At 36.6% G+C, this 41,122-nt stretch carries 38 protein-coding genes; 31 read left to right on the forward strand and 7 right to left on the reverse strand.

Annotation, left to right across the window (positions count from 1 at the left end; all coding sequences use genetic code 11):
- Positions 1-64: 64 nt before the first annotated feature.
- Entirely contained in the window at positions 65-2,410 is a 2,346-nt protein-coding gene (locus DOK81_RS07415; protein ID WP_206909717.1) for a transglycosylase domain-containing protein, read from the reverse strand.
- A gap of 247 nt (positions 2,411-2,657) precedes the next feature.
- Here DOK81_RS07415 and DOK81_RS07420 point away from each other — a divergent pair, with 247 nt between their 5' ends.
- Positions 2,658-3,551: a deoxyribonuclease IV gene (locus tag DOK81_RS07420; protein WP_206909719.1), complete on the forward strand. Its 894-nt coding sequence runs from the start codon at positions 2,658-2,660 to the stop codon at positions 3,549-3,551.
- A gap of 263 nt (positions 3,552-3,814) precedes the next feature.
- Here DOK81_RS07420 and DOK81_RS07425 read toward each other — a convergent pair whose 3' ends face one another.
- Complete coding sequence (locus DOK81_RS07425) at positions 3,815-5,395, reverse strand: Nramp family divalent metal transporter (protein WP_206909771.1); 1,581 nt, start codon at positions 5,393-5,395, stop codon at positions 3,815-3,817.
- 261 nt (positions 5,396-5,656) lie between these two features.
- Between DOK81_RS07425 and DOK81_RS07430 the strand changes: the two genes are divergently transcribed.
- The 3 genes from DOK81_RS07430 (at position 5,657) to DOK81_RS07440 (ending at position 9,540) form a co-directional block, all read left to right on the forward strand.
- Positions 5,657-5,881 carry a YneF family protein gene (locus DOK81_RS07430; protein ID WP_071868695.1) on the forward strand — a complete coding sequence of 75 codons (225 nt, stop codon included), beginning with the start codon at positions 5,657-5,659 and terminating at the stop codon, positions 5,879-5,881.
- Positions 5,882-6,010: 129 nt separating this feature from the next.
- Positions 6,011-7,762, forward strand: a complete 1,752-nt coding sequence (locus tag DOK81_RS07435) for an ABC transporter transmembrane domain-containing protein (RefSeq protein ID WP_206909721.1) — start codon at positions 6,011-6,013, stop codon at positions 7,760-7,762.
- Complete coding sequence (locus tag DOK81_RS07440; RefSeq protein ID WP_206909723.1) at positions 7,762-9,540, forward strand: ABC transporter ATP-binding protein; 1,779 nt, start codon at positions 7,762-7,764, stop codon at positions 9,538-9,540. The genes DOK81_RS07435 and DOK81_RS07440 overlap by 1 nt, the downstream gene beginning before the upstream one ends.
- A 79-nt stretch (positions 9,541-9,619) precedes the next feature.
- On the opposite strand, the gene DOK81_RS07445 is transcribed toward DOK81_RS07440, so the two are convergent.
- Positions 9,620-10,537: a MurR/RpiR family transcriptional regulator gene (locus tag DOK81_RS07445; RefSeq protein WP_206909725.1), complete on the reverse strand. Its 918-nt coding sequence runs from the start codon at positions 10,535-10,537 to the stop codon at positions 9,620-9,622.
- A gap of 247 nt (positions 10,538-10,784) precedes the next feature.
- On the opposite strand from DOK81_RS07445, the gene DOK81_RS07450 reads away from it, so the two are divergent.
- From DOK81_RS07450 to DOK81_RS07475, 6 genes are all read left to right on the forward strand, one after another.
- Complete coding sequence (locus DOK81_RS07450; RefSeq protein WP_206909727.1) at positions 10,785-12,173, forward strand: 6-phospho-beta-glucosidase; 1,389 nt, start codon at positions 10,785-10,787, stop codon at positions 12,171-12,173.
- Positions 12,174-12,184: 11 nt separating this feature from the next.
- Positions 12,185-13,012, forward strand: a complete 828-nt coding sequence (locus DOK81_RS07455) for a Cof-type HAD-IIB family hydrolase (protein ID WP_206909728.1) — start codon at positions 12,185-12,187, stop codon at positions 13,010-13,012.
- Between the two features lie 57 nt (positions 13,013-13,069).
- Positions 13,070-14,503 carry a 6-phospho-beta-glucosidase gene (locus tag DOK81_RS07460; RefSeq protein ID WP_206909730.1) on the forward strand — a complete coding sequence of 478 codons (1,434 nt, stop codon included), beginning with the start codon at positions 13,070-13,072 and terminating at the stop codon, positions 14,501-14,503.
- Between the two features lie 137 nt (positions 14,504-14,640).
- The gene (trxB, locus tag DOK81_RS07465) at positions 14,641-15,573 is read left to right on the forward strand and encodes a thioredoxin-disulfide reductase (RefSeq protein WP_206909733.1); all 933 of its coding nucleotides are present in this window, start codon (positions 14,641-14,643) and stop codon (positions 15,571-15,573) included.
- 186 nt (positions 15,574-15,759) lie between these two features.
- A complete protein-coding gene (locus tag DOK81_RS07470) occupies positions 15,760-17,487 on the forward strand; it encodes a phospho-sugar mutase (protein WP_206909735.1) in 1,728 nt (575 codons plus the stop codon).
- A 72-nt stretch (positions 17,488-17,559) separates the two neighbouring features.
- Positions 17,560-17,853: a metalloregulator ArsR/SmtB family transcription factor gene (locus DOK81_RS07475; protein ID WP_067483865.1), complete on the forward strand. Its 294-nt coding sequence runs from the start codon at positions 17,560-17,562 to the stop codon at positions 17,851-17,853.
- A 128-nt stretch (positions 17,854-17,981) separates the two neighbouring features.
- On the opposite strand, the gene DOK81_RS07480 is transcribed toward DOK81_RS07475, so the two are convergent.
- Positions 17,982-18,842, reverse strand: coding sequence for a pyruvate, water dikinase regulatory protein (locus tag DOK81_RS07480; RefSeq protein WP_206909736.1), 861 nt, complete (start codon positions 18,840-18,842; stop codon positions 17,982-17,984).
- Positions 18,843-18,932: 90 nt separating this feature from the next.
- Between DOK81_RS07480 and DOK81_RS07485 the strand changes: the two genes are divergently transcribed.
- The 19 genes from DOK81_RS07485 (at position 18,933) to DOK81_RS07575 (ending at position 35,893) form a co-directional block, all read left to right on the forward strand.
- Positions 18,933-19,361, forward strand: coding sequence for a Fur family transcriptional regulator (locus tag DOK81_RS07485; protein ID WP_067483869.1), 429 nt, complete (start codon positions 18,933-18,935; stop codon positions 19,359-19,361).
- Between the two features lie 162 nt (positions 19,362-19,523).
- On the forward strand, positions 19,524-19,700 hold the full coding sequence (gene rpsU, locus DOK81_RS07490; protein ID WP_002356740.1) for a 30S ribosomal protein S21: 177 nt from the start codon (positions 19,524-19,526) through the stop codon (positions 19,698-19,700).
- A gap of 26 nt (positions 19,701-19,726) precedes the next feature.
- Positions 19,727-20,173: a GatB/YqeY domain-containing protein gene (locus DOK81_RS07495; RefSeq protein ID WP_206898463.1), complete on the forward strand. Its 447-nt coding sequence runs from the start codon at positions 19,727-19,729 to the stop codon at positions 20,171-20,173.
- 156 nt (positions 20,174-20,329) lie between these two features.
- Positions 20,330-21,301 carry a PhoH family protein gene (locus DOK81_RS07500; RefSeq protein ID WP_206909738.1) on the forward strand — a complete coding sequence of 324 codons (972 nt, stop codon included), beginning with the start codon at positions 20,330-20,332 and terminating at the stop codon, positions 21,299-21,301.
- 23 nt (positions 21,302-21,324) lie between these two features.
- Positions 21,325-23,526 (forward strand): HDIG domain-containing metalloprotein, encoded by a 2,202-nt coding sequence (locus DOK81_RS07505; RefSeq protein ID WP_206909740.1) that lies wholly within the window; start codon positions 21,325-21,327, stop codon positions 23,524-23,526.
- A gap of 34 nt (positions 23,527-23,560) precedes the next feature.
- The gene (ybeY, locus tag DOK81_RS07510; RefSeq protein WP_206909742.1) at positions 23,561-24,037 is read left to right on the forward strand and encodes an rRNA maturation RNase YbeY; all 477 of its coding nucleotides are present in this window, start codon (positions 23,561-23,563) and stop codon (positions 24,035-24,037) included.
- The gene (locus DOK81_RS07515) at positions 24,021-24,413 is read left to right on the forward strand and encodes a diacylglycerol kinase family protein (protein WP_206909744.1); all 393 of its coding nucleotides are present in this window, start codon (positions 24,021-24,023) and stop codon (positions 24,411-24,413) included. The genes ybeY and DOK81_RS07515 overlap by 17 nt, the downstream gene beginning before the upstream one ends.
- An 18-nt stretch (positions 24,414-24,431) precedes the next feature.
- Positions 24,432-25,331, forward strand: a complete 900-nt coding sequence (era, locus tag DOK81_RS07520; RefSeq protein WP_067483882.1) for a GTPase Era — start codon at positions 24,432-24,434, stop codon at positions 25,329-25,331.
- Between the two features lie 76 nt (positions 25,332-25,407).
- Complete coding sequence (recO, locus tag DOK81_RS07525; RefSeq protein ID WP_206909746.1) at positions 25,408-26,268, forward strand: DNA repair protein RecO; 861 nt, start codon at positions 25,408-25,410, stop codon at positions 26,266-26,268.
- 305 nt (positions 26,269-26,573) lie between these two features.
- Positions 26,574-26,816 carry a hypothetical protein gene (locus tag DOK81_RS07530; RefSeq protein WP_206909748.1) on the forward strand — a complete coding sequence of 81 codons (243 nt, stop codon included), beginning with the start codon at positions 26,574-26,576 and terminating at the stop codon, positions 26,814-26,816.
- A gap of 22 nt (positions 26,817-26,838) precedes the next feature.
- Complete coding sequence (gene glyQ, locus DOK81_RS07535; protein WP_206909750.1) at positions 26,839-27,756, forward strand: glycine--tRNA ligase subunit alpha; 918 nt, start codon at positions 26,839-26,841, stop codon at positions 27,754-27,756.
- Position 27,757: 1 nt separating this feature from the next.
- A complete protein-coding gene (glyS, locus tag DOK81_RS07540; protein WP_206909752.1) occupies positions 27,758-29,833 on the forward strand; it encodes a glycine--tRNA ligase subunit beta in 2,076 nt (691 codons plus the stop codon).
- A gap of 452 nt (positions 29,834-30,285) precedes the next feature.
- Positions 30,286-31,017 (forward strand): GntR family transcriptional regulator, encoded by a 732-nt coding sequence (locus DOK81_RS07545; RefSeq protein ID WP_206909754.1) that lies wholly within the window; start codon positions 30,286-30,288, stop codon positions 31,015-31,017.
- A 12-nt stretch (positions 31,018-31,029) separates the two neighbouring features.
- Positions 31,030-32,229 carry an SIS domain-containing protein gene (locus DOK81_RS07550; protein WP_206909756.1) on the forward strand — a complete coding sequence of 400 codons (1,200 nt, stop codon included), beginning with the start codon at positions 31,030-31,032 and terminating at the stop codon, positions 32,227-32,229.
- 2 nt (positions 32,230-32,231) lie between these two features.
- Positions 32,232-33,203 (forward strand): tagatose-bisphosphate aldolase, encoded by a 972-nt coding sequence (gene lacD / locus DOK81_RS07555; protein ID WP_206909774.1) that lies wholly within the window; start codon positions 32,232-32,234, stop codon positions 33,201-33,203.
- Positions 33,204-33,293: 90 nt separating this feature from the next.
- A complete protein-coding gene (locus DOK81_RS07560) occupies positions 33,294-33,773 on the forward strand; it encodes a PTS sugar transporter subunit IIB (RefSeq protein WP_206909757.1) in 480 nt (159 codons plus the stop codon).
- Between the two features lie 12 nt (positions 33,774-33,785).
- Positions 33,786-34,679 (forward strand): PTS sugar transporter subunit IIC, encoded by an 894-nt coding sequence (locus tag DOK81_RS07565; protein WP_206909759.1) that lies wholly within the window; start codon positions 33,786-33,788, stop codon positions 34,677-34,679.
- Complete coding sequence (locus DOK81_RS07570) at positions 34,666-35,475, forward strand: PTS system mannose/fructose/sorbose family transporter subunit IID (RefSeq protein WP_206898475.1); 810 nt, start codon at positions 34,666-34,668, stop codon at positions 35,473-35,475. The genes DOK81_RS07565 and DOK81_RS07570 overlap by 14 nt, the downstream gene beginning before the upstream one ends.
- 13 nt (positions 35,476-35,488) lie before the next feature.
- Positions 35,489-35,893, forward strand: coding sequence for a PTS fructose transporter subunit IIA (locus DOK81_RS07575; protein ID WP_206909761.1), 405 nt, complete (start codon positions 35,489-35,491; stop codon positions 35,891-35,893).
- A gap of 907 nt (positions 35,894-36,800) precedes the next feature.
- Here the strand turns inward: DOK81_RS07575 and DOK81_RS07580 are convergent.
- The 3 genes from DOK81_RS07580 to DOK81_RS07590 form a co-directional block, all read right to left on the reverse strand.
- Positions 36,801-37,676 carry a hypothetical protein gene (locus DOK81_RS07580; RefSeq protein ID WP_206909763.1) on the reverse strand — a complete coding sequence of 292 codons (876 nt, stop codon included), beginning with the start codon at positions 37,674-37,676 and terminating at the stop codon, positions 36,801-36,803.
- A gap of 88 nt (positions 37,677-37,764) precedes the next feature.
- Positions 37,765-38,169: a helix-turn-helix domain-containing protein gene (locus tag DOK81_RS07585; protein ID WP_206909765.1), complete on the reverse strand. Its 405-nt coding sequence runs from the start codon at positions 38,167-38,169 to the stop codon at positions 37,765-37,767.
- A 59-nt stretch (positions 38,170-38,228) separates the two neighbouring features.
- Entirely contained in the window at positions 38,229-38,927 is a 699-nt protein-coding gene (locus DOK81_RS07590) for a sugar transferase (protein ID WP_206909767.1), read from the reverse strand.
- 174 nt (positions 38,928-39,101) lie between these two features.
- Here DOK81_RS07590 and DOK81_RS07595 point away from each other — a divergent pair, with 174 nt between their 5' ends.
- Positions 39,102-39,578, forward strand: a complete 477-nt coding sequence (locus tag DOK81_RS07595) for a DUF4352 domain-containing protein (protein ID WP_206909769.1) — start codon at positions 39,102-39,104, stop codon at positions 39,576-39,578.
- Positions 39,579-39,593: 15 nt separating this feature from the next.
- Positions 39,594-41,122 (forward strand): toxin Cry1Ac domain D-VI-related protein (locus DOK81_RS07600; protein ID WP_242589946.1); only part of this gene is annotated, 1,529 nt, incomplete at its 3' end.

The following is a 41,122-nucleotide window of genomic DNA, read 5'->3' on the forward strand; positions in this document are numbered from 1 at the left end:
ATTGCTCATGGCTAGCTTTTTTATACAAAGTAAAAACCCACGACGCCTATCGTGGGTTTTGCTTTTAATCATTATTCTTTTTGGTATCTTTTGTTTTGGAAGTTGTACGTGCATAGGCAGAAGCAGTTTTCCAATAATCCGTATAATTTTCATCTGTTCCACCAATACCAAATTTAAAGGTGCTCTTTTCTGGTTCATTTTTTGCCCAAAGAGATTCAACCGTATTACTTGGTGTTTGGATCGAACGTTTATTGACTGTAACTTTTCCAGGAAGTTGACCAGTAAAGGAAGCAACTTTTTCTTTTTTGACATCAGAGGAAAGTTCAAATTTTTCTTGTGTTGCAAAAACAGTTGGATTCGTTTGATAGACACGATTGATTAAATAAGCTAAATAGTTTGCGGAACGTTTTCCGGCTTGATTGTCCATTGGAGTGTTATCATCGTGTCCAGACCAACTGCTAATTGTAATCGATGGTGTTGAAACAATTAACCAAGAATCACGATATTCGTTGGTTGAACCAGTTTTTCCAACCCAATCAGCATTCCCTAACGTGCCATCTAGATTTGTAATCACTTCTTTAAATGGTGTAGTGATTTTTTGATCTAATACACTACGCATTAAGTTATTCATAATTGAAGCGGCTGCTTCTGAATAGACACGTACCGGCTTTTCTTCATGTTTGTAAATAACATTTCCTTCGTTATCTGTGATTGAATCAATCAGATAACCTTCTTGATACACACCATTATTAGCTAATGTTTGAAATCCATTTGTTTGCTGAAGGGTGGTCACTTCTACAGTTCCTAATGGTGCAGATTCAACACCCCAGTTATCATTTTTCGGATAGTTCATCTTAGCTAAATAGTTATCATAAGCAGATTGTTTTGATCCACCTGAATCAAGTACATTTTGATACAAATGATAGGCAGGTATGTTATTTGACCAGTCTAAAGACTCACGAATCGTTTGGAAGGTATTGAGGTGTTGATTGGTTGCATTCACAATTTCCTCGCCAGAATTTGCGCCTTCTTTCCAAGTCGTCGTGTAGTTAGAAATTCGTGATTCGGAACCAACTAAGCCCATATCAATCGCGGGGCCATAAACCAATACTGGCTTGATTGAAGAACCAGCTTGGCGCATCATATCGAAGGCGTGATTATTTTGGCTTTGAGTGTAATCACGACTGCCAACGAAACCATAAATTCGACCCGTTCGATTGTCCATTAACACATTCCCAGTTTCGACACGAGTACCGGAAACGTCATCTAATAAATAACCATAATTTGCAACTGCATCCTGCATAGCTGCATAAATATCTTTATCAATGGTTGAATGAACGGTATAGCCTTTGTTTTGGATTGTTTGTTGTGCTTTTTGGTAGTAAGCATCGTACGTTTTACTATCAGTAAGGTCAGCATTATCTTTTTCGGCTAGTTGCTTAGTTACAATTTCAGTTGCATTATTCATAACAGTATAATAGAGAAATTCACGATCATTTTGTTCGGCAATTTGTTGTGGTAAGAAATCTTTGGTCAAATCGTAAGCTTTTGCTGCTTCGTATTCTTCCTTTGTGATCTTCTTTTCACGATACATACTGAATAAAACAAAATCTTTTCGTTCAAGTCCGTCAGAAACGTCTTCTTTCAAAGCACCAGTATTCGTGTAAGGACTATAAGTAATCGGACTTTGTGGCAAACCAGCAATAAAAGCAGCTTGCGGTAGAGAAACATCTTTTGCATCTACACCAAAAATTCCTTTTGCAGCTTCCTGCACACCAGCGATATTTTGTCCTTTGTTATTTCGGCCAAAAGGAGAAACGTTCAGATAGGTTGAAATAATCTCATCTTTAGAAAAATACTTTTCGACTTGTGCAGAAAGTAAAATCTCATTGGCTTTTCTTTTGAAGGTTGTTTCATCAGTCAAGATTTGTTGCTTAACTAATTGCTGTGTCAATGTCGAACCACCAGAAGAACCAATCCCAGTAGCTTCAGAAACTAAAGCACGCAAGACTGCTTTAGGTACAAAACCATCATGTTCATCAAAATACTCATCCTCTGTACTAATAATCGCTGTTTTTAATAGAGGAGAAATCTTGTCTGAAGCGACGGTCGTTCGCATCAAATCTGTTTGAATGGTTGAAATCTCACTATTATCTGAATAGACAAGCTTAGATGTTTCTGTGATGTTGCCTAGATCAGCTTGCAATTCTTCTTTTGTTGGTGTCTGAGTATCTTCAACAAGGTAAGCAAAATAACCAGCCCCAATCCCGAGGCCAAGTGCACCAGCTAGTAACAAAAGTACGACAATCACGACTGCTAACGACTGAAAAACTCTAAAAATAATTTTAGGAATAAACCATTTTTCGGTGTTCGCGTGTTTCTTCCTTTTTTTAATATCTTTTTGTGGCAAAAGAGTCACCTCAACTATTGAATTATTTCGCTAATTATAGCAAAAAAACAGGCAAAAAAACAGGTTCTGCATTTTTTAGGATAAAATGACCAATTTTAATTGAAAAAAAGCACTCTTTTTGAAGAATTTTTTCAAGAGACAATCCTTAAACTTTTCTTTATGTATGGTTTCGGTTAAGATGAAAAAAGGGCTCAAAACAGACCAATTCATCTGGAGCAAACGACTGGAATAATAGGAGGAAAAATACATGTTACTAGGCTCACATGTTAGTATGAGTGGAAAAAAAATGCTTTTAGGCGCAGCTGAAGAAGCAGCAAGCTATGGTGCTTCAACTTTTATGATCTATACAGGCGCACCACAAAATACCAGAAGAAAAGCAATTGACGAAATGAATATTCCTGCAGGAAAGGAATTTATGGCAGAAAATGGCCTTTCAAATATTGTCGTTCATGCACCGTACATTATTAATTTGGGAAATACGGTCAAACCAGAAATGTTTCCTTTTGCAATCCAATTTTTAAGAGAAGAAATCGAACGTGCTGAAGCATTGGGTGCAACTCAGATTACTTTACATCCGGGTGCACATGTTGGCGCTGGTCCTGAAGCGGGAATTGCACGCATCGTTGAAGGACTAAATGAGGTATTGACGAAAGACCAAACAGCTCAGATTGCTTTAGAAACAATGGCAGGTAAAGGAACAGAAATTGGTCGAACGTTTGAAGAAATAGCGAAAATTATTGATGGTGTAACTTTGAATGAAAAATTATCTGTCACTTTTGATACTTGCCACACAAATGATGCAGGTTATGATGTGAAAAATGATTTTGATGGTGTGATGACTGAATTTGATCGAGTAATTGGTTTAGATCGTTTAAAAGTGTTACATATCAATGATTCTAAAAATCCCCAAGGCTCGCATAAAGATCGACATGCGAATATCGGCTTTGGAACGATTGGCTTTGATACATTGAACACAATTGTTCATGATGCTCGTTTTGAACAGGTATCAAAAATTTTAGAAACTCCTTACGTTGGAAAAGATAAAAAGAAAGCTTATGCACCTTATGGAAAAGAAATCACGATGTTCAAAGAACAAAAGTTTGATCCAACGATTTTTCCAGAACTGTTAGAAGAAGTATAAACTTAATTGCAAAAACAGAAACTAATAGGAAATAAATAAAAAAGAATCCGCAAAATCAACTGATTTTTGCGGATTCTTTTTGTTTATTTAAGAGTGGCAGGAAGAGAGAGTTAGTTGTGATTGATTGTTTTGTGCCACAACCTTTAACCACGGTGTTCCCTAAGCAACTCCTCGAAATAGCTTGCACTCACTTCAAAATATGAAAAGCGATTTTGAGTGGTTGCTTGCTATTTTTTCGGAGTTAAACGCTTAGAGCCACAACCTTATCCTTCTTCTTGCATAACTTCTTTTAGATAGCGTTCATGTTTCTTGTTTCCTTGATACAATTCAATGATGGTCCAAGCTAACAGTAATAACACTGCCACAATGATTGCATAGGCAATATTGTCGGCTAATGAGATTTCTGAAATCGTTGCTTGGTTACCAAAAAAACTTTCGATTTGTCCTGGTAAGCCTCGTAAATTGAGATAAGTTAGACTGATCACCGAGAACCAACCTAAAATTTTGATTACGAATGAATTTTTGAATTGTTTTCCCATTTCTACTTGACTATTCGTCATCATCAACAACGGAATCATTGAGAATGGTAAAGCAAAAGCCAAGAAGACTTGTGACTCATTCATCAAGTTATTTAATGCTTCATGTTCAGCAATGGCACTTTTTCCGCTGGTTAACATGACACAGATTAAAACAGGAATAACTGAAAGTAAGCGAGTGACTAAACGACGTAACCAAACAGGGATGCGCATATGGATAAAGCCTTCCATAATAACTTGTCCAGTCAAAGTACCCGTAATTGTTGAGTTTTGACCAGAAGCAAGAAGGGCAACCGCAAATAAAGTAGAAAGAATTCCGGATTTTGCAACTTCCCCTAAAATACCATTACTCATGGTTGCTGGATTTGATAAAGCTTCATAAAGACCAAAGAAAGAAGGGTCTTTTACGGTCCCAGTTTTGAAAACGGCAACGCCCATAATCAATAGAAGTGCGTTAACAAGAAACGCCATAGACAATTGAATATTGGAGTCCCAAGTAGTAAAACGTACTGCGCGAGCCACATCTGCGTTGTCATCATGGTTAATTTTTCTTGTTTGTGAAACAGCGGAATGGAGATACAAATTATGTGGCATCACTGTTGCTCCAATAATACCTAAAGCACCAGTCAACGGTGTTTGTCCACCGATTGCAGGACTATCAGAAAACGTATGACTGTTCGGAATGAAGCCTGCAAATAAAGCGCGCCAATCTGGATTAGATAAAGCAACTTGATAAACGAAAACGAATAGAATCACGAAAATCAAGCAAACAACAATTGCTTCGATTTTTCGAAAGCCAACTTTTGTTAACAATAAAAGTAAGAAGACATCAAAAACAGTGATGAAGACAGCAACGACTAACGGAATTCCAAATAGGAGATAAAGAGCAATTGCTGCACCAATAACTTCAGCGATATCAGTCGCCATAATCGCTAATTCTGTCAGTACCCAGAGGATAGCACCTAGTGTTTTACTGGTACGAGCCCGAATGGCTTGAGCTAAGTCCATTTGGCTAACAATACCTAATTTTGCTGCCATGTATTGAAGAAGCATGGCAATCAAACTTGACATTAAAATGACTGACATGAGTAAATATTGAAAATTTTGTCCACCTGTAATAGAGGTTGACCAGTTACCTGGGTCCATATAGCCAACAGCGACTAAAGCGCCAGGACCAGAGTAAGCAAGTAAAGTTTTGAAAAAACCTTTTCCTTTTGGTACTTCAACTGTACCATTGACTTCGGCCAAGGATAAACCGTTTGTATGTTCAATTAGGTGATGTTTATGTTGGTTCGAATTTTCCACAATCAAACCACCTTTCTGTTTTGGTTTTACGACTACATTTTACACCTAATTAAATAAAATTCAAGAAAAAAATTCGGTTAGCCTAAAATTTATAATAAGGCATGCCTTCTTACGCAGAGGTGGAAAAATCAGAAAGAAAAGGGGCGCAGTAGGATTTTTATTCAATTTTTTACGCATTATTCAGAAAACGGCTTTTCTTTTTATAAAATCTTTAGTAAAATGTTTTATTGAGAGCAATTCGGAAAAAGGAAAGGAGAGATTTACATGGTATCAACAGGTATTGTCGTACTTATCGCTGTAATCGCGTTACTAATCGGCGCAATTGGTGGATTCTTTTTTGCGCGCAAATATATGCAAGACTATTTAGAAAAAAATCCTCCCGTTAATGAGGACATGTTACGATCAATGATGATGTCAATGGGGCAAAAACCATCTGAAAAGAAAATTCGTCAGATGATGCAACAAATGAAGAACCAAGGTAAAAAATAGGTTCTCTCTCCAAAGTTGACATACTTTTAAGCGGGCTGATTTTTCAGCTCGCTTTTTTTGGTTGTAGTTGTTAGAAAATTTAGAAAATTTTAGATGGATGCTCTTGAGAAAAATTAAAGGAGGCATAAAATGTCGATTTTTAGAAAACTTGGTTGGTTTTTCAAACAAGAAAAAAAGCACTATTTTGTAGGCGTTCTTTCGTTGATGGTTGTTGCACTTGTCCAACTAGTTCCTCCAAAAGTGATCGGATTGATCATTGATGAAATCGCAGATAAAAAAATCTCATTGTCGACGATTGCCTTTTGGATTGTCATCTTAATAGTGGCAGCTGTTCTTCAATATCTTTTTCGTTACATTTGGCGTATGAATATTTGGGGAAGTGCCGCACGACTTGAAAAGGAGTTACGCCAACGCTTATTTGATCACTTTACTAAAATGGATACACTCTTTTATCAAAAATACCGGACGGGTGACTTGATGGCGCATGCGACAAATGACTTAAATGCAATCCAAAACGTAGCTGGTGCAGGAATCCTAACCTTTGCAGATTCAGTAATCACTGGAGGTGCAACAATCATTGCGATGATTTTGTTTGTGGATTGGCGACTGACGCTGATTGCGCTGATTCCGTTACCATTGTTGGCTGTAACATCGCGTGTGTTGGGTACCAAGCTTCATGACGGATTTCGTGAAGCGCAAGAAGCCTTTTCATCGATTAATGATAAGACACAAGAAAGTATCACGGGTATCAAAGTAATCAAAACGTTTGGACAAGAAAAAGAAGATTTAGCAGATTTTGAAACAAAGATTGCGGAAGCAATTGAAAAAAATAAACGAGTGAATTTTTTAGATGCCTTATTTGATCCATTTATTACACTGATTATTGGTATTTCTTATGTATTGACAATTATTCTTGGAGGCAAATATGTTTTAGAAGGAACAATCACAATTGGTCAGCTAGTTTCTTTCATTAGTTATATCGGGATGTTGGTATGGCCAATGTTTGCGATTGGTCGTTTATTCAATGTATTGGAAAGAGGGAATGCTTCTTATGATCGCGTAAACGAGCTATTACATGAACAAACACATATTGTTGAACAAATGGGCGCCATTCAAACGCCAGCTAAAGGTGAGTTAGTCGTTGCTATTGATTCATTCAGTTATCCTGAAGAAAAAGGACTTGCATTAGAAAAAATTGATTTTACAGTTCATGAGGGGAACACTTTAGGGATTGTAGGGAAAACAGGTGCAGGGAAAACAACAATTCTTAAACTCTTGATGCGTGAGTACGACCAATATCAAGGAAAATTGATGATTGGTGGGAAGAATATCAAAGAGTACTCTCTAGATGCGTTACTGCAGTCAATTGGTTATGTTCCACAGGATCATTTCTTATTCTCTATGACGATTCGTGAGAATATTCGTTTTTCTAATCCCACACTGACAGAATCTTCGGTAGAAAAAGCTGCAACGATGGCATTTATCAATAGTGAGATTAAAGAGTTACCAAAAGGGTATGACACGTTAGTTGGTGAACGTGGCGTGTCTTTGTCAGGGGGACAAAAGCAACGAATTTCTATCGCGCGAGCATTAATTCAAAATCCAGAGCTATTGATTTTAGATGATGCGTTATCGGCTGTCGATGCTAAAACAGAAGAAGCAATTCTCCAAAATCTAAAGTCGAATCGTAAAAATAAAACGACAATTATTGCGGCTCATCGTTTGAGCAGTGTCATGCATGCCCAAGAAATTTTAGTTATCGATCAAGGAAAAATCATAGAACGCGGAACACACGAGGAGTTATTAGCACGAGGTGGCTGGTATCAACAAATGTGGGAAAAACAACAACTAGAAGCAAAAATTGAGGGAGGTGAAGCGTAATGGAAGAAAATTATCAATCAGAATGGACTAAATCAATTCCTTTAAAAGAACAGAAGCAGATTATCAAACGGTTACTGGTCTTTGCCAAACCATTTAAGCAAACATTTATCGTGGCTATTTTATTTGCGTTAAGTTTATCTGTCATCAACGTCATTTTGCCAAGGATCATCCAATCATTTATGGACAATCATTTAGCAAATCAATCAGCAACGACTCAAGTGATTTTGTTTTTTGCTGGATTATATTTATTTGGGGTCATTGTCAAAAGTATTATCTGGTTTTTCCAGTGGTATTTGTATTCGATGGCTTCCTTAAAAACCTTTCAGCATATTCGAGTGAAATTGTTTGAAAAACTTCATACATTAGGCATGCGTTATTTTGACCAGACACCAGCGGGTTCAATCGTTTCGCGTGTCACGAATGATACTGAAACATTGTTTGAATTTTGGTATGTATTCTTGATGGTTTTGACGGGAATCTTTGCGGTGGTTTCTTCATTAGTTGCAATGATTCAGATCAATGTAAAAATTACCCTTTGGACGTTGATCTTTTTACCAATTTTAGGTGTAGTCATTTGGTATTATCAAAAATTCAGTTCTCGGATTTACCGGAACATGCGGGAAAAATTGAGCCAGCTGAATACCAAATTGAATGAATCAATTTCTGGTATGAAAATTATTCAGCAATTTCGACAAGAAACGCGGTTGTCAAATGAATTTGAAGAAGTAAACGATGACTACTTGGCGACTCGCTATGCGATGATCAAAACGAATTCAATTTTGTTGAGTCCAATCATCAATTTTTTATATGCGCTAGCAATCGCACTTGTCTTAACTTTATTTGGAATCGATGCCTTGCATTCACCAGTGGAAGTTGGATTGATTTATGCGTTTACGACGTATGTTCAAGGTTTCTTTAATCCTATGTCACAAATGATGGATTTTTTAAGTGTCTTCACCGATGGAATTGTTGCTGGAAGTCGAATCTTAAAAATTATGGATACGACAGAATATGCGCCACAACAAGAAGAAGATGCTAGCGGTGAAATTATCAATGGAAAAATCGAATTTAGAAATGTTAGTTTTTCTTATGATGGAAAAAACAATGTTTTAAATAATATCTCGTTTGTTGCAAATCCTGGTGAAACAGTAGCTTTAGTTGGACATACAGGTAGTGGGAAAAGTTCGATCATCAATGTCTTGATGCGCTTTTATGAATTTTATGAAGGTGAGATTTTGATTGATGATCGTGACATCCGCTCTTATCCAATCAATGAACTTCGAGAAAAAATGGGGTTGGTTCTCCAAGACGCATTCCTATTTTACGGTGATATTGCTGGAAATATCCGAATGTTTAACGAGAAGATCACAGATGAACAAATTCGCGAAGCTGCTGAGTTTGTCCAAGCCAATCGATTTATTGATGAGTTGCCACAAGGGTATCATTCTAAAGTGATTGAACGAGGAGCAAGTTATTCTAGCGGGCAACGCCAGTTGATTACTTTTGCGCGGACGATTGTGACAGATCCTAAAATTCTTGTATTGGATGAGGCGACAGCAAACATCGATACGGAAACAGAAGGCTTGATTCAGGAGGGTTTGGCTAAAATGAGGCAAGGGCGAACAACCATCGCCATCGCTCACCGACTATCGACCATTCGTGATGCAGAACTTATCTTGGTTCTAGATAAGGGGAAAATTGTTGAACGAGGAAGTCATGAAGAACTGTTACAAATTGGCGGTTTATATGCAGATATGTATCAACTACAAAGCAGTTAATCAATAGTAAAAATAAAGCAAGCAAAGAAGAGAGCCTAAATGGCTCAATTCTTTGCTTGCTTTTGTGTTGAAGTAAAAGTCAATTGGGTAAAAAGGAATCTTTGACTTGAAAGTTTTCCCCATGGTTTTCTTGCATGATTGAAGAACTGATTGGACGTTTATCAACTTTTTGTCCAACAGCAATCAAATGGTTCAAGTTTTGTTGATAATTTTCAGCAAAGACACAGCCATAAAGTACATCTAGCAAATAGCAGATTGACGTATTGATTGTAAAATTCCCGATTTTTGAATAAAGTCGTTCTCGAGTTGTCAAACGCAAGACAACGGTGCTTAAAGTGGAAAGACTGCATTCGCCGATACTTGTCAAAGCTAAAATAGGCACATTTTTTTCACGTAAAATGTGTGCAGTTTTTAAAATCATTTGATTTTCACCCGTGTAAGAAATCAGTAAACCACATGTCTCTTCATCACAGTTATATGCTTCATAAGATGATTCGCCAAATGTAGTCACGACATGAACATCCATTTTGATACGTTTCATTTTTAAAATGAAATCTTGGGAGATCAATGTATTGGCATTGCTAGCAAAAATGACAATTTTTTTTGCTTTAAGTAATAACTGTTTTGCTTGTTGTAAGTCATCATGATGAATCAGTGAAAGCGTATCTTGAATCGTTGTTTGTTCCAAAGAAGCTAATTTATTTGCGATAGTCATGATTCCTTCTTCGCCCGTAAAAGGCAGATTGGCATCCACTTCTTGAAAGTTTCTTTCTAAGTATTCAGCTTCAGCTAAAAAAGTATCTCGTAATTCAATCCAGCCAGTGAATGCTAATTTTTTTGCTACACGAATCAATGTCGAAGGATGAACGAAAGCTTGATTGGCAATTTCTTGAATCGTCAATTGTGCAACTTGTTGTGTGTTTTCAAAGAGGAAGTGAACGACTTGTGTCTCGGCTGGTGAAAAAGTAGTTTGTTTGATTTTTTCTCGTAAAAGCATTGGACACCTCCTTTTTTTACATAAATTATATCTTTTTTGTGAATGATTTGTAAACGTTTTTACATTGTTGTATGAATAAATCAACAAATTACAAGAGAAAATTGGAATTGAACAAAGTAGTATTTACAAAAATAGGAAAAAAATTGTTAGTTTTTGTAAATGTCTCTGCAAAGTTAAAGAGGTGTATTGAGAATTTCTTTTACAAAAATGATAATGAAAATGTAAACAAAATTGAAGGAGTGAGCATATGACAAAAGGAATCAAGATTGCGACGATTGGCGGCGGCAGTAGTTACACCCCTGAATTAATGGAAGGCTTTATCAAACGCTATGAAGAATTACCAATACGTGAAATTTGGCTAGTTGATGTTGAAGCTGGAAAAGAAAAACTAGAAATTGTTAGTAAAATGGCCCAACGAATGTGGGATGCTACCCCTTATGACGTGAAAATATATGCAACACTTAATCGCGAAGAAGCGCTGAAAGATGCAGATTTTGTAACAACTCAATTTCGAGTTGGTCAGTTAGATGCACGTGTGAAGGATGAACGAATTCCTGCTTATTATGGCATGATTGGTCAAGAAACGAATGGTGCTGGTGGAATGTTCAAAGCTTTTCGTACCGTTCCTGTGATTTTGTCTGTGGTTGAAGATATGAAACGTTTATGTCCGAACGCATGGCTCATTAATTTTGCAAATCCAAGTGGTATGGTAACAGAAGCGGTTGTTCGTTATGGGAAATGGGATCGTGTCATTGGTTTATGCAATGTACCTGTTATGGCAATGATGACTGAACCTGAAATGCTGGGTGAGAAGAAAGAAGATTTGATTTATAAATTTGCAGGGCTAAATCATTTTCATTGGCATAAAGTCGCAGACAAAACAGGGAAAGATATTACAGATCGATTGATTGAACGACTTTATGATGAAGATAATGGATTACCAAAAAACATTTTCGATATTCCGTTTTTCAAAGAACAATTAAAACAAATGCAAATGGTCCCTTGCGGCTATCATCGTTATTATTATCGTGAAGAAGAAATGCTTGCACATGCACTGGAAGAATATCGGACAATCGGTACTCGTGCCCAACAAGTGAAAGAAACAGAGGCAGAACTATTTGAGCTTTATAAAGATCCAAATCTTGATCATAAACCTGAGCAGTTACAAAAACGCGGTGGTGCTTATTATTCAGATGCTGCTTGTGAAACGATTGCCTCGATTTATGGAAACAAAGAAACTCAAATCGTCGTTTCCGCAAAAAATGAGGGTGCCGTTCCTGATTTACCAGCAGATTGCGTTGTGGAAGTAACTGCCTATGTCGGTGCTCAAGGTGCACGAAATGTTGCCTTTGGTTCATTAGCACCGGCTGAAAGAGGTTGGTTGCAAGTAATGAAAAATATGGAATTACTAACCATTGAAGCTGCCGTAACTGGTGATTATGGAACAGCATTACAAGCATTTACAATCAATCCGTTGGTCCGTTCAGGAGAAACAGCGAAACGAATCATGGATGAGTTGTTTATTGCACATCAAGAATATTTGCCACAATTTAGTGAAACAATTGAACGATTAAAACAAGAAGGCGTTGAGGTACAAGATGAAGTAGCTCGTGAATTAGACGCAGTGAAAGTTTGAGGGAAGCACTCATGACGAAAAAAATCGTCTTTTTAGATGTAGATGGAACGCTAGTGAATTACGAAAATGATTTACCTGAGTCAGCCATCAGAGCTATCCAAGAGACACAAAGAAAAGGAAATTTAGTTTTTACCGTAACGGGTCGTAGTAAAGCCGAGATGTATCAAAATATATTGGACATTGGCTTTGACGGGTATATTGGCGGTAATGGGAGCTATATTGAGTTTAAAGACCAAGTGCTAAAAGAAGCGACCTTGACATTGGAAGACACAACTAAAATTGTTGATTGGCTAAATCAAAAAGGTCTAGAATTTTATTTAGAAGCTAACAGTGGATTATACGCTAGTGGATCTTTCGAAGAACGTGGTGAAAAAACGATTCAAGAGTATTCGCAACGAAAAGGAAAAGGGCAGACGACTGTTCGAGAAGTATTTCCAGAGATGTTTTTTGGCGCAGATTTATATCGAAATGATGTGAATAAAATCAGTTTTATCTTGGATAGTTATGAAAATTATTTAGAGGCAGTAGCAACCTTCCCAGAATATAAACTGGGGACTTGGGGTGGTGCTGGTGAAACAGCTTTGTTTGGTGATATTGCATTAAGTGGTATCAATAAGGCAGTAGCAGTAGATGAATTACTAACTTATTTGAATATTGCCACAGAAAATAGTTTTGCATTTGGTGATGCAAAAGTTGATATTCCGATGCTGGAGCATTGCGGTACTGGGATAGCTATGGGGAATGGCGGCCCAGAAATTAAAAAAATAGCTGATTACATTACAGAACCCGTTGATAATGATGGTCTTTGGTTAGCATTCAAGCATTTTGAACTAATTTGAGAGCAAGAAAAGACAGGTTCTGAATGAGATAGTTGAAAAAGAAAAGGGGAAAGACAAATGGGATTTAGAAAAGATTTTTTATGGGGTGGCGCAACAGCTGCTAACCAATGTGAAGGTGGCTATGATGAAGGTGGACGTGGATTAGCTAACGTTGATGTGGTACCAATCGGCGAGGATCGTTTTTCGGTTATTACAGGTCAAAAATCAATGCTTGAATTTGACGAAGAGCATTTTTATCCAGCAAAAGTAGCAATCGATATGTATCATCGTTATAAAGAAGATATTGCTTTATTCGCAGAAATGGGCTTTAAAACCTATCGCTTATCAATTGCTTGGAGTCGTATTTTTCCAATGGGTGACGAAAAGGAACCAAATGAAGAAGGTCTAAAATTTTATGAAGATGTGTTTAAAGAATGTCAAAAACATGGTATCGAGCCTTTAGTAACAATTACTCACTTTGATTGTCCAATGCATTTGATTAAAAAATATGGTGCGTGGCGCTCACGTGAAGTAGTTGGTTTCTATGAAAATTTATGTCGAGTAATCTTTAACCGTTATAAAGGATTGGTCAAATATTGGTTAACTTTTAATGAAATCAACATGATTTTACACGCACCGTTTATGGGCGCAGGTCTTGTTTTTGAAGAAGGCGAGAATGTTGAACAAGTCAAATATCAAGCAGCACATCACGAATTAGTAGCGAGTGCGATTGCAACGAAGATCGCACACGAAGTGGATCCGAACAATCAAGTTGGGTGCATGTTAGCAGCGGGCGCAAATTATCCTTACACATGTAAGCCGGAAGATGTTTGGGCATCACGTCAAGCAGATCGTGAAAATTATTTCTTCATTGATGTTCAATCACGTGGCGAGTATCCTGCTTATGCGCTAAAAGAAATGGCCCGTGAAGGCATCGAATTAAAAATGGAACCTGGCGATCTGGAATTACTGAAAGAACACACGGTAGACTTTATTTCCTTTTCTTATTACTCTTCTCGGGTATCAACAACAGATCCTGAATTATTAGAACAAACTGCAGGAAATATTTTTGCCTCTGTCAAAAACCCTTATTTAGAAGCAAGTGAATGGGGGTGGCAAATTGATCCATTAGGGTTAAGAATCACAATGAATGATATCTATGACCGTTATCAAAAGCCACTATTTATTGTTGAAAATGGGTTGGGCGCAGTAGATGAACCTGATGAAAACGGATATGTTGTCGATGATTATCGGATTTCTTATCTCGCTGCACACATCCAAGCCATGAAAGATGCTGTTGAGTTAGATGGTGTTGATTTACTGGGGTATACGACTTGGGGGTGTATCGATTTAGTATCAGCCGGAACCGGTGAAATGAAGAAACGTTATGGCTTTATCTATGTGGACCGTGATAACTATGGTGAAGGGACGTTAGCCCGTACGAAGAAAAAATCATTTGATTGGTATAAAAAAGTAATTGCCTCAAATGGTGAAGACTTAGCGAATGAATAATTAACTGAAAAGTCTATTGTTTTTGCGCCTTTTATTCGAGTATAATGTACATATTCGAAAAGGTAAGCAGAACAATAGACTTTTTTTGATGTTGGCTGTAAAGTAAGCTTACTTGATTTAAACGGAGGAATGTACATATGTATGATGTAATTGTCATTGGCGCAGGACCTGCTGGAATGACAGCTGCCTTGTATGCTTCACGCTCAAATTTATCAGTGGTGATGATTGAGCAAGGTGCGCCTGGTGGTCAAATGAATAACACAGCAGAAATTGAAAATTATCCAGGATTTGAGTCGATTATGGGACCAGATCTTGCGTACAAAATGTATGAAGGTGTTTCAAAGTTTGGCACAGAAAATGCTTATGGAATCGTCCAAGATATCAAAGATCATGGTACGTACAAAGAAGTCATCTGTGAAGACAAAACGTATGAAGGCAAAACGGTCATTATTGCTACTGGCTGTGTCCACCGCAAACTAGGTGTTTCTGGCGAAGAAGAGTATGCAGGACGTGGTGTTTCTTATTGTGCGGTCTGTGACGGCGCATTTTTCCGTAACAAACGATTAGTTGTTATCGGTGGCGGCGATTCTGCAGTTGAAGAAGCAATCTATTTAACACAATTTGCTTCTGAAGTTGTAATCGTTCATCGTCGTGATGAATTACGTGCGCAAAAAATCATTCAAGAGCGCGCTTTTGCAAATGAAAAAATTTCGTTTGTATGGGATACAGTTGTTGATGAAATCATTGGCAATGAAATGGTAGTAACAGGTGTTAAAGCGCATAATGTAAAAACAGGAAATGAAGTAGCTTTGGCCGCTGATGGCGTCTTTATCTATGTTGGTCTTGATCCTTTGACAGAACCATTCAAACAAGCTGGTTTAACGAATGCGGCTGGTTGGATTCCAACTGACCAAGAAATGAAAACAAATATGCCTGGTGTTTTTGCTGTAGGAGATGTGCGTGAAAAAGATTTGCGCCAAATCACAACAGCAGTTGGCGACGGCGGGATTGCTGGGCAACAAGTATTCAAGTATTTAGAAACTTTAGAAGAATCTACTACACAAGCATAAACTTATTATGTTAACAAAATAAAAAAGCGCAATCAAAAGTGTATCCTCATTTTTGGTTGGGCTTTGTTTTTATTTGTTCAATGAAAATCCTAGTTGGTATCATTTTTTCTCGTTGTGTCTTTCATCTGATCTTCGTGAATGCTATACTAAAACAGAATTCATATTTTAGAAAGAGGTGTTATTTTCATGTCTTGGGAACAAGTTTATGAACAATGGGCAAACGAAGTGAACCTAGAAGAAAATTTAAAACAGCAATTAACTATATTGAGTCAGGATTCTAAACAATTAGAAGATGCTTTTTACGCGCCTTTAGGATTTGGTACGGCAGGAATGCGTGGTATTTTAGGCCCTGGTATTAATCGTATGAATATTTACACAGTCCGTCAAGCAACAGAAGGACTAGCACGTTTCATGGATGCACAAGATCCTGAAACAAAACGTCGTGGCGTAGCGATCGCTTATGATTCACGTCATCAATCACCAGAATTTGCGATGGAGGCTGCAAAAACATTAGCCAAACATGATATTCCATCTTTTGTTTTTGAAAGTTTACGACCAACACCAGAATTATCTTTTGCTGTTCGCCACCTGAATGCGTTTACTGGGATCATGATTACAGCATCACATAATCCTGCTGCTTATAATGGGTATAAAGTTTATGGCGAAGATGGAGGACAAATGCCACCTGCTGATGCCGACGCATTGACTAAATATGTACGTGAAGTCAGCAATCCGCTAAAAGTTGAAGTAATGTCAGATGAAGAAGTGGAACACAGCGGTCTGATTTCAATTATTGGCGAAGAAGTAGACAATGCTTATTTAGAAGAAATGAAAGCTGTAACGATCGACCACGAATTGATCGAAGAAATGGGCAAAGACTTAAAACTAGTTTACACACCTCTTCATGGAACTGGGAAAATGTTAGGTGAAAAAGCCTTAAAACAAGCTGGTTTTGAACAATTTGTGTTAGTTCCTGAACAAGCAATCCCAGATCCTGATTTTACAACGGTTAAATCTCCAAATCCAGAAGAACACTCTGCTTTTGAGTATGCAATCCGTTTAGGTGAAAAAGAAGGCGCTGATTTGTTGATTGCAACAGATCCAGATGCCGATCGCCTTGGTGCTGCCGTTCGTTTACCTGATGGTTCGTATGAAGTATTAACAGGAAACCAGCTTGGGGCAATCATGATTCAATATATCTTAGAAGCACATCAAGCAAGAAATACGATGCCAGCGAATCCAGCAGTATTGAAATCGATCGTATCAAGTGAATTACCAACTGCGATTGCGAAAAACTATGGTGCAACGATGTTCAATGTACTAACAGGATTCAAATTTATAGCTGAGAAAATCCAAGAGTTTGAAGAAGACCATTCACATACATTTATGTTTGGTTTTGAAGAAAGCTATGGCTATTTAGTTAAACCATTTGTACGTGATAAAGATGCAATCCAAGCATTAGTTTTATTGGCCGAAGTTGCTGCTTTTTACAAGAAACAAGGAAAAACATTATATGATGGCTTACAAGCTATTTTTGAAACATATGGTTATTATGCAGAAAAAACGATTTCTGTTACTATGAGTGGTCAAGAAGGATCAGCTAAAATCGCAGCGTTAATGGAAAAATTCCGTCAAGAAGCACCAACTGAATTCGCAGGTGCCAAAGTATTGCAGACAGAAGACTTCAAGAAATTAACGAAAACAGATGCAGCTGGCAATGTCGAAGCATTAACGACACCGCCTTCTGATGTCTTGAAATATATGCTAGAAGAACAAGGTTGGGTAGCAATTCGACCTTCTGGTACAGAACCAAAGATCAAGTTCTACATTGGAGTTAAAGGAAACTCACAAGACGATGCTGAAGCAAAAATTGCAGCTTACGAAGCAAGCATCCAAGCAATTACAAAAGACTAAGGAATTTGAGACTGACGGAAAAAGTGGTAAACTTTAGAAGTCAGTCTTTTTAGATAGTTGGAGGTGAAGCCTTTGTCAGAGGTTCAAGGAACAAAAATTGAAAAAATCAGTCAGCTATTTAAAATGTTAAGCGATCCAACACGTTTAAAAATTTTATTGTATCTAAAAAATGGTGAACAAAATGTCACAGCCATCAGCCAAGCTGTCGAAATGGAACAATCTGCTGTTTCTCATCAGTTACGGTTACTTCGAGAAAATAAAATCGTTCGTTCTCGCCGTGAAGGAAAAGCGATTTTATATGTGTTGGATGACTCCCATGTTTTAGATATCTTAGAGCAGACTGTGAAGCATGTGGAGCATGACTAAGTCAAAAAATTTTAACAGTCAGTTATTTCAACAATAAAGATCAATGAAGTTTTATTAGAAAAAAAGTGAACCTAAATCGTTAGTGGATTTAGGTTCGCTTTTTTTAGTGTGAAATAAAAATCAGTGAATCAATCGGAAGTTTCAGAAGTCTCTGTTCCGTAATAGCTGTGGTCTTCTAATTCAAGAGCATTTAATATCAAGGAAGCTGTCTCTTCAATGGAAAGAGAGGCAACATTGATGACGACACATCCAAGCTTTTGGTAAAGATCATTTGCAAAATCTAATTCCGCACGAATTTTTTCAATATCAGAATAAGCAGTATCAGGATTTAATCCATAAGAACGCATACGTTCTTTACGAATGCTGTTTAAAATATCTGGATCATTAGTTAAACCTACAATTTTTTTAGGATCTACTTCCCATAATTGTTTTGGAATATGAGCTTGTGGAATCAAAGGCAAATTTGCAACCTTTAAATTTTTGTTGGCTAAAAATAAACTCAAAGGTGTTTTGGAAGTACGAGAAACGCCAAGTAAAACAACGTCTGCTTCTAAAAAACCACGAGGGTCTTTGCCATCATCGTATTTAACTGCAAATTCCATTGCTTTGATTCGTTTAAAATAGTTTTCATTCAATAAATGAAGTGCACCGGGTTGACGCGTGGGTTGAATCCCTGTTCGTCGTTCAATTTCAGCTACAGGTGGCGTCATGACATCGAAGCTGAACAATTCGTTTTCATCACAAAATGTTCGAGCTGTGTCGATCAATTCTTGATTGATCAAAGTGTGGAGCACGATAGCTTGCTCTGTCAATGCATCGTTTAATGCATTAAGCAATGTTTCTTTGTCAGTGACAAATGTTCGACGGAATAAATTGAACTCAACACTTGGGTATTGAGCCATTGTTGCTTGTGCTAACTTGGTCGCTGTTTCGCCAGCGGAATCAGAGATGACAAAAAAAGTAACTAATTCAGTTGAATCTGAAGCCATAAGAAAAACCTCACTTGCTTTTTTTTTTGCTTTATTATACCATACTCTGGAACGCGTACTTCGTAATCATTTTGATTTGGAGGAAGAGAAATGAAAAAGCAAACATTAATTGAACAATCTTTGGAAACACTCAAAAATAACGGATTTAAATACACGAAAAAAAGAGAAGCCTTATTGACTTACTTGGTAAAGCGTAACCGCTATGTCTCTGCTAAAGAAGTCTTTGACTATATGAATGAAACATTTAAAGGTGTAAGTTACGATACGATTTACCGAAACTTACATGATTTTGCTGAGCTGGATTTATTAGAAGAAACAGATCTGAATGGAGAAATGAAATTCCGCTTTCATTGTTGCCAGGGAGAAATCGGTCATCATCATCATTTTATCTGTACCGTATGTGGAAAGACAAAAGAAATCCACATGTGCCCAATGAACTATTTTGAAGAACAACTTGGGGGATGCACGATTGAAGGTCACCGATTTGAAATCTTTGGACGTTGCGAAGATTGTCAATGATTCAATAAAATAAAATAACAACTAATAAATCGAAAAAAAAGAAAGAACCCCTTGACGGTCAAAAGAGCATTAGCTATAATGTTTAAAGGACAGTTTGTTTTTTGGGATAATTATTTCAATAGCACTACGGTTACTTTTTAAGCTCGGAGGGAGGGAATTAACATGTCAAAAACAGTCGTTCGCAAAAACGAATCACTTGACGATGCTCTTCGTCGCTTCAAACGTTCCGTGTCAAAAGCGGGTACTTTACAAGAATCTCGTAAACGTGAATTCTACGAAAAACCAAGCGTGAAACGTAAGAAAAAATCTGAAGCAGCTAGAAAACGTAAAAAATTCTAGTTCTTTGATGAATTGGAGCTGGTAGTGTGTCACTACTAAGTAGATTGAACGATGACATGAAAGCAGCGATGAAGGCAAAAGAGAAAGAAACTTTGCAAGTCATTCGTATGATCAAGTCATCAATACAAAACGAGCAAATCAAAGTAGGCCACGACTTGACGGAAGATGAAGAATTAACAGTGTTGTCTCGCGAGATGAAACAACGTCGTGATTCTTTACAAGAGTTTGAGCAGGCAGGACGCGATGATTTAGCTGATAAAGTAAAAGGCGAAATTGTAATTGTCGAAAAGTATATGCCAGAACAACTTTCTGATGATGAAATTCGACAACTTGTTCAAGACGCTATTGCACAAACTGGTGCTTCATCTGTTAAAGAATTTGGCAAAGTAATGGGTGTTATCATGCCTAAAGTCAAGGGAAAAGCAGACGGAAATCAAGTGAATGCAATCGTTAAAGAACTATTACAAGCTTAATTTTGTAATCTGAACCGCAGACAGAAATGTTTGCGGTTTTTTTCTGTCGTTTGAAGAAAACAGGGGGAACAATTCTCGTTTTTTATTTGCTATATAGTTTTCTATGAGTGTGGTAAAATAGACAAGAAATGAAAGAGATAAAGGAGATGTCTATTTTTGACAGAAGAGTCCATTTCTTTAGAGATTAGATTAACAGCGGCTGACGATGCCAGCTTGCTTTTTGGTGCACACGATAAACATATCAAGCTCCTAGAAGATGCAACCAATACTGTTATCAATACTCGTGGTGAAACAATTCAACTAATTGGGACAAATGAACAAGTGAAATTGGCTAGTTCAGTGATCCGTACACTACAAGAATTGATCAAACGCGGGATCCATATCAGTACACCAGATGTGGTAGCTGCGATAAATATGGGACGAAAAGGTACCTTAGATTACTTCATCGAGATGTATGAAGAAGAAATTGTGAAAGACAGAAATGGCAAACCTATTCGGGTAAAAAATAGCGGACAAAAGAAATATGTTGAGTCTGTCAAACACCATGATGTCGTGTTTGGTATTGGCCCTGCTGGAACTGGGAAAACCTTCCTCGCCGTGGTGTTAGCAATTGCTGCTTTAAAAAAAGGCGAAGTCCAAAAAATTATCTTGACTCGACCAGCTGTTGAAGCAGGAGAAAATTTGGGCTTTTTACCGGGAGATCTGAAAGAAAAAGTGGATCCTTATTTACGTCCAGTTTATGATGCACTTTATCAAATCTTTGGATTAGAGCATACGAATCGTTTAATGGAACGAGGCGTAATTGAAATTGCACCTTTGGCGTATATGCGTGGTCGAACATTAGACGATGCGTTTGTTATTTTAGACGAGGCACAAAATACGACTGTGGCTCAAATGAAGATGTTCTTGACTCGTCTTGGGTACCAATCAAAAATGATTGTTAATGGAGATACTAGCCAAATCGACTTGCCAAGAGGGACGATGAGTGGTTTAGTTCATGCTGAACGTACGTTGAAGCAAATCAAAAAAATTGATTTTGTTAATTTTGAAGCCAGTGATGTTGTCCGACATCCAGTAGTTGCTGAAATTATTCAAGCGTATGAAAAAGCCGATCTTCATCAAGAATAAGCTTTGCTTAGGAGGATAAGCACATGTTGAATAAAACAATCCGGCAACTGCAGGCAAAATTAGGAAAAGCATTTTTGCCTTTGCTGTTAGCTGTGTTTTTTATAATCATTTGTGGGGTGACTTTTAGTAGTGTCAAACAAAAAGCAAATGATTTTAGAGAAGGACAAGTAGCTGAAGAAAGTATTCGTGCAACCAAAACGATTGAGAATACAGAAGAGACCGAGCAAAAGAGAAAGTTGGCAGCCGAAGCAGTCACACCAGAGTATACTTATCAGCAAGATTTGGCAGCTGATCAAAATGATCGAATCAAGCAACTATTTGATTTGATCAATAAAACAAATGATGCAATCGATAAGGCGTATGATGAAAAGGTCAAAAAGGCCAGTGATGATGCGAATATTCCCAAACCAACGATTGATGAAAGAATTGCAGCACTAAAGAAAAATTTCGAAACAGTAAATGTAGAGGATGTTGCATTTTATCAAAAATTACCTAGTAATTTTTACACGCTCATTTTCGGTATGACGGAAGATGAATTGTCGACTGTTCGTGATGAAAGTCTGAAATTGATTGATGAACAAATGAGCAAACAAGTAAGAGAAAGCGATGTTGACACATTCAAGCAAGAAGCACAAGATAAAATCCAATATCTCAATGTTACTTCTGCGCAACAACAAGTATTGAATTATTTAGTAGATCAAGGAATCGTAGTAAATGATGTACTTAATGAGAAGAAGACGGAAGAACTGAAAGCGAACGCACGTGAAGCTGTTCAGCCAGTGATGATTTTCCAAGGAGAAATCATTGTACGTGAAGGGAATCAAATTGATGCAGCTGCAATGAAAAAATTGGAATTGTTGGGATTGACCAATCAAACAACTTCGATCTTTCCGTTAGTTGCAATGATTTTAGCTGTGCTTCTGCAGATTATTGTCTTAGCCTATAATTCATTGCAATTTCAAGACTCAGACAAACGGACAGAATACGTCTTGTTCTATGTAACAGCAATGTCTTTAAGTATTATTATGATGAAGTTTTTCCAGTTATTCCAAACAGAACAAGCAACTTATATTCCACTGTTTTACCCGGCGGCGTTTACACCACTGGTCTTAAATTTCTTCCTTAATCGAAGAGCGGGGATTGTGGCGGCACTTTTCCAAGCTGTATCAGCGTTATTTATCTATTATGGTTCTATTGGGACAAATACCTTAACCGTGTTGTTGGTTTCCTATCTATTCTCAGGTTTGATGGGGACGATTGTTCGGCGACAACGAATTTCTGAACAAGGTATGCCCGCTGTTTTGTGGGTAATTGTTTTCCCAACACTGATGAATATTATTTTGATTGTTTATCAAGGCATGAGTTTTAGTGATGGAACGACTTGGTTGACTTTGGTTTGCGGAGTAACTGGTGCATTGTTATCTTTCTTATTAACAATGGGGTTACATCCTTACATTGAATTAATGGTGACAGATGATAGTGTGATCGTCTTAAATGAGTTGAGCAATCCAAATCATCCATTATTGAAACAATTACTAGAAGAAGCGCCAGGTACCTATCACCATAGTATGATGGTGGCGAATCTAAGTGCAAATGCGGTAGCAGAAATCGGTGGACGTTCGTTATTAACTCGAGTGGCTTGTTACTATCATGATATTGGAAAAATCAAACATGCTAGTTTTTTTGTTGAAAATTTACCGTCTGGGGCGGAAAATCCCCATAACTTCCTGTTGCCAGAAGATAGCAAACAAATTATTTTTGGTCATGTGACAGATGGTGCCAAAATTCTAGAAGAATATGGTATGCCTGAAATGGTCATTGATATTTGTAATCAACACCACGGGACAACATTGATGCGGTATTTTTATGTAAAAGCAAAAGAACGTAACCCAGAAGTCACAGAGGAACAGTTCCGCTATCCGGGACCAAAACCACAAACAAGAGAAGCTGGAATCGTCAATATTGCTGATAGCTGTGAAGCAGCTGTACGTGCAATGGATCATCCGACAGGTGAAAAAATCGAACAATTTGTTCATAATTTGATTGCAGAACGTATTGCAGACGGTCAGTTAGACGACACTGGCTTAACATTGAAAGAAATTCGTAAAGTTGAGAAATCATTGATCAGTGGATTAAGTAGTACGTTCCACTCTCGGATCAAGTATCCAAAAATGAAATCAGAAGCTGAAAAATTAAAAGAAGAACAAGCACGAACACAAGAATAATCAAAAAAGTGAGTAAAGAAAGAAGCGATGACTAATGGATATTACATTCATGGATGAAACAAACAAAGTATCTGAGGAGAAGATACAAGAAATCAATGAACTACTCCAGTTTGCAGCTGATTATTTAAAACTACCTGAAGAAACAGAAATGTCAGTGACATTCATGGACAATGATGCGATTCAAGTAATCAATCGTGATTATCGAGGAAAAGATGCGCCAACTGATGTCATCAGTTTCGCTTTAGAAGAAGAAGGCGAAGATGAAATCCCAGTTATTTTTGAAGATGGCGAGAATCCAATGCCGCGTGTCCTTGGCGACATCATGATCTCGATCGAACGAGCTGCTGAACAAGCCGAGTCCTATGGCCATTCATATGATCGCGAATTAGGTTTCTTAGCAGTACATGGTTTCTTACACATTAATGGATATGATCATATGACACCTGAAGACGAGAAAGAAATGTTTGGGCTACAGAAAGAGATATTGGATGCTTATGGACTTAAAAGATAAACAAGTTGAAAAAAATAAACATTTCATGACTTCAGTGGAATTTGCTATCCAAGGAGTAAAAACGGTTTTTGATGAAGAACGCAACATGAGAAAACATGTTGTGTTCGGCATCTTTGCATTGATTGCTGGCGCTTTTTTTCAACTGAGTCAGAATGAATGGCTGTGGTTGTTTTTAGCTATTTTTTTAGTATGGATCGTTGAAATTTTAAACACTGTTTTTGAAAATGTTGTCGATATGTTTACGGACTTTCATTTTCATCCGATTGGAAAGAAAATCAAAGACATGGCTGCCGGCGCTGTTTTATTGACGGCTTGCTTTGCAGTAATCGTCGGTTTGATTTTATTCGTTCCCAAAATCTATCAATTATTTTTTTAAAGAAAAAGGAGAAACCATATGCCAGAACATAAATCAGGATTTGTTGCCATTGTTGGACGCCCTAACGTTGGGAAGTCAACTCTTTTGAATCGCATCGTTGGCCAAAAAATTGCCATCATGAGTGACAAAGCACAAACAACTCGAAACAAGATTCAAGGTGTTTATACGACACCAGAAGCACAATTGATTTTTATTGATACACCAGGAATCCACAAACCAAAACATCGCTTGGGTGACTTTATGGTGGAAGCAGCTTACAGTGCATTGAAAGAAGTCGATGCTGTATTATTTATGATCAGTGCGGATCAAAAACGTGGACGTGGAGATGACTTTATTATTGAACGACTAAAGAATGTGACATCACCGGTTTATTTAGTAATCAATAAAATTGATAAGATCCATCCAGATGAGTTGCTAAGTATCATTGAAGATTATTCTTCACAGATGCCATTTGCTCAAGTAGTACCAATTTCTGCAACTGAGGGAAACAATGTGGATCGTTTGATGGAAACTTTAGTGGATGAAATGCCAGAAGGTCCACAGTATTTCCCAGAAGATCAAATAACGGATCATCCAGAATATTTTGTTGTTTCAGAACTGATTCGAGAAAAAGTACTTGTATTGACTCGTGATGAAGTCCCTCATTCTGTGGCAGTTGTTGTTGATTCAATGAAACGCAATGAGAATGATAAAATCCAAATTCAAGCAACCATCATTGTTGAACGTGATAGCCAAAAAGGGATCATCATTGGCAAAGGTGGAAAAATGTTGAAACAAATCGGTACAAAAGCGCGTAAAGATATTGAAAGCCTACTCGGGGATAAAGTTTTCTTGGAACTTTGGGTAAAAGTTCAAAAGGATTGGCGTGATAAAAAAGTCTATCTCCAAGACTTTGGTTACCGTAAAGACGAATACTAAAATCAGTAAAAAAGAAACGGATCTGGACAGGTAGCAATACTTTTTCCAGATTTCTTTTTTTGAGGAGGGGAATCGATTGAGTCAATTGGTTGAATCAAAAGGTTTGATTATTTCTAGTCGAAATTATAAAGAAAAAGATAAATTGGTCAAGATTTTTACAGAATCAGCGGGAAAAATGATGTTTTATGTCAAAGGCATCCATCGACAAAATCAACCATTAGCGCCTGCTATTCGACCATTTACTCAAGCTGTTTATATTGGCACATTTAAAAGTGATGGTCTATCTTTTATTACGAGTGTCAAAGATGTTCATGCCTATCGGAAAATTCAAGAAGATATTTTTTTGAGTGGTTACGGGACTTATTTATTGAGTTTGGTTGATGCAGCAATTGAAGATCATCAATATGATCCAAATCTTTTTCATTTTACACAACAAGCGCTGGAAAGAATGGATCAAGGTGATGATGCAGAAATTATCACCAATATTTTTGAAATTCAAATCTTACAACGATTTGGAATTGCACCTGTCTGGACACATTGTGCAATCTGTGGTGAAACGCAAGGAAAATTTGATTATTCTTCAAAATATGGTGGCGTGATTTGCGAACGTCATTGGTCACTTGATCAAAGAAGATATCATGCGGATCCTCGAGCTGTTTATTTTGCACGTCTGTTTTCTGCTCTTTCTTATGAAAGAATCAATGGCATCCATTTAAAAGAAGACACAAAACAAGCGATTCGTCAGTTGATTGATCAACTTTATGAGGAATATGTGGGCATCCATCTTAAAAGTAAGAAGTTTATTGATCAAATGAAATCGTGGGAACATGTGCTCAAACCATTAGAGAAAAAGGAAGATTCTTCAGCAACTGAACAAGAAAAAGGAGATGCAGAGTCCGAGATATCTTTGCCAGCTGATCCGACAGAAAATGAGTGAGCCAAGCAAACGAAGAAGATAGATTTAATTGATTATCAAAAAAATTTGACAAAAGAGTAATGAAACGGCTATTATTAACCGTAGATAAAATAGTACGTTGATCAAGAAGAGTAAAAAATACGTGGGTAAAAGCGAGTTCGGGAGAGTGAGAGCCGAATACGATCGATTTTTGAAGTGGCGCTTGGGAGTACGTGAAACGAAGCTGCCGAATATTTGTTCGGAAGTAGGGTGGAACCGCGAAGTTATTCGTCCCTATGTCTGTAGTCAGACATAGGGACTTTTTGTATTTTTAGGAGGAAATCAAGATGCAATTTGACATGGAAATTCCGGCAACAGAGTTTAAAGAAAACCAAATCAAAGTTCTTTCAAGTGTCGCATTAGCAGTCAGTGTTGTTGATGATCAAGAACAAGTGAAAGAAAGCTTTACCACCAGACCAGAAGAAACAATTTATTCAATTGCTGCACAATTAGCTGAGACAGACGTTGTTCGTGTGAAGTTGATTCCGGGTTCAGTCGTCGCATTTTATCCAGTCGTGCAAGCTTTGTAAGAAATGAAAGGGGTACTATACTATGAGCAAAAAATTAAGCGTTCAAGACATGATTTTAACATTACAAAAATTTTGGGCATCAAATGGTTGTATGCTAATGCAAGCCTATGACACAGAAAAGGGTGCCGGAACAATGAGTCCTTATACATTTTTACGCGCCATTGGACCAGAACCTTGGAATGCGGCTTATGTGGAACCTTCACGTCGTCCAGCAGATGGTCGTTACGGTGAAAATCCAAATCGTTTGTATCAACATCATCAATTTCAAGTAGTAATGAAGCCTTCACCAGAAAATATCCAAGAATTATATTTAGAAAGTTTGCGTTTATTAGGGATCGATCCATTAGAACACGATATTCGATTCGTTGAAGATAATTGGGAAAATCCTTCAATGGGTTGCGCTGGTGTTGGTTGGGAAGTTTGGTTAGACGGAATGGAAATCACACAATTTACGTATTTCCAACAAGTAGGTGGCTTACCTTGTAAACCAGTGACTTCAGAAATCACTTACGGTTTAGAACGTTTAGCATCTTATATTCAAGAAGTGGAAAGTGTCTATGATCTTGAATGGTCAGCAGGCGTAAAATATGGTGAGATTTTCAAACAACCTGAATATGAACATTCAAAATATTCATTTGAAGTCAGTGACCAAGAATTATTGTTACAAAATTTTGATCGTTTTGAAAAAGAAGCGAATCGATGTATTGATGAAAACCTTGTTCATCCAGCATATGATTATATTTTAAAATGTAGCCATACATTTAATCTACTTGATGCGCGTGGTGCCGTTTCAGTTACAGAACGTGCTGGATATCTTTCTCGAATCCGAAATATGGCTCGTGCTGTAGCAAAAATCTTTGTTGCGGAGCGTGAAAAATTGGGGTTCCCACTATTGAACAAGAACACAGCAAATCCAGAAACAGTTAAGGAGGCTGAATAAGATGGCAAAAGACTTATTATTGGAAATTGGACTAGAAGAAATGCCTGCTCATGTGGTCACACCAAGCATGAAACAATTAGAAGAAAAAACAGCAAAATTTTTAGATGAACATCAATTAACTTATGATTCAATCGAAACATTCTCAACACCGCGCCGTTTAGCAATCAAAGTAATAAATGTTCCTGAACGTCAAGCAGATAGTGAAGAAGAAATCAAAGGACCTGCTAAAAAAATCGCATTGGATGCTGATGGAAATTGGTCAAAAGCCGCTGAAGGATTCGTTCGTGGTCAAGGGCTAACAACAGATGATATTACTTTTAGAGAGTTAAAAGATGTGGAATATGTTTATGTGACAAAATACACTCATGGGAAACCTGCAATCGAAGTTTTAGCTGGGCTGGCAGATGTAATTAAAAGTTTAACTTTCCCTGTAACAATGCACTGGGCAAATTTTGATTTTGAATATATTCGACCAATTCATTGGATTGTCGCTTTGTTAGACGATGAAGTCATTCCATTTAGTGTGTTAGATGTTGAAACAGGGCGTGCTTCTCGTGGACACCGTTTCTTGGGTGAATCCATCACTTTTGATCATGCAAAAGAATATGAAGAAAAATTGAAGGAGCAATTTGTTATTGCTTCACCACAAAAAAGAGAAGCAATGATTGTTAGTCAAGCACAAAAATTAGCAGAAAAAAATCATTGGGTGATTGATCTAGATCCAGAATTACTTGAAGAAGTAAATAACTTGGTCGAATACCCAACTGTTTTTGCTGGTGACTTTGAAGAAAAATATCTTTCAGTACCAGAAGAAGTTTTGGTCACGTCAATGAAAGAGCACCAACGTTACTTTGAAGTTCGAAATGAAGAGGGAATGTTATTACCTCACTTTATTTCTGCTCGTAATGGGGACGCTGTAAAATTAGACAATGTGATCAAAGGAAATCAAAAAGTGTTAACTGCACGTTTAGAGGATGCTGAATTTTTCTACAATGAAGATAAAAAAGTCTCCATCGCAGAAGATGTAGAAAAACTAAAATCAGTTACTTTCCATGAAAAAATCGGTAGTATCTATGAAAAAATGCAACGTGTTCAAATCGCTGCACGCATCATTGGAGAAGAAGTCGGTTTGTCTGAAGCAGAGTTAACAGACCTTCAACGCGCTGCTGAAATTTATAAATTTGATTTAGTGACGAATATGGTCGGTGAATTCCCTGAGTTACAAGGAATCATGGGTGAAAAATATGCGTTACTTCAAGGTGAAAAACCTGCCGTTGCGAAAGCAATTCGTGAACACTATATGCCAATTTCAAGCGAGGGAGACTTACCAGAATCCGTTATTGGTTCTGTCTTAGCTGTGGCAGACAAGTTAGATAGCATCTTTTCTTTCTTCGCCGTAGGAATGGTACCAAGTGGATCAAACGATCCGTATGCTTTGCGTCGCCAAGCTTATGGTGTGGTTCGTATCGTAGAAGCAAAGGGATGGAGTTTCCCATTAGCTAAACTACAAGAAGTCATTGATGCAGAAATTAGCAAAGATCTCACACGTTTTGGCATTGACTTAACAAGTGGCCAAGGTGAAGTTCTTTCATTTATCAAAGGACGTCTACGTCAATTGTTAGTCACGAAAGAAATTCGTCATGATGTGATTGATGCGGTATTGAATGCAGAACAAAACGATTTAACAAAAGTCTTCAGCGCAGCACAATTATTCAAGGAGCATTTGAATGATTCGGATTTCAAACCTTCAATGGAAGCTTTGACGCGTGTCATCAACTTAGCGAAAAAAGCAGAAACAACAGAAGCTGGTGTAGTAGATCCAGCATTGTTTGAAAATGAAGCAGAAACAGCCTTGAATGAAGCGGTGAATGAGTTGAAAGCTAATTTTGCAACACAAACGTTGGGTGAAAGCTATGAAAGCTTAGTTGAATTACGTCCATTGATTGAGAAATATTTTGATGAAACAATGGTTATGGCAGAAGACCAAGCAGTACGTGCTAACCGTTTATCGCAATTGAAGGAAATTGCATTTATGGCATTATCTTTGGCGAGCTTGGATAAGATTATGACAAAATAAGGTTGTGAAAGAAGTGCCCAACTTCAATAAATAAGAATAAATTTTCGAAAATTGCTTCTCAAATTTTTGTGAAATTTAGGCTTATTTTGAAGGAGTTACTTCTTAAATACCGTGAACAAGGTTGTGATGCCAATCGTTCAGCTTTGAAAAAATAATGAGTAACGGACAAAGCAGCTTGCAATATTTTGAAGAGTACTTATACTTTTTCAAAAGTATATATAGTTGTTAGACCTGAGACAATGAGAATTGTCTCAGGTCTTTTGTATTTGAAGCTGTAAACGATATTACCTGATTTTTGTCAACTGGTATCAGTCTGGTACTTTTCTTAAATGAAAAAAAATCCTTGATAATACTGATAATAGATTATTTTTTTGAAAAAAAGGTTTGACAAAAAAGAAAAATATTTTTATTCTTGTCATGTGGTTATAACCAGTTAGAGAAAGGAAAAACAAATGGAGAGCTCAGGAAAAGGAAAATCTTTATACTATCAACTTGTTGATGTATTAAAAGATCGGATTGAAAAGCAGATGACAGCACATGATCAACTGCCATCTGAACGAGAATTATGTCAACATTACGGCGTTAGTCGTACGACTGTTCGCTTAGCTTTACAAGAATTAGAAACATTAGGCTATATTTATCGTCGCCATGGCAAAGGAACATTTGTATCCGACTTATCTGTGAAGTCATCCAACTTAGCAGGCGCATATAGCTTTACAGAGGCAATGAAAGAATTAGGCAGATTACCTAAGACAGTGATTTTAGAATTTCGTCAAATGGAAGCAACAAAAAAAATCGCCCAGGCGTTGAATATAACGCTTGGTGAACCAGTGTTTAAAATCAAACGATTACGTTTGGCAGATGCAGAACCATTAATGGTTGAACGTTCGTACTTACCAGTTAAATTATTTATGAATTTAGATTTACCCTTACTTGAAAGCAAACCCTTGTATGATGTCTTTTCGCAAGATTACGATCAAATCGTCCAGTTTGCAGATGAAGAATTTTATGCAAGCATTGTGCAAAAAAAAGATGCCGATTTATTACGCATCGCAGATAGTGCCCCTGTATTACATTTGATTCGGTCGACATACAATCACAAAAATGAAATTATCGAATATACAGACAGCGTTGCCAGAGCAGATCAGTTCCATTATAAAATCCGGCACGTGCGCAGTCATTAAGGAGGAAGTCAAATGCTTGAACAAAGAAAAGAGTTGGAAGAACGAGGTGCAGCAATCACAGCTGGTGAAATTCAACAGCAACCAGAATTATGGCAAGAAACAGTTGCAATCTTGAAAGAAAAAAAGGAAGAGCTCAAAGCATTTTTTGAAAAAATGAACGAATCAGCAAAAGGAAAACGTATTCGAGTAATTTTCACTGGAGCTGGAACGTCTCAGTATGTGGGGGATACGATTGTTCCTTATTTAAATGGACATGGTGATACACAAAAGTTTATTTTCCAAAGTATTGGAACCACTGATATTGTTGCTGCACCACAAGATTATTTGATTCCTGAAGAGCCCACATTACTTGTATCGTTTGCACGCAGTGGAAATAGTCCCGAAAGCTTAGCGGCAGTTGATCTCGCAAATCAAGTCGTTTCGACGATTTTTCATTTATCGATTACTTGTGCAGCAGAGGGAAGTTTGGCTAAAGCAGCAGAAAAGGATCCAAAAAACTTTTTATTATTGATGCCTGAAAGAGCCAACGATGCTGGTTTTGCAATGACTGGAAGTTTTACTTGCATGATGTTAAGTGCCTTATTGATTTTTGACCGAACAGCGGATGAAACGAAGGAGAAATATGTAACCGTTTTATCTAAAGTGGGTGAGAACATCTTAAGCAGAGTATCGGAGATTAAGGAATTGATTTCGCCAGATTTTCAAAGAATTGTTTATCTAGGATCAGGTAGCTTAGCAGGATTGGCAAGAGAAGCACAACTGAAAATTTTAGAATTAACTGCGGGAAAAGTCGCTACTAGTTTTGATTCTTCCATGGGCTTTCGTCATGGTCCTAAGTCATTCGTGAACGACGAAACGCTCGTTTTTGTATTCGTTAATAATCATCCTTACACACGAACCTATGATTTAGATATTTTGGAAGAAATTCACGGAGATAAAATTGCGAAACAAGCAATTGCGATTGCCCAACCTGGAAAGACAAACTATTCTGGTCAAACTTTTCAAATGGAAGAAACGGAAACTTGTTTACCTGATGGCTATTTGTCTTTAGCGATGATCTTAGTTGGCCAGTTGATCGCGTTGTGGACCTCAATCAAGATTGGGCACACACCAGATACACCTTCGCCAAGCGGAACCGTTAATCGAGTTGTTAAAGGAGTAACGATTCACAACTATCCTGAAAATATAGAGAAAAGAGGAGATAATAAGTGAACTTGACAACAGAAAAACAAGCAGCAATGAATCGATTATCCACAGAAACAGGGAAAATCAGTGCATTAGCAATTGATCAACGCGGCGCACTGAAAAAAATGATGCATGCACTGGGGATGGATGCAACAGCGGAACAAATCAGCGAATTTAAGACGCTCGTTTCAAGTGAGCTAACACCTTTTGCTTCAGCCATTTTGTTAGATCCAGAGTACGGGCTCTCTGCAGCGAAAGCTCGTGATGAACAAGCGGGTTTATTATTAGCTTATGAAAAAACGGGTTATGATGCAACGAAACCTGGTCGACTACCTGATTTACTCGAAGATTGGTCTGCTCTACGTTTAAAAATAGCGCAAGCAGATGCTGTCAAATTTTTATTGTATTATGACGTGGATGAAGACCCAGCAATCAACCATTTAAAACATGTTTTTGTTGAACGCTTAGGAAGTGAATGTGCCGGAGAAGATCGCCCCTTTTACTTAGAATTGGTTTCCTATGATGCAACAATTGCAGATAGTAACTCAATCGAATATGCGAAAATCAAACCCCATAAAGTCATTGAGATGATGAAAGAATTTTCACAACCAAATTATAAGGTAGACGTACTAAAAGTCGAAGTGCCAGTCAACATGAATTATGTTGAGGGTTTTGCTACTAATGAAACATGTTATACACAAGTCGAAGCGCAAGAATTCTTTAAGGAACAAAGTGAGGCAACAAGTTTACCATTTATTTTCTTAAGTGCTGGAGTGTCAACGAAATTATTCCAAGAAACACTGGTCTTCGCTCGTGAATCTGGTTCAGCCTTTAATGGTGTTCTTTGTGGTCGGGCAACTTGGAAAGACGGTGTAAAAGCTTATGTTGAGAACGGTCGAGCAGGCGCCATTGATTGGTTGCAAACAACTGGTCGAGCAAATATCGAGGAATTAAATGAGGTTGTGGAACGAACAGCAACCCCTTGGTATGAAAAAGCATAGCCGCTTCAATTTAACCAAGAAAAAGTAAGCGGTTTCGTTTACTTTTTATAATGGCATTACTTATTCAAAAACAGAAGGGAACGAAGAAAAATGGCAATTATTGGCGTACGAATTGATGGCAGACTGATTCATGGACAAGTAGCAAATTTGTGGACAACAAAACTAAATATCACACGAATCATGGTCGTAGATGATGAAGTAGCGACAAATGCAATCGAAAAAAGTGGTCTTAAGCTTGCTACACCAGCTGGAGTAAAGTTAAGCGTGTTACCAGTAGAAAAAGCAGCAGCTAATATTTTAGCTGGTAAGTATGATTCGCAACGACTACTGATTGTTGCGAAGAAGCCAGATCGTTTATTAAAGTTAGTTGAGTTAGGTGTTCCTTTGACAGAAATCAATGTTGGGAACATGTCTCAAACAGATGAAACTCGTTCCATTACTAAGTCAATCAATGTTGTTGATGAAGATGTATCTGTATTTAAACAATTAGCAGCTAAAGGAGTACATCTGATTGCTCAAATGGTTCCAAGTGACAAGGCTGAAGACTTTATGAGTCTGTTAACAAAATAGGAGGAATAATTCATGGATATTCAATGGTGGCAGATCTTATTATTATCATTATACGCAGGCTATCAGATTTTAGATGAGCTACAAATTTATTCATCAATGAGTGCACCCGTCTTTGCCGGTTTGTTTGCTGGTTTAGTAATGGGGGATTTACAAGCAGGACTGATCATTGGTGGTAGTATGCAGTTAACAGTGTTAGGTGTTGGAACATTTGGCGGTGCTTCTAAGATTGATGCAAATTCAGGAACGATTTTAGCAACAGCCTTTTCGATTTCACTTGGTATGAATCCTGAACAAGCGATTGCAGCAATTGCTGTACCAGTGGCTAGCTTGATGATCCAATTAGATATTTTAGCTCGCTTTGCAAATACGTATTTTGCACATCGAATTGATCGACATGTTGAAACAATGAATTATAAAGCAATTGAACGAAACTTCTTGATGGGTGCTTTACCTTGGTCACTTTCTCGGCTAGTACCTGTTTTCTTAGCTTTGGCTTTTGGAGGAGGGTTGGTTGAAAATGTTGTTGGCGTGTTGAATGGTGATCTAAAATGGCTAGGTGATGGTTTATCAGTAGCCGGAGCTGTTCTGCCAGCAGTTGGTTTTGCTATTTTATTACGCTATCTACCTGTTAAGAAACATTTTCCATATCTCGTTTTAGGTTTCACGATTACTGCATTGTTAGCAACGCTTTTCTCAAATGTCCAATTACTTGGAACGAGTGTGGCAAGTGTAGTGAAGGAAATGCCAGGAACCTTTAACTCATTACCAATGTTAGCGGTCGCTTTGATTGGATTTGCGTTAGCAGCTATTAGTTATAAAAATGGTCAGAATAATCATAATCAAAAACCAGTAGCAAATGAGCAAGTAGAATCAGCTGAGGGGGAAATCGAAGATGACGAAATCTAATTATAAATTGACAAAAGAAGATTTTAAACAAATCAATCGAAGAAGTTTATTTACTTTTCAATTAGGCTGGAACTATGAACGGATGCAGGGTTCAGGTTATTTGTATACGATCTTACCTCAGCTTCGCAAAATTTATGGGGATGATACACCTGAGTTAAAAGAAATAATGAAAACGCATACGCAATTTTTTAATACGTCAAACTTCTTTAATACGATTGTCACAGGGATTGACCTTGCAATTGAAGAGAAGGAAGGAATTGCAGCAAAACAAACAGTTTCTGGGATGAAAGCTGGGTTAATGGGGCCTTTTGCCGCAATTGGTGACTCGATCTTTGCTGCGCTTATTCCAACTATCTTTGGTGCATTGGCTGCGAACATGGCAATCAATGGAAATCCTGCAGGTGTGTTTATCTGGATCATCGCACAAATCGTTGTCATGGTCTTTCGTTGGAAGCAATTGGAGTTTGCTTATAAAGAAGGAATCTCATTAGTAACAACGATGCAATCACGACTAACTGCACTAACTGATGCAGCAACATTACTCGGTGTCTTCATGGTAGGTGCTTTAGTAGCAACAATGGTCAATGTTAAATTCTCATGGGCACCAAGCATTGGTGATGTGACACTAAACATGCAAAATAATATTGATATGATTTTACCTAAGATTTTACCAGCAGCAATTGTTGGTGGGGTATATTGGATGTTAGGCAAGAAAAATATGACATCTACACGTGCAATCTTTATTGTTCTGATTGTCTGTGTTGCGTTATCAGCTCTTGGTGTGATTTCAAAATAATGGGGTGGAAAAAATGAGTCAAGAGTTAGTTTTGATTAGTCATGGACAATTATGTGAAGCACTGAAAAAAAGTACAGAAATGATCATGGGACCACAAACGACGATCCATACGGTGGCATTGTTAGAATCCGATGGTGCAGAAGATTTTAAAGAAAAATTTTTACAAGTCACAGCTGAATTAGAATCCTATGTTGTCTTTTGTGACCTGATGGGAGGAACGCCTTGTAACGTCATCTCTCGTATGATTATGGAGGGTGCAGCGATCGAACTTTACGCTGGGATGAATATGCCAATGGTAATTGAGTTCATCAATGGTACATTGATTGATACGCCTGTTGACTTTATTACTTCTGGTCAACAAAATATTGTTTCCGTTAATCAAATGATTGCATTGGCGAATGAAGAGGAAGATGAATAGTTGAACGAGTAAAAAATAAACCATTAAGTGATAAACTCTAGACACAACAACAGCGGCTTCCTTTCTAAAAAAGAAGAAAGTCGTGGTTATTGTGTAATAAATAGCGAATGTCTATTTATAGAGATAGGTTGTTAATGAAGAACAAGAATTTTATTATCGATGTTCAAGTTTCTCCACATTCCTATGAAATAGAGTAGGAATATTCAGTTCAAGTTACCTTTTGTAGTTTAAATATTATTTGTTCAATTTAAGAAAATTTATTTTTTTCTTTTTGGAGAAATCTATCGTCTCTTTATATCTTTCAGTCCGTTATTAGTCTGAGCAATAAATAGCTTCTTATATAATAGAAAAAAGGATTTCGCGAAATACCTGTTGAGGCTATTCGTGAAATCCTTTTTCAGTAGTAAGAGGAAAACTTGTTTTCAACGCTTCCTCTTACAGTGAATGAAATGAATGTGGTTAAATATGAGAGATTGTGTAACAAACTAATGAAGTTACAAGTCTATTTTATAAAAAAAAACGAGAAGTTTTTATTTTATTTTTTTCTTATTTTTTATAAAAAAAAATATACAGATAGCACACATAGTTAATGCGCTATTTCTTGAAACTAATTGATAGATTTATAGCGAAAACCACATTTCATCACTCTATGGATGAGTGTAACGAATCTATTAATTGCTAAAATATGGTGGAATGAATTAAAAGGAATGAAGACAACAAGTTTAACTCTTTGTTCTTGACGCTACTGATGATTTTATTAGGTCTCTCTTAGGATCAATAAAAAGAACAACTTAAAGTGTCTATAAATAGGACTATTTTGATCCAGAAGAAATGGTTAAGGTCAAATTGTTGAAAGAAAGTACGTTAGGTGTTTCGTAAGAATAGCCAAGATAGAAGAGGCTGTTCTTTAAAAAGAGAAATAATCTAGATCAGAGTCTCCAATCATTACATATTTTTCATAATTATTTACATTTTTGAGTAGCTCAATGTTATCAATTAACAAAATATCAGCACTAGTATCATCCAATTCACAATAGGGAATAATTTTAATCGCTTTTTTTATTTCATTGCAATACTGTTTTTCGTATCTATTTCCCTTGGCTGAATAAAAGGCAATATTCAACGTGGAATCTATATAACTCTTTTGAAAAGAATGGACCGTGTAAGTCAGTAATGACAGTATCCATTGAATATTATAATTGTGGATGGTGTATTTTTTTAAAGCACAATTTATATCTTTAGAAAATGATAATGATTTAATATTTGTTGAAAAATATTTATTATAAAAAAAATAATAAGGATATAAAATTTTAGCATAATGAATACAAATTTCGATTCTTATTGATAGTGTTTTTATGTCAGTTGTAGATACATTGTACGGTCCACAAAGTATAGAAAAAATAAGATCTTTATCTATATAGTTAGGAGTTAGTTCATTTAGAAAAAAATTTTGCTCATTTTTTACATTTTTAAAATGTAGGCTATTCATATTAGATAATAAAAAGATCAAAATAAGTAAGATTTTTTCTTCATCCAATTTTTTATTATTGAAGCAAAAAAAGTTATTGTATATTTTTTTTACTACAGGACTTTCTGATGAGATGAATTCTTTATTGATTTCTAGATGACTATCACTAAATTTTTGCAGATAATCTTTGCAATTGACAGTTATGATCCAAGTCTGTAGTTCATAAATAATATTATTTTCAATTTTGATGTTACAGTCTTCTAGAAAATTTACTATTTTGTCAGTAAGGAGATCAATAGAAATAGGATTATACAAATTATTATAACCTATATTTGTGTTTTGCAAATATAGGTTATAAAGTACAAGGATCGATTCAATATTTCCTCTTACTGTAACGTAAGGACTACGGATAATGCAGATATGAAAGCTGTTTTGATAAAAATTTTAAAATATTGAATAATTTTGAGGGACTTATATATAAATCATTAGCAAGACTATCTAAAGTTTTCTTCTGCTTATAAAAAATGCTATAAAAAATATCTTTTGTGATACTTTTAGAAAAATAAAATTTTTGAGCATCATGAAAACTCATCAATTTAGTGTTAAAAACAATATATTTTTCGGATATATATATTGAATTTTCAGGTAGTTCTTCTGATAATTCTTCCAAATATTTATTTAAAGTAATCAATGTGATATCTAAATTTTTTATAATTCTTTGTTTCGTACTTTGACCATTGTTATCTATGATGTATTTTACAATTCTAATTTTAGTATATATTGATTTTTCATAGATTAGATTTAACATAATTAAAACTCATCCTTCAGAATAGTATTTTATATAGAATTTTGGAGTATAAAGTTTATTTAATATGCATGTGAATCTTTAAAAAATATAATATTCTTAATAGTTTTTAAAATAATTAAACTATCTAAAAGCAAACATTGATTATTTTTATACCAAAGATCCATTTTAACCATTGTAGTAAAATCAATCGTATTTCTTCCACATACCTGCCAGATTCCAGAACAACCGGGGAGGATAGTTAACCTTTCTAAATCAGACTTTGTGTATTTTTTCACTTCAGAGACTAAAGGAGGGCGCGGACCTACTAAACTCATATCACCCTTTATTACATTGTACAATTGAGGTAATTCATCTAAACTCAATTTTCGTAAATATCTACCAATGCGGGTGACTCTAGGATCATCCTTCATTTTGAACATAGGGCCATCCATTTCATTTTTAGACAACAAATTAGATAGTAACTCCTCTGCATTTACTACCATCGTTCGAAATTTGTATATTTTGAAAATTTTACCGTTCTTACCAACTCTTTCCTGAGTAAAAAAAATTGGACCATGTTGATCAAAATAAATGAGCAAAGAAATGACTAACAATAGTGGACTGAGAAGCAGAAGGCTTGTGATACTAAAAACAATATCAAAGAATCTCTTTATAACAAGATAATACCTTTTTGTCAATCTAAATTTTGAAGATTTTTTTTCAGCTCCTAAAAAATCTGTTATTGTTCTTTTTTGAAAAACCAATTCAAAATAATCCATTAAACTATCCCTTTCTAATTTTCTTGACTTTGTTTGATATAGATTCTGAAATAATTTTAGATTTAAAAAGAGTCACCCTCTTTTTTTTTTTTTACGAACAATTAAATTTTTTGAAGTTGATGATATGGAAAAGAAATATACAATCAGTTGCGTAGAAATTGGAGGTGAGAAATTATGAAGAAAATTGGTTGTTTCGTAGCTTTACTGGGTCTATCTACTTTGATAGCTGGTTGTAATTCACAGAATCAGCAAAGTGAATCAAATACTACAAAAACTAGTACTAGCATTCAGCAAAGCACGGAACAAAGTAGTTCGACAAGCTCGAATGTCAAGTATCTGCGTGGTTTAGAGATAACACTTGGAGATATATCGACTGCCGATAATACGAAGGATACTAAAATTGTTTCAATTAAAGTAAAAGTCCGTAATAGGTCAAATGAAGAACAAGGTGTAGGTTCTAATGACTTTAAATTGAACATTGGGAAACAATCAATAGAACCATACGCAGATGGAGTTAATTTTGGGCAAGCTGTTTTGCCTGAAAAAAGCTTGGAAGGTGTTGTGTCATTTGAAGTAAAGAAAGATGTAGATAAAGGAACACTTCTATATCAAAAAAATGAAGCAACACAAGAATGGAATATTAAATTTTAAGAAGGGATTTTAAGAATGAAGGAAAAAAAATTACGAAAAAAAATCAAAGCATCTAAAAAAGGAATCGCATTGGCTGCCATTTCTTTGATTATGAGTGGAAATTTAGCTGCTATTTCAACTCCTGTATTAGCAACAGAAAATTCTAATACGGTACTCACAAATAAATCTGATAACAAAAATGAAAGCTACGGTCAGTTGTTCTCTGGATATCCAGTTGCACAAAGTCCTTGGAATGGTAGTGTTTATTATCAGGGAAGAGATTCATGGGGAGAAACATCTTCTAGAACATATGATATTAATAGTTGGCAAAGTGGAAATTTAAATGGAAATGTGGGAGTTGTTCCATCTGTACCTAACGAGGCTATTGATGGTCAGATTCTTTTACCTAAAGATTCTACAAAACCTATAATAATTCGAGCTTCTGATTTTGAGTATGGTAATGATGACAAAACAGGTAGAACAGCAGAGTATACACTTAACAAAGACATTACAAATTTTTTACCAAATCGTTCTTATACAACAACTCTATCATGTAATGGTTTTGGCTTTGGTTCAATTGAATTAATCACTACTAACGGTGATAAAACAGTTACTACAGGTTCTCGATCATTAGGTTCATTTACAGCAAATACGAACATTATTCCTAGCACAAAATCTGGAAAATTGAGTTTGAAAATTAATTCCGGACAAGTGGAAGAATACTATTCTCGATATGGAGAAATTACTCCTAATATAACAGTAAATTTAACTTACTCAAAGGAATGGCAAGCAGTAGATAGTTTATTTACTTCTACAGACCACAGTGAGTTAGCTCCTGGTATCACAAGTGAAAAAGTACAAGAAGTTAAACAACAAGTAGCAAATATCTCCAATAATCAAGATGCTGCAGAAATGAATGCAGCAATCTCAAAAGCAGAGCAGTTGGTGGCAGAAGATTCTCAAAATCAAATCGTGCAAGAAGCAACTAACAAAGTCAACGGCTTGTTCAATGGAGAAAACCTAGCTGATGGAGTCAACCAAGACAAAATCAATGAAGCACAAGCAGCGGTCGATAAAGTAACAGATGAAGCGAAAAAACAAGAACTACAAAACAAGATCGACAAAGCACAAGAATTGTTGAATAAACAAGACGATCAAGCACAAATCGTGCAAGAAGCAACTAACAAAGTCAACGGCTTGTTCAATGGAGAAAACCTAGCTGATGGCGTCAACCAAGACAAAATCAACGAAGCACAAGCAGCGGTCGATAAAGTAACAGATGAAGCGAAAAAACAAGAACTACAAAACAAGATCGACAAAGCACAAGAATTGTTGAATAAACAAGACGATCAAGCACAAATCGTGCAAGAAGCAACTGACAAAGTCAACGGCTTGTTCAATGGAGAAAACCTAGCTGATGGCGTCAACCAAGACAAAATCAACGAAGCACAAGCAGCGGTCGATAAAGTAACAGATGAAGCGAAAAAACAAGAACTACAAAACAAAATCGACAAAGCACAAGAATTGTTGGATAAACAAGACGACCAATTTGCAATTACAAGTGT

This window comes from Enterococcus sp. DIV0660C (assembly GCF_017316125.1).
GTDB lineage: Bacteria > Bacillota > Bacilli > Lactobacillales > Enterococcaceae > Enterococcus_B.

Coding starts and splice junctions, on each gene's coding strand:
- DOK81_RS07420 (WP_206909719.1), top strand. CDS start 2,658: ATGTTACTAGGCTCACATGTTAGTATGAGTGGAAAAAAAATGCTTTTA.
- DOK81_RS07430 (WP_071868695.1), top strand. CDS start 5,657: ATGGTATCAACAGGTATTGTCGTACTTATCGCTGTAATCGCGTTACTA.
- DOK81_RS07435 (WP_206909721.1), top strand. CDS start 6,011: ATGTCGATTTTTAGAAAACTTGGTTGGTTTTTCAAACAAGAAAAAAAG.
- DOK81_RS07440 (WP_206909723.1), top strand. CDS start 7,762: ATGGAAGAAAATTATCAATCAGAATGGACTAAATCAATTCCTTTAAAA.
- DOK81_RS07445 (WP_206909725.1), bottom strand. CDS start 10,537: ATGCTTTTACGAGAAAAAATCAAACAAACTACTTTTTCACCAGCCGAG.
- DOK81_RS07450 (WP_206909727.1), top strand. CDS start 10,785: ATGACAAAAGGAATCAAGATTGCGACGATTGGCGGCGGCAGTAGTTAC.
- DOK81_RS07455 (WP_206909728.1), top strand. CDS start 12,185: ATGACGAAAAAAATCGTCTTTTTAGATGTAGATGGAACGCTAGTGAAT.
- DOK81_RS07460 (WP_206909730.1), top strand. CDS start 13,070: ATGGGATTTAGAAAAGATTTTTTATGGGGTGGCGCAACAGCTGCTAAC.
- trxB (WP_206909733.1), top strand. CDS start 14,641: ATGTATGATGTAATTGTCATTGGCGCAGGACCTGCTGGAATGACAGCT.
- DOK81_RS07470 (WP_206909735.1), top strand. CDS start 15,760: ATGTCTTGGGAACAAGTTTATGAACAATGGGCAAACGAAGTGAACCTA.
- DOK81_RS07480 (WP_206909736.1), bottom strand. CDS start 18,842: ATGGCTTCAGATTCAACTGAATTAGTTACTTTTTTTGTCATCTCTGAT.
- DOK81_RS07485 (WP_067483869.1), top strand. CDS start 18,933: ATGAAAAAGCAAACATTAATTGAACAATCTTTGGAAACACTCAAAAAT.
- rpsU (WP_002356740.1), top strand. CDS start 19,524: ATGTCAAAAACAGTCGTTCGCAAAAACGAATCACTTGACGATGCTCTT.
- DOK81_RS07505 (WP_206909740.1), top strand. CDS start 21,325: ATGTTGAATAAAACAATCCGGCAACTGCAGGCAAAATTAGGAAAAGCA.
- ybeY (WP_206909742.1), top strand. CDS start 23,561: ATGGATATTACATTCATGGATGAAACAAACAAAGTATCTGAGGAGAAG.
- DOK81_RS07515 (WP_206909744.1), top strand. CDS start 24,021: ATGGACTTAAAAGATAAACAAGTTGAAAAAAATAAACATTTCATGACT.
- era (WP_067483882.1), top strand. CDS start 24,432: ATGCCAGAACATAAATCAGGATTTGTTGCCATTGTTGGACGCCCTAAC.
- DOK81_RS07530 (WP_206909748.1), top strand. CDS start 26,574: ATGCAATTTGACATGGAAATTCCGGCAACAGAGTTTAAAGAAAACCAA.
- glyQ (WP_206909750.1), top strand. CDS start 26,839: ATGAGCAAAAAATTAAGCGTTCAAGACATGATTTTAACATTACAAAAA.
- glyS (WP_206909752.1), top strand. CDS start 27,758: ATGGCAAAAGACTTATTATTGGAAATTGGACTAGAAGAAATGCCTGCT.
- DOK81_RS07545 (WP_206909754.1), top strand. CDS start 30,286: ATGGAGAGCTCAGGAAAAGGAAAATCTTTATACTATCAACTTGTTGAT.
- DOK81_RS07550 (WP_206909756.1), top strand. CDS start 31,030: ATGCTTGAACAAAGAAAAGAGTTGGAAGAACGAGGTGCAGCAATCACA.
- DOK81_RS07560 (WP_206909757.1), top strand. CDS start 33,294: ATGGCAATTATTGGCGTACGAATTGATGGCAGACTGATTCATGGACAA.
- DOK81_RS07565 (WP_206909759.1), top strand. CDS start 33,786: ATGGATATTCAATGGTGGCAGATCTTATTATTATCATTATACGCAGGC.
- DOK81_RS07570 (WP_206898475.1), top strand. CDS start 34,666: ATGACGAAATCTAATTATAAATTGACAAAAGAAGATTTTAAACAAATC.
- DOK81_RS07575 (WP_206909761.1), top strand. CDS start 35,489: ATGAGTCAAGAGTTAGTTTTGATTAGTCATGGACAATTATGTGAAGCA.
- DOK81_RS07585 (WP_206909765.1), bottom strand. CDS start 38,169: ATGTTAAATCTAATCTATGAAAAATCAATATATACTAAAATTAGAATT.
- DOK81_RS07590 (WP_206909767.1), bottom strand. CDS start 38,927: ATGGATTATTTTGAATTGGTTTTTCAAAAAAGAACAATAACAGATTTT.
- DOK81_RS07595 (WP_206909769.1), top strand. CDS start 39,102: ATGAAGAAAATTGGTTGTTTCGTAGCTTTACTGGGTCTATCTACTTTG.